Source organism: Ruegeria sp. E1, assembly GCF_056534225.1.
On record NZ_JBQFPE010000021.1, the window covers coordinates 1 to 48,897 of the forward strand.

The 48,897-nt window shown below is 55.3% G+C and carries 42 protein-coding genes and 1 pseudogene; 18 read left to right on the forward strand and 25 right to left on the reverse strand.

Annotated features, from left to right (window positions below; all coding sequences use genetic code 11):
* Positions 1-127: 127 nt before the first annotated feature.
* The 4 genes and pseudogenes from ACR0FG_RS19655 to ACR0FG_RS19670 form a co-directional block, all read right to left on the reverse strand.
* A pseudogene (locus tag ACR0FG_RS19655) lies at positions 128-761 on the reverse strand (tyrosine-type recombinase/integrase).
* A 186-nt stretch (positions 762-947) separates the two neighbouring features.
* Positions 948-2,000, reverse strand: coding sequence for a TRAP transporter substrate-binding protein (locus tag ACR0FG_RS19660; RefSeq protein ID WP_480810111.1), 1,053 nt, complete (start codon positions 1,998-2,000; stop codon positions 948-950).
* 409 nt (positions 2,001-2,409) lie between these two features.
* Positions 2,410-3,252 (reverse strand): SDR family NAD(P)-dependent oxidoreductase, encoded by an 843-nt coding sequence (locus ACR0FG_RS19665; protein WP_480894941.1) that lies wholly within the window; start codon positions 3,250-3,252, stop codon positions 2,410-2,412.
* A gap of 38 nt (positions 3,253-3,290) precedes the next feature.
* A complete protein-coding gene (locus ACR0FG_RS19670; RefSeq protein WP_480894942.1) occupies positions 3,291-4,103 on the reverse strand; it encodes an SDR family oxidoreductase in 813 nt (270 codons plus the stop codon).
* A gap of 161 nt (positions 4,104-4,264) precedes the next feature.
* Between ACR0FG_RS19670 and ACR0FG_RS19675 the strand changes: the two genes are divergently transcribed.
* Positions 4,265-5,155, forward strand: a complete 891-nt coding sequence (locus ACR0FG_RS19675; RefSeq protein ID WP_480894943.1) for an AraC family transcriptional regulator — start codon at positions 4,265-4,267, stop codon at positions 5,153-5,155.
* A gap of 55 nt (positions 5,156-5,210) precedes the next feature.
* On the opposite strand, the gene ACR0FG_RS19680 is transcribed toward ACR0FG_RS19675, so the two are convergent.
* Positions 5,211-6,125, reverse strand: coding sequence for an NAD(P)-dependent oxidoreductase (locus ACR0FG_RS19680; RefSeq protein ID WP_480894944.1), 915 nt, complete (start codon positions 6,123-6,125; stop codon positions 5,211-5,213).
* Between the two features lie 51 nt (positions 6,126-6,176).
* On the opposite strand from ACR0FG_RS19680, the gene ACR0FG_RS19685 reads away from it, so the two are divergent.
* Positions 6,177-7,094: a LysR family transcriptional regulator gene (locus tag ACR0FG_RS19685; protein ID WP_480894945.1), complete on the forward strand. Its 918-nt coding sequence runs from the start codon at positions 6,177-6,179 to the stop codon at positions 7,092-7,094.
* 181 nt (positions 7,095-7,275) lie between these two features.
* Here the strand turns inward: ACR0FG_RS19685 and ACR0FG_RS19690 are convergent, their stop codons facing one another.
* The 4 genes from ACR0FG_RS19690 to ACR0FG_RS19705 form a co-directional block, all read right to left on the reverse strand.
* Positions 7,276-8,067, reverse strand: a complete 792-nt coding sequence (locus tag ACR0FG_RS19690) for a substrate-binding periplasmic protein (protein ID WP_480894946.1) — start codon at positions 8,065-8,067, stop codon at positions 7,276-7,278.
* A gap of 70 nt (positions 8,068-8,137) precedes the next feature.
* The gene (locus ACR0FG_RS19695; protein WP_480894948.1) at positions 8,138-8,494 is read right to left on the reverse strand and encodes an STAS domain-containing protein; all 357 of its coding nucleotides are present in this window, start codon (positions 8,492-8,494) and stop codon (positions 8,138-8,140) included.
* Positions 8,491-10,338 (reverse strand): ATP-binding SpoIIE family protein phosphatase, encoded by a 1,848-nt coding sequence (locus ACR0FG_RS19700; protein ID WP_480894950.1) that lies wholly within the window; start codon positions 10,336-10,338, stop codon positions 8,491-8,493. Before ACR0FG_RS19700 ends, ACR0FG_RS19695 begins: the two co-directional genes overlap by 4 nt.
* An 87-nt stretch (positions 10,339-10,425) precedes the next feature.
* Complete coding sequence (locus ACR0FG_RS19705; RefSeq protein WP_480894951.1) at positions 10,426-12,024, reverse strand: Na/Pi cotransporter family protein; 1,599 nt, start codon at positions 12,022-12,024, stop codon at positions 10,426-10,428.
* A gap of 422 nt (positions 12,025-12,446) precedes the next feature.
* Here ACR0FG_RS19705 and ACR0FG_RS19710 point away from each other — a divergent pair, with 422 nt between their 5' ends.
* Together ACR0FG_RS19710 and ACR0FG_RS19715 are read left to right on the forward strand one after the other, a co-directional pair.
* On the forward strand, positions 12,447-13,100 hold the full coding sequence (locus ACR0FG_RS19710) for a response regulator (protein WP_480894952.1): 654 nt from the start codon (positions 12,447-12,449) through the stop codon (positions 13,098-13,100).
* Positions 13,097-14,965, forward strand: a complete 1,869-nt coding sequence (locus tag ACR0FG_RS19715; protein ID WP_480894954.1) for a sensor histidine kinase — start codon at positions 13,097-13,099, stop codon at positions 14,963-14,965. Before ACR0FG_RS19710 ends, ACR0FG_RS19715 begins: the two co-directional genes overlap by 4 nt.
* Positions 14,966-15,135: 170 nt before the next feature.
* On the opposite strand, the gene ACR0FG_RS19720 is transcribed toward ACR0FG_RS19715, so the two are convergent.
* The 6 genes from ACR0FG_RS19720 to ACR0FG_RS19745 all read right to left on the reverse strand — a co-directional run bounded on the left by ACR0FG_RS19720 (position 15,136) and on the right by ACR0FG_RS19745 (position 24,448).
* Positions 15,136-16,371 carry a metallophosphoesterase family protein gene (locus ACR0FG_RS19720; protein WP_480894956.1) on the reverse strand — a complete coding sequence of 412 codons (1,236 nt, stop codon included), beginning with the start codon at positions 16,369-16,371 and terminating at the stop codon, positions 15,136-15,138.
* 155 nt (positions 16,372-16,526) lie between these two features.
* Positions 16,527-19,163 carry an AsmA family protein gene (locus ACR0FG_RS19725; RefSeq protein ID WP_480894958.1) on the reverse strand — a complete coding sequence of 879 codons (2,637 nt, stop codon included), beginning with the start codon at positions 19,161-19,163 and terminating at the stop codon, positions 16,527-16,529.
* A gap of 656 nt (positions 19,164-19,819) precedes the next feature.
* Complete coding sequence (locus ACR0FG_RS19730) at positions 19,820-20,956, reverse strand: hypothetical protein (RefSeq protein ID WP_480894959.1); 1,137 nt, start codon at positions 20,954-20,956, stop codon at positions 19,820-19,822.
* Positions 20,956-22,935 (reverse strand): hypothetical protein, encoded by a 1,980-nt coding sequence (locus ACR0FG_RS19735; RefSeq protein WP_480894961.1) that lies wholly within the window; start codon positions 22,933-22,935, stop codon positions 20,956-20,958. Before ACR0FG_RS19735 ends, ACR0FG_RS19730 begins: the two co-directional genes overlap by 1 nt.
* Positions 22,936-23,650: 715 nt before the next feature.
* Entirely contained in the window at positions 23,651-23,953 is a 303-nt protein-coding gene (locus tag ACR0FG_RS19740) for an SH3 domain-containing protein (protein WP_480609275.1), read from the reverse strand.
* Between the two features lie 102 nt (positions 23,954-24,055).
* Positions 24,056-24,448 carry a GFA family protein gene (locus ACR0FG_RS19745; RefSeq protein WP_480894963.1) on the reverse strand — a complete coding sequence of 131 codons (393 nt, stop codon included), beginning with the start codon at positions 24,446-24,448 and terminating at the stop codon, positions 24,056-24,058.
* A gap of 269 nt (positions 24,449-24,717) precedes the next feature.
* Here ACR0FG_RS19745 and ACR0FG_RS19750 point away from each other — a divergent pair, with 269 nt between their 5' ends.
* From ACR0FG_RS19750 to ACR0FG_RS19775, 6 genes are all read left to right on the forward strand, one after another.
* The gene (locus ACR0FG_RS19750) at positions 24,718-25,005 is read left to right on the forward strand and encodes a WGR domain-containing protein (protein WP_480894965.1); all 288 of its coding nucleotides are present in this window, start codon (positions 24,718-24,720) and stop codon (positions 25,003-25,005) included.
* Between the two features lie 525 nt (positions 25,006-25,530).
* Positions 25,531-25,935 (forward strand): DUF3768 domain-containing protein, encoded by a 405-nt coding sequence (locus ACR0FG_RS19755; protein WP_480894967.1) that lies wholly within the window; start codon positions 25,531-25,533, stop codon positions 25,933-25,935.
* Between the two features lie 218 nt (positions 25,936-26,153).
* The gene (locus ACR0FG_RS19760) at positions 26,154-28,019 is read left to right on the forward strand and encodes a ParB/RepB/Spo0J family partition protein (RefSeq protein ID WP_480894969.1); all 1,866 of its coding nucleotides are present in this window, start codon (positions 26,154-26,156) and stop codon (positions 28,017-28,019) included.
* Positions 28,020-28,195: 176 nt separating this feature from the next.
* Positions 28,196-28,732 (forward strand): hypothetical protein, encoded by a 537-nt coding sequence (locus ACR0FG_RS19765; protein WP_480894971.1) that lies wholly within the window; start codon positions 28,196-28,198, stop codon positions 28,730-28,732.
* A gap of 246 nt (positions 28,733-28,978) precedes the next feature.
* Positions 28,979-29,581 (forward strand): class I SAM-dependent DNA methyltransferase, encoded by a 603-nt coding sequence (locus ACR0FG_RS19770; protein WP_480894973.1) that lies wholly within the window; start codon positions 28,979-28,981, stop codon positions 29,579-29,581.
* Positions 29,582-30,212: 631 nt separating this feature from the next.
* Complete coding sequence (locus ACR0FG_RS19775) at positions 30,213-30,413, forward strand: hypothetical protein (RefSeq protein ID WP_480894974.1); 201 nt, start codon at positions 30,213-30,215, stop codon at positions 30,411-30,413.
* A 426-nt stretch (positions 30,414-30,839) separates the two neighbouring features.
* On the opposite strand, the gene ACR0FG_RS19780 is transcribed toward ACR0FG_RS19775, so the two are convergent.
* Together ACR0FG_RS19780 and ACR0FG_RS19785 are read right to left on the reverse strand one after the other, a co-directional pair.
* On the reverse strand, positions 30,840-31,220 hold the full coding sequence (locus ACR0FG_RS19780; protein WP_480631984.1) for a hypothetical protein: 381 nt from the start codon (positions 31,218-31,220) through the stop codon (positions 30,840-30,842).
* Entirely contained in the window at positions 31,207-32,034 is an 828-nt protein-coding gene (locus tag ACR0FG_RS19785; RefSeq protein ID WP_480894976.1) for an AAA family ATPase, read from the reverse strand. The genes ACR0FG_RS19780 and ACR0FG_RS19785 overlap by 14 nt, the downstream gene beginning before the upstream one ends.
* Positions 32,035-32,531: 497 nt before the next feature.
* Here ACR0FG_RS19785 and ACR0FG_RS19790 point away from each other — a divergent pair, with 497 nt between their 5' ends.
* Genes ACR0FG_RS19790 through ACR0FG_RS19800 form a run of 3 tightly spaced genes read left to right on the forward strand, consistent with a single transcriptional unit; the run spans position 32,532 to position 36,693 of the window.
* Entirely contained in the window at positions 32,532-32,942 is a 411-nt protein-coding gene (locus ACR0FG_RS19790) for a MobC family plasmid mobilization relaxosome protein (RefSeq protein WP_480631982.1), read from the forward strand.
* Positions 32,939-35,719, forward strand: a complete 2,781-nt coding sequence (locus ACR0FG_RS19795) for a relaxase/mobilization nuclease domain-containing protein (protein ID WP_480894978.1) — start codon at positions 32,939-32,941, stop codon at positions 35,717-35,719. Before ACR0FG_RS19790 ends, ACR0FG_RS19795 begins: the two co-directional genes overlap by 4 nt.
* A complete protein-coding gene (locus ACR0FG_RS19800) occupies positions 35,716-36,693 on the forward strand; it encodes an ATPase, T2SS/T4P/T4SS family (RefSeq protein WP_480894980.1) in 978 nt (325 codons plus the stop codon). Before ACR0FG_RS19795 ends, ACR0FG_RS19800 begins: the two co-directional genes overlap by 4 nt.
* 326 nt (positions 36,694-37,019) lie before the next feature.
* Here ACR0FG_RS19800 and ureG read toward each other — a convergent pair whose 3' ends face one another.
* From ureG to ACR0FG_RS19840, 8 genes are read right to left on the reverse strand one after another with little or no spacing between them, the layout of a single operon-like run.
* The gene (gene ureG / locus ACR0FG_RS19805; RefSeq protein WP_480894981.1) at positions 37,020-37,670 is read right to left on the reverse strand and encodes an urease accessory protein UreG; all 651 of its coding nucleotides are present in this window, start codon (positions 37,668-37,670) and stop codon (positions 37,020-37,022) included.
* Entirely contained in the window at positions 37,667-38,320 is a 654-nt protein-coding gene (locus ACR0FG_RS19810) for an urease accessory protein UreF (protein ID WP_480894983.1), read from the reverse strand. Before ACR0FG_RS19810 ends, ureG begins: the two co-directional genes overlap by 4 nt.
* Entirely contained in the window at positions 38,304-38,756 is a 453-nt protein-coding gene (ureE, locus tag ACR0FG_RS19815) for an urease accessory protein UreE (protein ID WP_480894984.1), read from the reverse strand. Before ureE ends, ACR0FG_RS19810 begins: the two co-directional genes overlap by 17 nt.
* A gap of 18 nt (positions 38,757-38,774) precedes the next feature.
* Positions 38,775-40,535 (reverse strand): urease subunit alpha, encoded by a 1,761-nt coding sequence (gene ureC, locus ACR0FG_RS19820; RefSeq protein WP_480894986.1) that lies wholly within the window; start codon positions 40,533-40,535, stop codon positions 38,775-38,777.
* The gene (locus tag ACR0FG_RS19825; RefSeq protein WP_170353405.1) at positions 40,535-40,840 is read right to left on the reverse strand and encodes an urease subunit beta; all 306 of its coding nucleotides are present in this window, start codon (positions 40,838-40,840) and stop codon (positions 40,535-40,537) included. The genes ureC and ACR0FG_RS19825 overlap by 1 nt, the downstream gene beginning before the upstream one ends.
* On the reverse strand, positions 40,837-40,998 hold the full coding sequence (locus tag ACR0FG_RS19830; RefSeq protein ID WP_480797839.1) for a peptidase M23: 162 nt from the start codon (positions 40,996-40,998) through the stop codon (positions 40,837-40,839). The genes ACR0FG_RS19825 and ACR0FG_RS19830 overlap by 4 nt, the downstream gene beginning before the upstream one ends.
* Before the next feature lie 15 nt (positions 40,999-41,013).
* Complete coding sequence (locus ACR0FG_RS19835; RefSeq protein ID WP_152460019.1) at positions 41,014-41,316, reverse strand: urease subunit gamma; 303 nt, start codon at positions 41,314-41,316, stop codon at positions 41,014-41,016.
* Position 41,317: 1 nt separating this feature from the next.
* Positions 41,318-42,025 carry an urease accessory protein UreD gene (locus ACR0FG_RS19840; RefSeq protein ID WP_480894988.1) on the reverse strand — a complete coding sequence of 236 codons (708 nt, stop codon included), beginning with the start codon at positions 42,023-42,025 and terminating at the stop codon, positions 41,318-41,320.
* A gap of 514 nt (positions 42,026-42,539) precedes the next feature.
* Here ACR0FG_RS19840 and urtA point away from each other — a divergent pair.
* From urtA to urtE, 5 genes are read left to right on the forward strand one after another with little or no spacing between them, the layout of a single operon-like run.
* A complete protein-coding gene (gene urtA, locus ACR0FG_RS19845) occupies positions 42,540-43,820 on the forward strand; it encodes an urea ABC transporter substrate-binding protein (RefSeq protein WP_480894990.1) in 1,281 nt (426 codons plus the stop codon).
* Between the two features lie 60 nt (positions 43,821-43,880).
* Positions 43,881-45,833, forward strand: coding sequence for an urea ABC transporter permease subunit UrtB (urtB, locus tag ACR0FG_RS19850; protein ID WP_480894992.1), 1,953 nt, complete (start codon positions 43,881-43,883; stop codon positions 45,831-45,833).
* Positions 45,834-45,836: 3 nt separating this feature from the next.
* Positions 45,837-47,066: an urea ABC transporter permease subunit UrtC gene (urtC, locus tag ACR0FG_RS19855; protein ID WP_480894994.1), complete on the forward strand. Its 1,230-nt coding sequence runs from the start codon at positions 45,837-45,839 to the stop codon at positions 47,064-47,066.
* Entirely contained in the window at positions 47,063-47,803 is a 741-nt protein-coding gene (gene urtD, locus ACR0FG_RS19860) for an urea ABC transporter ATP-binding protein UrtD (protein WP_480894995.1), read from the forward strand. Before urtC ends, urtD begins: the two co-directional genes overlap by 4 nt.
* 3 nt (positions 47,804-47,806) lie before the next feature.
* Complete coding sequence (gene urtE / locus ACR0FG_RS19865; RefSeq protein WP_480894997.1) at positions 47,807-48,502, forward strand: urea ABC transporter ATP-binding subunit UrtE; 696 nt, start codon at positions 47,807-47,809, stop codon at positions 48,500-48,502.
* The last annotated feature ends 395 nt before the right edge of the window (positions 48,503-48,897 follow it).

The window sequence follows — 48,897 nt, forward strand, 5'->3', positions numbered from 1 at the left end:
CTGTGATTTCGGAGAATTCGAGATTTTGTATTTGCAGTGAATGGCCGGTTCAACGGGCCGCACCGCGACATCTCGACCGGGTGGTGGAGGTCGGCTTTGGGCCGCCAATGAAAGCGGCCCGTAGTATTCAGATTTCGATGGCCTCCGCTATGGCAAGTGCATCCTCAAGCTCAACACCGAGATAGCGAACGGTACTGTCCATTTTTGTATGCCCAAGTAAGAGTTGCACCGCGCGCAGATTGCCCGTCTTTTTTGTAAATCTGAGTAACCTTTGTGCGCCGCATCGAATGCGTGCCATATGCGCTCGCTTCTAGACCGATCGACGTGACCCAATCACGGACGATCCGTGCATATTGGCGTGTCGAGATATGAAGACGCTCATGGAAGCGACCCGGCCAAAGGTATTCAGACCCAACCATGAGTTCATCTTCCATCCACTTCTCGACGGAGGTCCGAGTACCTTCAGAAATTTCGAAGCGGACCGGTTTCTGAGTTTTACTTTGCAGCACCGAAGCCCGCTCCTTGATCTGACTAGAGGCCATGATGTCAACGACTTTCATCTTTACCAGGTCGCATCCTCTCAGCTTGCTGTCGATCGCCATATTGAACAGTGCGAGGTCGCGATGATTTTCTGCCAATTCAAGTCGAACACGGATTGCCCAGACATGCTTTGGCTTCAGCGGTCGTTTTTGGCCAACGATACGACCTTTGTTCCAGGCTGGACGCAGCGCGCGAATGGCCGGTAAGTTTGGTGTTTCCATGACTGATCCTCCGATCCGCCATGCCCTCACAAGCTACAACCCGACGTTGACGAGGTACCATATCATGCGATTGCCGCACCGCCTTCGAGGTCTGCGATGAGCCCTTTTTGGCCCAGCTCACATAGCGCAGAAGCTCATCTCAAACCCCCGGGCGCAGAAGCCCGGGGATCGCGTCGAGACGGCCCATCATGGACGCAGCATTGGTTTTTCGGTTAACGCATCCCAGCCGTCTTCTTGTGTTCGCGCGGCCAGTAGACTGTCCCAAACCTCTGCCACAAAGGGGTCAGCCGAAGCCATTTCGGAGACAAGCGCGTCCCAGGCTACGCGGAGGCTGTCCAGAGTCTCGGGGCTGTAGAGGCGGACCTCCACGCCCTGTTCTGCCATTTGCGCGACGGCGGCGGCTTGTGAGTATTCCATCCGCAAGACCGAACGCATCGCATTGGTTCTGGCCGCCATGTCGATAATTGTGCGCTGGCTGTCTGTCAGGCCGTCCCAAACGTCGCGGTTGATGATCAGCTCAATCATCGTCGAAGGTTGGTGCCATCCGGGGAAGTAGTAGAAAGAAGCCACGTCCGGAAAATTCAGCGCAAGATCCACCTGGGGAAAGCTGAATTCGGTCCCGTCGATGGTGCCACTTTCAAGCGATGGAAAGATCTCTCCGCCTGCTACCAGCACGGTATCCGCACCGAGGCTTGCCAGCACTTCCGAGGCCAGCCCCGTCCAACGCAACTTGAGCCCTGCAAAATCTTCGGCCCCTTCGATGGGTGTGTTGAACCAACCGCCCGATTCCATGCCGGTGAATGTTACTGGCATAGTCACGAGGTCAAAGCCTGCATCGTCATACATGCGCTGATTGAGCTCGAGCCCGCCGCCTTCGTAGAACCAAGCCATAAAATCGAGCGCCTGCGGCCCGAACGGCATCGACGTGAAAAACGACGCAACGGGCAAGGACCCATGAAGGTAGGCTGCAGCGGTATAGCCCGCTTCGATCTTGCCGTCAGAGACCGCCTGTTGAATGTCGAACGGCGAGACAATCGTGCCAGGTTCCACCAGCTCGATCTGGATCGTCCCGCCGGAGGCTGCCTCGACGTCTGCTTCGAACTGCCGGATCGTGTTGACGACCGGAAGGCTGGTCGGGAAAGCCGATTGCAGGGCGATTGTGACATCCTGCGCAAGGCTCGGGCTATTCATAGCCACAAAGGATAAGGCAGCTAGGGCCAGTTTGGTCATCATTGTCATGGTATCCTCCGGGACCGCTCAGTCAATTTCTCAAGGTGAGCGATTGTCGATGTGCCTTTGCTTTCGAGTTGTGGAGCAAGTTGCGTCCAGTATCCGTGAACTTACACGTATTCGTTCAAGACCAAACTGCAGCTTTCGTCCGCATCTCTAGAATAGCAAAGTCTAGTTTGGAAAGTCCGGTTAGGGTTGCGACCTGCCGAATACGTACGCAGCGCCCTGTTGGATCAGCAATGGCGGCTCAGGAATCCTTTCGACCATTTGTTGACGCCGCGGAGAACGGCCGCATCGAGCCCATTTCGACCAATGCTGCGCTTGGCATAAACGTCCGTTAGGAATTTAGAAGTGGTGTAAGCCTCGTTGTTTGGTCCACTGATTCAATGGCTCTATGCTTGACCGCTCTTGGGACCGGCTATTCCGAAGCCTCATGCGCCGCAAAGGCATCCACATAGTCAGGATGCCAGCGCGAAAGAGCCGGGCGATTGTTGATGATATCGCCCACGGCCCATTCAATCCGTTTGCGGTCGCGCTCTTCGGACACATCATTGTCGGGGCAAAGAATATAGAAGTCCCCGTCCGACATGCGCTTCAGCATATAGTCAATTGCTTCTTCGCTTGTCCAAGCGACAGCAGGTTTTTCCGGCATGAACTTCGCGATCATACCAGTATATGTAAATCCCGGCACAAACAGATGGGCGGTGACATCCACCTCGGCTTGCCGCAAATCGTGCGCCAACATCTCTGTCATGACCTTCACGGCGGCTTTGCTGGTATTATAAGCGGGGTTTCCCGGTGGTGTGGTGATGCCCTGTTTTGACCCGGTGTTGATCACCACAGCGGGGCGCCCCGCCTCAATCATACGCGGCAGGAAAGAATGCACGCCATTCATGACGCCAAAAAGATTGACCTCTAACAGTTTGCGCCAGTTTTTCGCGTTTTCCCAGCTGCCGGACGGCACCGCGATACCGGCATTGTTCATCAGGACAGCCACCTCGCCGAGCGCAAAGACCTGATCCGCCAAAGCATTCACAGCAGTGGCGTCGGTAACATCAGTCGGAAACGCCTGAACAGTTGCGGAGGCTCCAGCCTGATCACGCAGCTCCACCTCGGCTCTGTCCAAGGCCTCACCCGCCAGATCGACCAGCACAACCCCCAATCCGTCTTGAATGAATCGTTGGGCCGCGGCCTTGCCGACACCGCTTGCAGCCCCGGTTACAACGGCCAGGCCACCTTTATCAATTACTTTGCGGTACATGGAGCATCCCTTTTTTCTATGAATGACTCAACGGTTCTTCAGGGTGCCATCTTTTGCTTAAGGCTACCAATGAACGTCTCGTCATCCTGTTGTTTGCGCGCGTTCAGCAATTCTTCAGCATCAGGCCCTGCGTGAAAACGCAGGCGGCTTCCGGTCTCGTTGGCCGCATCCCAAATGACCTGTGCGACCGTTTCTGGTTCAGACGGGTTTGCGGCCAGCTTGCCAAACAGGCGCCCCATGGCTTCGGCCATTGGTGCGTAATCCGGCAGGCTCTCATCCATCGCAAAATCGAAAGAGCTGCCGCCGAAGTTGGTCCGTATCATACCAGGTTGGACAATTCGGACCCGAATGCCAAGAGGTTCCAATTCGTAGTGCAACGCTTCAGATAACCCCTCAACTGCGAACTTGGTGCCATGGTAGAGCGCCCCAAGTGGAAATGTAATCTGTCCTCCGATGGACGAGATATTGATGACCGTGCCTGACCGGCTCTGACGAAAATGGGGCAGAACCGCTTTGGTCACTTCCATCAACCCAAGCACGTTGGTGTCAAACTGACGTCGGATGCGATCCATCGAAAAGGCCTCTAACGCACCGTAGGCGCCATAACCTGCATTGTTCAACAAAACATCAATCTGCCCAAACCGTTCGATGCCAGCGCCCACGGCCGATGCAATTGAGCCCGTATCCGTCACATCCAGTTGAGTCAGATGCACGTTGTCCAAAGCCCCAAGATCTGTGCTGCCCGCTAGGTTGCGCATCGTGGCGACGACATTCCAACCGTTCGCCTGGAAATGTCGGGCGGTTGCCGCGCCAATACCGGATGAAGCCCCGGTGATCAGAATGGTTTTCATGTTATTACTCCGCAAGACTCTAAGCACACAATAATCATCAAATGGGGATGTATCTTTCAGGAATCTCCGTTTTTCTTGCCAAATCCTCCGGAAAACCGTGTTTTCAGCAATAACTCATTTTGCTTTTGTGCTAACGATGGGGGCAACGACAGGAGGCAGTCATGGAACCTCGCACCCTATTGGACTATGTTCTTGCGCTGCTTGACCACGCAGGCGTCGCGCAGGGTGTCGTGACGCATAAGGAAAGCGGGGCAGTTTTTCTCACCCATCCGGCGACCACCCAACATGAATCAAATGTCTACCGCCCGCTACTTTGCGCGGTGCTGCAAGGTGCCAAAGAGGTCGGGACCAGTACCAGAACGCTCACCGTGCAGGCCGGGCAGTCGCTGATCGTCAGCAACGCGCTGCCGGTTGTCTCAAGTATTACCGAGGCAACGCCCGAACTCCCCTACGTCGCGCTCGTGTTCCCCCTTGATCTGGATCTCTTGCGCGCCCTGGCCGCGTCACTGCCGCAGTCATCCACCCATCGAGCGACTGATCCATTTTCGATCTGCCTCGCGGAAACCGGAGACGAAATAAAAAGCGCCCTGTTGCGGTATCTTCAGCAATGCGAAACCGAAGAGACGCGTCACATGCTGGCGCCGATCACGGCGCGCGAAATCCATGCCCGCCTGCTAATCGGGCAGCATGGCGGCACACTTCAAAAACTGGTGTGGCACGAAAACACGGCCAGCCGGATTTTCGCGGCAACGCACGAAATTCGGTCAAATCTGGCTAATCCTCTTGTCGTCGGAGAGCTTGCCCGGCGAGTGGGTATGAGCAATTCGGCCTTTTTTGAGCAGTTCAAGGCCGTCACAGGAACCTCGCCACTGCAATACCAGAAAGATCTGCGCTTGCTTCAAGCCCGCAATGAACTGCAAACCACCGGCTCGAAGATATCAGAAATTGCCTACGGGGTCGGATATGAAAGCCCGGCCCAATTCTCAAGAGAATATGCCCGAAAATTCGGACGCTCCCCGAGACAGGATCGCGTTTCCGAAACTGTCCAATAGGGCTGCTGGGATAAAGCTTAAACACAGCAACGCTTTTGGCCGGAGCCTTTTTGCTTCAGGCATCCGTCATATGCTGGACCAGTGAGGTCAGCTGTCTGTCGCCGTAGCCATCGTCCCAAGCCGTTTTGGTGCGGTCATGCATCAACTGGATGAAATCAGCGGGCGCATTAAGTGAGAGATAGGTGTTCAACGCATCCTCTTGCGCCATCGCATAAACCTTCAGGGAGGCTTCCGCACTGTCGTAATCCTCAAACGGAACAGTTCTGGCAAAGAGATCATGGTAGTCATTGACCAGTTTGATCGTGGCAGGGAGTTGGTCGGCATAAATCTGCATCGGGATGCCTGCTTTTTGGCAGACAAGTGCACCGTAGATCATTCCGAACATGAACCCCTGCCGAACCGTGAAGAGGCTGGCAAAGAGCGCGGCAAGTGCCGTTGGTTTCTCTCCAACATGGGCGGACTTTCCACCCAATTCTCTGATGATACTGCCATAGCGGTCCCAGGTTCCGGCACTGCCCACCGTAAGGATTGTGGTTTCGTCACCGCCAATGCCGGAAGGGTAGGCATTGATCATGCCCAGCATGTAGTCAGCTCCCTGTCTCTCTAGGATGCCGACCAGTCTATCGGCATCCGAGGTATCGCCCGTGCTCATGTCACAGATGGTCTTACCCTTTAGCGAGACGCTCAGCCCGTTGACCAGTTCAACAGTTTCCTTGTGGCTCTTGATACAGATGATGACAAAATCAGACGCCGCAATAGCATCGTTCGGTGAAGAGCAGATCGTGGCTCCAGCCTCAGCAAAAACCTCTGGCTTTTCCGACGTACGGTTCCAAACGCTGACATCGTGGCCTGTCTTGAGCAAGCAATGCGCCAGCGCTGAACCCATATTGCCCAGTCCCAAAACAGCAATTTTCATGATGTTTGCCTCCTGTGGTCGCCAATGAATTACTGCACCAGCATGCGCCGGCATCGGAGGATCACATAGTTGTAAATTCTTCTATATTGTCAGATGATCTTACTTATGGATTGGCGCACGCTTCCCTCTTTGACATCTCTCAGAGCCTTCGCCGCCGCTGCCGAGTTTCGAAATCTGACCCGGGCGGCAGAGGCACTGAACGTGACCCATTCCGCAGTCAGCCAGCAAATCCGCGGGCTCGAACAACATCTCGGCACTCGGCTTGTCACCCGTACCCGGCACGGTATTTCTCTGACATCGCAAGGCGAATTCCTGTCGGCTGGCCTGCTTGAAGCCTTCGCTGAAATGGCCTCCGTGACCGAGAGCGTGTCGAGTGCAGAGGCGGTTCGACCGTTAGTGGTCAGCGCGACTCCAATGTTTTCAAGCGCGTTCCTCATGCCGCGTCTGTCGACGTTTATTGACGAATTCCCCAATATCGAATTGAGGATCGATTCAACGATCCAGGCTGTCGACCTCAAGCCGGGCGGAATTGATATGGCCATCCGATACGGAACAGGTAGCTGGCCTGGGCTTGTCTCGCAGATGCTGCTACCCGGCTGTCTGACGGTCGTCGCTTCCCGCGAACTGATTGGAAACCGGGTGCTCACAAAACCTGCGGAATTGCTTGAATTCACTCTTCTTCAGGAACAGGCATCGGTCGAGTTTGATCTTTGGATGGAAAAGGTCGGAATCCCCCCCGAAACGGACCGGAGGGTCGTCCGCGTGCCGGGCAACATGCTGCTGGATGGCATCCGCCGAGGCGACGGCATCGGGGCGACGGTACCGGCTTTTGTTTCTGACGATTTGAAGTCGGGACAACTCGTGGCGCTGTTCGACGATCCAATACCGCAGATCGGATATTACCTCGTCACTTTGCCGGGCCCGGTTCGGCAAGCTGCAAAGCTGTTCATGCAGTGGCTTTCAAAGTCCATAACTGAACATGAGAGAAGCCTTTTCCGATGGACACCCTCTCACTTGCTGTAAGCAGTAAAGAGCACCGACCACAGTCAAATTGGGTCTGACATACCGTATTCGACTGCGCGTAAAGGGCACGAATTGGCGCCGGATATGATCATGTTCCCGCAACTTGACGCTCATAATCCACACCATCATACCAACCGAGCGATTTGGTGACGTTCAGGTTGTCGTCTATCCGGCCCGTCTATCAACTGCCGGTGCCCCAGTCAGACAATCCGTATTTGCTCAAAATGGCGTCGAACCGGCCATCTTCACGCATCGCGGTTAGGCCGCGATCCAAAGCTGCAGCATATTCAGTTGAGGTTTCAAGGACCGGAGAAAACGCCAGAAATAGTTCTATTGGCTCCAGACACCCGGCGAATTTGAGTTCATCGGACAGCCCGTTCTCCTGAATCACATACGCATTGGTCGTGCTGTCATCCAGAAATGCGTCGATCCGGCCCATAGCGACTTTTTCCAGATTGCGCAGATCTGTCTTTTCACCACTCAGATACTCGACCTTGTTTGCGGGATCCGCCATGTAATCGGTCAGAGCGCCGTATCGGTAACCTGTTATTCCGCCAATAGTAATATCTTTCAATGAGTCGACCCCGTTGTAGCTCCAGTCGCTCGATTTCTGGACAACAAAGCATTGCTGGTCGATGCCTGTCGATACCGATGGCCAAACATAATCCCTGTCTGGGGTTTGCTTGATGTGAATGACGGCATCTTGCAACCCGGTGCTTACGTCTTTCAGCTGTCTTGAGAAAGGTAGTGAAATGAGATCGGTATCATATCCCTGATCCGCAAAGGCCTCACGCGCCAGTTCGATCGCAAATCCCGGCTTGTCTTCCAGCAGCACTTCATTTTCATCGGTGCAGATATGCGGGCACCAGGATGAATAGGTGATGCGAACTGGGTCCGCCTGGGCGAAATGCGCTGTCACAAAGCCACCAAGCAATACCCCCATCCAAATTTGGAGTATAGAAAAAACAGTCATGTCCTTCTCCTTGTCAGTTGTTGAGGTTCGGTTTCAATTCTGCGACCTGAGGCTTCAGGGACGGGGTTGGCTAGAGACCGGTGCGCGCATCCGCTTCGTCTTCGCGCACGTCGATGATTGAAATAAATCCTGAAACTTCGAACACTTCGCGCACCAGCCCGTTGACTCCAAAAACCCGCAGCGTGCGGTCATGTTTTGCAAGACACTTTGTGATGTTCAGCAACACCCGCAGTCCCGCGCTGGCGATGAAATTGACCTTCTCAAGGTCAATCAGAACATTGGTCGAATGGGATTTCGTAACGTCCAACAGACTGGCCTCGAAGGCTTGTGCTGTATTGGAATCGAGATTCCCTTCTGGGCGGATCAATGAAACGCTGTTGTCCGATGTCACTTCCATGTTCTGGCCTTTCAATTTCGCACTTGTCATGAAACTCTCTGCATCCGAGGGCTTTTGAGCTGTGTTTCGTGATCGCAGATCAGAATGCGGTAGACGTTCTTATTGTTTTCTCGCGCATAGCGGAATCCGGCTGTCATTCGCCTAACCAGATGCAGCCCAAGGCCCCCGATCGGGCGTTCATCCAGTCGTGCCGTGATATCGGGCCTTGGAGCTCGTTCGGGGTCAAAGGCTGGCGTGTTGTCGGACACTCTGATCAAGATCTGATTGTCGATCACGCCAAGCGATATGTTCATAAAAAAGGAAAGGTCCCTGCCAGGATTCCCATGGTTTGCGATGTTGGAACAGACCTCGTCCAGAACAAGTTGCGTCTTTGCGACGACCCCTTTTTGCTGGTCATTCAATGCATCAATAATGGCGGCGTTTAACCCGGTGAATGCGTCGGGCAGTGCGGGATACTCGCCGACCCAGCGCTCTTTTAGTTGCCCTTCAAAGAGCAAAGTAAACAAGGTAACATCGTCTGTCCGATCGCCTGCGCCCTCATGCTGTTCAACCGCGCGCAATATATCTTTGGCAAGCTGTCTTGCGTTTCGCTCAGTGACTTCATGAAACAGATGCTTCAGCTTATCTTCGCCAAAAAATGTGTCATCAGGTGCCTTCGCCTCTGTGACGCCGTCCGTATAGAGTAACAGCATATCGCCAGGAGCCAGCAGAACTGTCGATTCCGTAAAGTTCAATCGTGACTTAGCACCAACCACGGGTCCATTCCGGTCCGACAGCTTAGTGACTTGTCCACTCTGGCACCGTAGGAACGGTGGGTTATGCCCTGCATTTGTGTAACGTAGAAGGCCGCTGCGAATGTCTAGAACTGCCACAAAAAGAGTTACGAACATACCGCGATTTTTCGCCCGGCAAAGCTCCTCGTTCACATTCATAACCGTGACAGCGGGTGAAGCCTGCCCCACTGCAAAGGCACGGGTCAATGTCTTCGTGACAGCCATATAAAGGGCGGCCGGGACGCCCTTGTCGGCAACGTCACCGATACAAAAGCAAAACAGATTGTCGTCCAGAAAAAACGCATCATAAAAGTCGCCACCGACTTCGCGGGCGGGTTCAAGTTCACCCCAGATTGATATTGGATGGTCGCCAACGATATCCGAGAAATCCCTAGGAACCATGGCAAGTTGAAGATCGCGCCCGATGCCTAATTCGCTTTCCATGCGGGTGCGTTCTTCGAGTTCATTTTCGTAGATGTCTTGCTGATCCAGCATCTCGTTGAAGGATTCGATCACCTGACCCATTTCGTCCATTGCCTGAACATCCACACGCTGGCGGTGTTCACCGGCTTTCTCCGAGTTAATTGCATCAAGAAGCTGGGCAAGGGGTCGACCCACGATCTGGCGCAACGCGAAAAGAGCAGCCCCGACTTCCATCGACACAGCCAATAACGCGACGCAACCCGCTAGTATCAAGCGATTGCGGGTCTGTTGCCAAATTTCGCTGTCAGACACTTCAATTTCGAGTCTGCCGATTTTTCGCGGCGGGCTGGCGTCGCTTGTCCGGAACACGTCACGTTCCAGTACCGCACTTACTGTATCTTGTTGTGATGGGTTGCCCGCTTGGGTAATGAAATGATCTTCCTCATCATATGCCCGGGCGATGACGACTTCGCGGTTTGCCGCAATCGCTTCAAGGCGAAGCTGGATTTGTCTGGTATCAAGGTTCCAAAGGGGGTTGACCATCGACGCCGCCTCGGTCCGGATCAGTTGGTCGGTCGACACATCAAGCTGGAACACGGCATTTCGGTGGGCCAGCGTTTCGATAATGCTGAAAACTCCCATGACGCTTAGAAAAATGAGAGGAGCAGTGATCCGCAAGAACCGCTGCCGGACAGAGCTCTGACCTGAAGCTATCGACCTCATACGTTGCTCCAATCGCCACCTGTGCGACGGTATCTTTTTCTATCACAGTTTGAGATCGCCATACGCTTCGCATGCCTCCCCGGTGAACCAGATCAATCTCTCGCAGTGATTTGCTGCAGCTAGAAGGTGCACTCTGTCAGACGTGTGCAGCGCGCCTTCGTTTGTCAGATACGCAGCCCGCACTGATCTGATGCCGTTCCCTTTTTCGGAAGTCATCTGCGACAGGATTTCGACATCTTCGGGGTCACGCTCCTGCGCAACATCTGCGAGAAGGTGAAAAATGGTATCAAGACCTTCCGTCGCGGTGACGGGAAAGGAAAGGCCCCGTTCTGAGTTTCGCAACGCCTTCAGTTCTGCGATCAGTTTCTCGATTGTCTGTCGCGCGGCTTCCAGGCTGTTCTGAATGCGCATGACATTGTCCAGATGATTATAAATATCTGTGTCCAGGTCAGCCCGTTCGGTTGAATCTTCGATTGCGGCCCGAACCGTGTTGGCCAGTGTGTCGAACCCTTGCAGCGTTTCGTTCAGTTCTTTTTCAGAAGACCTTGAACGGAAATTCTCTAGTGCACCGATCAGCAGGTCGATCATCCGTTTCTGCTCAAGCGCGATCAGTCGGAATGCAATGCCAGAATCGTCTGGCAGGCGTCCTTCCAGATACGCTGGCTTCGAACCAATCTCGGCAGTTGTCTCTGGGTTCAGCAACCTGAGAATCTGTGCCGTTTTCTTCAGAAACAGAAGTAGCAGGGGAACAGGTGCCAGGTTGAAGAAAATGTAGTGCAGCGCTGCCGCTTTACTTGGATCGCTGGTGATACGGGAAACCAGATCTGCGGCGAGTGGGATGTGAAGTATCGTTTCGGCAAAAAACAAAGGCACCATTATTGCTGCGGCTACAAAGTTGTAGCCAACCTGGTACATGGCCACCTGCCGGGCGATCCCGGTTACACCTGATGACAGGAAATAAGTCAGTACAGACGCCCCGACATTTGCGCCATAGATGAACATCAACGCCTCGGATTGTCCGATAGAACTTGCACCAAAAAGCGTGGTCATCACGACAACGACCGCCATGGAAGACTGGGTGACAATTGTCAGAATCGCTCCGACGAAGAAACTCAGAACCGGTTTACCCTGCGCAAACGCGATGGTTGCGGTGAACCAGGGCTGGCCTTCGACAGCGGATGCGCCATCTCGCATGATCTCAAGACCGAGAAACAGGAAACCAACGCCGATGGCAGCGCTTGCAATTCTTTTGACGCGTGTATTCCCGTAGACATATGAAACACCGGATATGGCGATCAAAATCATCACAGCCACATGGATTTCAAGCGCCAGAAACAAGACGGTTAATCCTGCCGCCATATTGACGCCCAGCAATACCGGCTGCGCCTGTTTCAAAGAGACCATCCCCGCCCGGACCAGCCCGACCAAAAGGAAAACCGACGCCGGGCCGCTTTGCGTTATGGTGATCATGACAGCGCCAACCAATAATCCACCACCGGTGTGGTCGGTAAGCTTGGCGATACCCTGGCGCAGGCGTTGGCTTGCCAGTTGCTTCAGATTCTGGCTGAGAAACTGGAGCGCAAAGAAAAATATTCCAAGCCCACCCAGAATCTCAGCAATCGTGGAAATGGTAACTTGCATTATTCAAAGTACGACTTCGGACAGGCACAGCGCCAAGTATCTGGATTGCGTTATCCGGTGTCGTTTCACGTTAATGCGTGTTTTGGTCGAACAACTGCAATGACATGAATAGCCGTGCTTTTTTACGCCGCTAGAAAATTCTCCACTCCGCACGGCACGACCAGTTCCCAACAATTTCGCGCCCCCTAGCACTCTAATCGTATTCCCAACCGAGTCATGCACACATCGTGCAAAACAAGTGTTGTTCAGCAGGCACTAAGGCTCTCACCCACAGCAACCGCCAAAGTTGGTGTTTCGATTGTTTCTTACGTATCGTAAACTGAAGACAATGCGTTTTACTGACCATCCCATAAGTTTGGGATAGAAGGCTTTCGATCACAGAGGTACGTTGTTGATTGTATTGCTTAACGAACGGGTGAAATGTGACCGAACCAGCGGTCAGTATTATCGTTGTAGAAGATGATCCGGCAATGCTCCGGTCGCTGGTTTGCGGCCTTGAAACGCAGGCGGATTTCGAAATCACTGCGCAATGTGCGACTTTTGCAGAAGGCGCGACAGCAATTGCCTCCCTTAAGGCGACCGTGTTGATCACCGATCTGAAGCTTCCTGACGGTCATGGCTTTGATCTGATCCGACTGGCACGCAAGCAACTTCCTGATATGGAAATCATGGTTATTTCGGTGCTTGGTGATGAACAAAGCGTCGTAACGGCCATTTCTGCGGGGGCTTCAGGGTTTCTTCTGAAAGACACCCGCGCGCTAGATATCGTGAAGTCAGTGCGCGAGTTGCTGGCTGGACGATCGCCAATTTCGACCTCGGTGGCGCGGTTCATTATCCGAATTGTCCAGCAGTCCGAAACTCTCGACAAAAAAAACAACCTGCTGACCGAACGCGAAATGGATATTCTCTGGGGGATCGCAAAAGGGTTTACTTATAACGATGTTGCAGGGAAGCTTGGCATATCCAGCAACACGGTGCCGACACACATCAAGAATATATACCGCAAGCTGGAGGTGAATTCACGAGGAGAAGCTGTGTTTGAGGCGATACAACGCGGATTGATTAACATCTCTTGAGAAGTGCGAACCAAACCCAGAAGATTGTCAGTGGTCCGCTTTCGCTTGTTTTCTGGGGCGGATTGACTGCCATAGTTTCGCTGTTTCTGGCCTTTGAATTGCTGCCACTGCCGCAACAGGATCTTGCAGTCACGGACGTCAGCTTTTCACAGTTATCTTCAGATAGTCAGATAGTTTCGCTGCCTGACAACTGGCGTTCTCATCCTGACCGGCTTCTTGGCGAAGGAACGTATCGTTTTACGTTCGACCCTCCACCTAACGTGGATCAATGGGCTGTCTATATTCCAAACTATTCGGGACAAGCTAGCGTTTCACTGAATGGGCAGGAGCTTGTCCAAGGGGGGTTTATCAGTGGAGATCTGATTGCCGATCAGGGACTGCCATTTTTTGCGCCAATTCCAGCTGGTTCTGTTTCATCGGACGAGATGACACTGGAAATTACATTACGCCCGGGCGGCAAGTTGATTGGATTTCTAAGCCCGATTTATGTCGGTCCCGCCAAAGCGTTAAAGGGTAGTTATGACTGGCACTATAGCCGGGCTGTAATAGTGCCGATCCTCGTGCAGCTTTGGCAGTTTCTGCTTGCCGCGTTGCTCCTGTTGCTGTGGTATAGCCGAAAGAACGAACGCGCCGCGCTGATTTGCGGCTTGCTGCTTTTATTCAGTAGCCTACACGGTCTGCCCGTTCTCTTGCCCAGCTTCAATTTGCTGGCCGATTTGGTTGCCTTGTTTGGATATGTTACGAATTTCTGGCAATCAGTCCTTGGATTGATATTTGTCTACGAACTTTCCGAACGCAAGCTGCCAATACCGCTTAAATATCTTTTTGTTCTGCCGGGTTTTGCGACAGTTGCCTACCTTTTATTGCCGCCCAGTATTTTCCACTACATCGACGTATTTGCCGTGGTTCCGTTCAGTATCGCCATGACCCTATGGATTATCTTTGTCCTTGTGCGTTCAGCCATCATAGAAAAACGCTGGGAATCGCAAATCATTGCAATCGCCATTCTCGGCGCCTGTACTCTGATGGTGCATGATACACTTGTGATCCTGAATGTGACACCGGACAGGAATTTTCTGCATTTTCGTATCGTATTTATCCTGATCCTCCCGGCGCTGAGCGTTGTTTTCGCCCTGCGTCTGATCGAATCCGCGAACCAGATGGATACGCTTGTCGAGACGATGGAGGACCGGATACACAAAAAAGCATATCAGCTTCGCGAAGCGTTCGAACGGCAAAATCTTCGCGAAGGACAACAAGTGCTTGACGAAGAACGCCAGCGGATCATGCGCGATATGCATGACGGTCTGGGTGGTCAGCTGATGTCGATCATCGCGATGTCCAACAACCGGGACGCCTCCCCCGAGACAATCGAAAGTTTCGCACGCGCTGCCCTGGACGATCTGCGCACGATGATAAATTCGCTGGCGGTCGAGGATGATATCACTGGAATTCTCGGTGCCTTTCGCGAACGGGCCGAACAGCAACTGGCATTGCAGGGGATCGAACTGGATTGGAAAATGATCGAAATACCCCCGATCAATGGCCTCACGCCGTCCTATGCCCTGCACATTGTTCGGATCATGCAAGAGGCCGTAACCAACGCCTCGAAACATTCGGGTGCAGACAAGGTAACTATTCTCTTTGAAATTATTAATCACTCGCCAGAAATTCTTCAAATCGAGATAGCGGATAACGGTACGAGCCATGGTAAGGTCATGGGCAAAGGACAGGGCCTGAAAAACATGTTCGATAGGGCCGACAATCTCGGTGGGAAGCTTGAAGTTGATTTTTCAGACCGGGGTACAATTGTTTGCCTTTGGGTTCCGATTGACCTTCAAAATGTTAACGGGGGCTTCTCGTAGAAAAGGCGTGTAAATCTGGATTTTGCTGAAACATTTACGTTCAGATTTTGCGTGTGCAACGAATGACCGCAAAGCGGGCTGCGACTGCAGCATCAAGAACGCCTGCTGGATGTCGGCTAAGGGCCGCAAGTGACGGCAACGAAACCTTTCAAGCCACACTCAGATTTGCGTCATTCGCAAGAAAGCGTACGCTCCACAAGACGGCATCGATTCCGGGTATTTCCCTCTTCTTCTATTGCGTCCATCGACCAGCTACCATCTGTTTCCAGGGTCAACATCAAGAAACCAAAATCGCTGTTGCTGACTACGATACTTGCCAGGCTGCCAGCAACTTCAATGTTGGTAGCAGTATCGGTGGGCATAGGATCAAGTTGGGTTCCGCCATTACCGCTTATTCCCTGCACCGGCCCGTCCAGTAAATCGATCGCCTGAAAGGCGTGGATATGGCCTGACAAAACTAGGTTGACTGTTTCCGGAATGATCCCGTTGAACGCCGCCCGCTGTGTGTCGTCACCATCAATCAGCTCTCCAAATGCGTGCATGTTCACCCAAAGCGGTCGGTGCGTGAGAATCCAGGCTTCGCCGCTGGTTTTCCCAAACAAGTCTGTGGCCATTCGCCGGTAGACGTTTGACAGATCGGGGCTACTTTGCGGTGCCGGACCGGCCGAGGAATCAAACGAAATCAGATCAAGACCATCAACGGAAGCGATCCACGGCAGGGTTACTGTGGGACAACTCAATGGAACGGACCCGGTTTCGAAATACCGGAACCACCCTTTGTCGCCGCGTCCACAGTTTTCGTGATTGCCCCTCAGGAAGAGAAAGGGGACGCGCCCGAGCAGACTGTCCGCCGGATCCAGCCAGTCTGCCGACCAGGATTTGAAAGTGTCACCAAAAGGAGATCCACCGCATTTTTCTGCGTCCGGGCATTCCGATGCCCGATACACGTAGTCACCCACATGGATAACCAGATCTGGCGATCTGGATGCGATCTCCTCAAGGATGGCTTTCAACGGCCAGGTGGTTGGATCATTGCAGTTCTGTACTCTGGTGCCGCGAATTCGGCACCCTGTATCCCCGATCACGGCAATCCGTTGCATGCTTGGATTGAGCGTTTGCAGCGGATTTCCCCCAAGCAGTATCTTCTGAGCCAGTTTTGGCGCGCGGTATTCGCAAACCAGATTAGGAAACTGGTCCTCTGGCAATGCTCGCTTTTTCATTGCAACAGCCCGACCATCGATTTGCAACAAAGGGCAGTCAACTGAGGCAGAGATTGCTCTTACAATGATCTGATCATCGGGTCCGAGTTGGACCCAACTATGCAGCAAGTCAGCTTTGGAAGACAAAACCGTGAAACACAGCCAAACCCATGCCGCGAAAACGAGTGAAGCAGTTTTGGTCAACATGCCGACCCCTCTTTCGAAAAATGCTGCAAGCTTAGGTATGAGGCCCCGTAAGTCCAGTGAATCTCAAATCCTGCTGACACAAGCGGATCAAAAGGAACTCAGTTTAGAACAACCGGCCGCCCGGATCCAAGCGAAGTTGAACTGGCAGCCATAGTCTACTTTCTCAGCTGATTTATATCAGGAATGCAGGATTTTCGGTGTTCGGGTAGCTCCGTGGCTCCATCTGTGCGCCTTTGGAAAATGTTGTGATGAAGAAGTTTGATTTTTGGTTGGGTCAACGTACCTACGACTTCGAATGGCCAGGCGCTCCGCGACAAGGGCCTGCCGAGCTTTCGGGCCTCGGCCTGAATTGAAATCGTATTTTTTATCCAATCCAGATCACCGTGGGCAACAAGCTGTACCTTTTGGGTCTCTGCAACAAACGAGTTGAATGAAACGTCACCGGCATCGATTTTGATGGGCGTGGCGAGGCAGGTGATCTTACTGTACCCTTTTCTCAACTCTTCGGAAATCAACCAGGGAAAGATGCCAAGACCGGACAGTTCGAGAAGACTGGTTGATATTCCACCATTTGACATCGCGATAGAAGCGGAGCCTTTCATCGAGTTAATATAGGCCTCTGCCGAACGCCGGTTTCCGGAAAGCTCAAAACTCCCATGCAGCCGTCCAACTGCCGAGTATTTGGTATCAAACTCGCTGAACAGGGTTGCCAGATTCCAATCCTTTATTATGCCCTGAAGTGAAAGCAATTGCGGACTCTTCACCATATTCATTCTTGCATTGGCAGAGAAATGACCACCATCATAAGCGACTGCGACAGGCCCAAGCTGGGCAAGGCCGTTCTTTGCCTTCAGGTGGCTGGATAAACTGGTTATTGCCTGTTCGCCCTCGATTTTCTTGACGTCAATGGACACATCGACGTCCTGATCGAGCAGAAAATCTTCTGCCTCAATGAGGTCGGTAGGTTTCCCTTTCGACCTGTTGCCAATCGCGCCCCTGGTGCCGGGTTGGCGAAAGCTTGTTGCGATGCGTGAAACAACGGCTACAGCGTTTTTGACGTCCTGAGTTGCGATGCTCTGACTGGAAATCTTGCCTTGCGTCAGAGGACGCGCGCCAGCCGTGGATGTCTCAAGTTTGGCGCTCAGTTCAGACTTGCCGGATGTCAGAGCAATGACACTTGAGAAATCGTCTTGTTTTCCGTTCGCGGTCAGGCTGATCTTTAACGGTCCGGCGTTGACTGATTTCTGGCCGATGGCCGCCAGAAACTGGGCGATGTCTTTGACAGCCAGATTGAAATCGAAAGACAGGTTTTCAAAGTCATTTACATTGCCGAGTTTGGCCTTGGTCCTCAGTTCCCAGATATCGGTATCAACTGTCTGGGCATCGAATTCGTTGAGACTGAGGAACCCCTGTAGATCATCCACAGAAAAGCTGCCTTCGACGCTGCCTAGCGACTTTGCGCTAAGGTCCCGGAAAAACAGCGATGACGGTATCGACATCGTGCCGCTAAAGTCGATCTCTTTCAGGCGCAACAAGTCTTTGATGTTGCCTTTGGCAATGAAATAGGGTCGGTCCTGCGGTCCTGCCTGTAACGCGATATTTTCCAGCGTCAGGTTACCGTTGTCAGCACGAAACAAGCGACCAAAACGAACCGGACCGATCTGTTTTAACTCGTTGTCAAACGCATTTGTCGTGAGGGTCAGATCCTGGAATTCCAGCGCGTTTTCTGTGCCGACGACATGGGTCGAAAGGTCGGTGAGCTTTAGATCCTTTAGATCCGTGGCCGTTTCAGGCGGGTCGCCCTGCGGATAAAAGCGCCCATCAATAACAATATCGATGCCTTCGAAACCGATCAGATCATCGACGGAGCCTTTCACTGTCAGCAACTGACCGGTCGAAAGGTTCAAAGCCGTGCTGAAATTCGTGATTTTCAGCGTTGGGTTCTGGCTTTGTATGTCGGCCGCCAAATTTGCCTGACCTTCAATATCGCGGTCAAGGCGGAGAAGTTCGAGCAGATCGCCGATTTCGCCGGTATCCAGCGTCAGTTTGCCTTCGAAGCCACCACCGTTTTCCGCCGTGATCGGGTTGCCGTTGAACTCAAGTTTCATCGCTCCGAAATCTGCGGTTGTTGTGAAGGCGTGTCCTCGTGGATAGTCACCTTTGATCTGAAAGCTCTGCCCGTTCACCGTTCCCTGGCTTGTCACTGTAGCACCCGCATCATCGTCCATCTGATCCAAGCGCAGGTCTTTCAGCTCGAAATCGAACTCGAAGCCCGTTGTTTCGTTATCCACGATCAGCGCGACCGAAGAGAATGCTGCTGTTTTGTCACTCAGGAAATCCAGAATGCCCCCGTAGTCCTTCTGCGCCCCAAAAGGTGTCATACTGACCTCAGGTCGATTATTCGCGACCCAGCTTTGGTTTCCCTCTTTGTCGGTTAGCATTCGAACTTTCAGGTCATCGATAACCAGGTTGTCGATATCGATCTGACCTGAAATCAACGCCGACAGGTTCAAGTCCAGCTCCAGGACGTTTAAGGCCGCCAGATTTACATTCTCAATGGCCTCGCTTGGCACTTCCACCTTGGTTGCGCGGATGTGACTTGTCGTCCCCAGAATGATGCTGACGTCCCCCTTTATGTGCACTGTCTGACCGATTTGTTCTGAGAGCATCTTTTCCAAAATCGGGGTTCGAAAGCCGGAGAACACAGGCAAGGCTAAAGCGGACCAAAAGAACATGATAACAAGAACGACGAGCGACGCTGCACGTCCTGTTTTTCGAAATATTGCCCTCATGGTATCCCACCAGCTTAGCCGCACATCGCCAACGCGTTTGAAGAAGTCTGCATATAGAAGGTATAGAACAGTGTAGCGTGAAGGAATTAAATTGAGCTGTGTTAGAAATCGTCCCGTTTGATTGGGTAAAAGGCCAGTACAAACATCGCCAGAAAAACTGTTAAGGACATGCCTGCCCGCTCTTTGACAGATGGGCAACATTTGATTTGTATTCTATCGAAACCGACATTGATCAAATGAAATTCAAATGCAGCTTCGTCCGCAGACAGTGAGTCTGACGGTCGTTGGATTTAGCTAGCGCAGCGAATGACCGCAAAGCGGGTTGCGAATGCGGCATTCAGAGCGAGTGCTCAATGTCAGCTTTGGGCCGTCCGCGTGATCAGGCACTATCAGGCAGAGGGCATTGCTGCGACGGCACCGAAGTCGGCTTAGAGCCCGAAGAGGTCGTTGGCCACAATGGTACGGAAGGCTGCTTTCACCCTTTTGCCAAATCATGTCGCAATAAGACCGAGTTGTGATGCCAATCCCTAGATATTGTTTTGAGCTTTCGAGGGCCGCCGAAGACTATTCAGAGCAAGTTGCGAACCAAGGTGTTTGAATTCATCTTTGTGGATGCACGCAAAACACAATCCTAAGACTTCGGTTGTGTCTCAAAATCACTCATCCTCCAAATCTGCTGCAACCCCACCGCTTTCGCCTGACGGCACTTTGTTAATTAGAAACAAAGTGTTGAGATAGGTGGTTTTGCTGACGCCAGGGAAGCTAGCGGCGTGATCATCCTGCACGCTGTTGCTATGAAAAAGTGCATAAATAGCCGCCGCAAATTTGCTCGGAAAATCTGGGTGACGACGTGAGGAAACAACAAAAGCATACGGTTCGTAAGTCCTCTGCTGTTCAGAAGACTCTTCGTATTCGCATGGGGACTTCGTTTCTGACGCTTCCGATATGGTGGCGCGGATAATATCTAAATCCCCGTAGTATCGGGCAAGGTAACCGTCGCAAAACCGAGCCGCGGCTTCATCGTGTGTCTCGAAAACGAGAACGCAGATAGCGGTTCTGTCCCCAGGACTTTCCTGTTGGTCGGACAAAACCCTCTTTTCGACCGACGTTCCTCTGACATAACCCCAGACAGACACATTTGTGTCAGGAGTTTCAATCTTCTCATCAGGCCCATGATATCTAAGCTGAACATTGGCACTAAACCATTTTTTGATACGACCTTGGCTTGTACTGTCTTCTGTCGCCTGTGTTGAGTGGATTGCGTGCTCTGTTTTCTGCGGAGCCCAAACATCGGCAATTACTTCATCGCAAGATTTTGAGTTCGGAAACTTCTCTGTCTCAATCTGGAAGACTCCTTTGCCTGCGATCTTGCTCTTAGTTTTCAGTTCTACGTGGCCGCCGTTAGCAACAAAATAGATCGGGGAGAAATGAAGCGCACCCAGGTCTTCGTTACCACTTTTGGCACTATCCGCGAAGTGCATAGCCCGGCTTAGAGTCAGTGTGGTTGGATCACATAGTAGGTCATAACCACCGGCTCCAGTTTTAAGGAAATCGGCGCGCTTTTTTGAGTCAACCTTGACAATCTTGGGCATGTACCCAGTGTGCGCTACGGCTTTCAGGCACAGATTGTAAATAAAGCCATTAAATCCTTTTGTGCCTTCGTCCCACCAAACAAATGGTCTGGCATCGGCGCGGACCCCAACAACTACTTTATCAGACAAATCATTGATTTGCGCCAGTGTGGGGCAGGCGAATGTCAGAAGTGTAAGAAAGGCAACGATAGTAGTTCGCATCAAACCCCCTCACCTAGCGCCGTTTTTAGGTGTTCGTCATCATCGTCACGCCAGTCTTGCAAGGCACGAACAAAGACATAGATAACAATCAGACCTATGAGTGCTGAATAGAGTGTAGTGTAAAAAATCAATCCCCCATCTATCGCGTCGAGCCCAATCCGGCTGTTTTCACGGGCGAAAACCAACGACTTCAGATATTGGCCTGAGAAGCCCAGAGTACCCGTCGTTATGGCCGAGAAGAATAACCACGAAGCTATGCGAAAGCTCTCATTGGTTTGCTTCTCTTGTAAGTTTTGCTGTTTGTTTGACTCAGCATTTGATTGCGCTTCAACTGGTAACTGCCGATTGGTTTCTGATGCTTGATCACTACCATTTTTGGAAGTGTCTTGCACTTTGAAAGCATCAAGCAATATGATCACAAAAACCGCCAAATTGACACCGCGCAATTTCGATACTGCCTCGTACTCGAAAACATTGGGGAGATCCTCTACGGCCAGTTTCCAGCCATAGTTCGCAGCGGTAAGCCAAATAAAGATGCCCAAAACAATTAACATAGTCAGCAGCCAGGAAACGACCACAACCAAAAGGTATTGGGGCAGCAAACTGATCAAGCTAGTCGACCAAGTATCCTTCCATCGAGAACGATTATTGAGAAACCCATAGACCGTCAATGCGATACCCAGTGGCAAACATAAACTGAACAAGGCGTCTAAAAATTGATACCAAACAGGGTCTAACCAGTTTTCGACTTCTTTATTAACACTTAGCTCGTAGGAAAATTTTCCAAAAGTCAAGCTCCATGCGATAGTCGCCAAAACAGCCGATATTGAAATCCAGACAAAAACGCGAATGATTTTTTGAGTGTTTGCGCTCTGGATTTGGGAAGCGTCTATCGGGTTGGCGATGAAATCATCAAGAAGGGTTTTAGCTTTTACGTATTGCCGTTCCCAATGTGATCGCTTGGGGTTTTCATTCGTAACCAGCTCTTTGGAGTTTTGTCGAATTATTCCACGTTCAGCATACAATGCGATCAATATGCAAAACCCATTTGCCAAGTCATGTGCACTTTCGATAAGGACTTCCCATTTGTTCGATCTTTCAGCTTCGGTTTCGCCGAGCTCTCTATCAGTCCGGCCGTCCGTTTCCATTTCTGTTTTTGGATCGGCCGCAGTCTGCTCTGCCTGGCGATCAAAGCTGTTCAGTTCGTCTAACTCAGCAAAGAACTTTTTCCTTTGGTCACGTAATTTGTCTTCCAAGTGAAGAAAGCGTTGCCTGTCTGAAGCACGATGGAGTTTGAGTTTTTTGTCTAAAATCCAATTGGATGCCGAAAAAATGACCAGTAAATCTCGATAAGCACTGGGTGAATCCATTCCCAGTCTTCCCAGATTGCGATTGCAACATTCGATTCGCTGCCAGTCATTTTTATCGATGAGAAGGCCATCTACCTCAAAGTTATGCCCTTTTGGTAGCGAAACTCCCCTATGCAGAAGCGAATCCCGGATATCTAGAACGCGTGTCGGTATACCCGCCAACCTGTGAGCCCAATTACGTGCCTGTTCCTCCAAGCGCTTTAGAATTGGCACCGAAGGCGCCAAGCCCACCATAACAAGCGCCACCGCAAGCGATACTTTCGGGTTTATGCCCAGTTGTGTTTGCGTGGTCGTCCCGTCGGCATTGCTACCGACTGCGTCAGCGCCAGCCCCCACCTGTCCACCGGACAAACCACCAAAACCCAAAAGTGCAAAAACGTTGGAGAATCCGCAAACGAGGAAGTACACGCTCAACAACATGAGCGTATACCCAAGATACGCGCGCATAACGACAGCACGTGCTCGCAATTGGTCGGGCGTTACCAACAATATCAAATCGTCAAGATTGTAACGATCCTCATAATTCGCTCTGTTAAACCGCTCAAATGAGTAAAATACTACAACCAAGGCGCCGAAAAGCAGGCCTACCCAATCAGGTACTCCGGTCATTTTTCAATCTCAGCTTTTTGAAAAGCTCAAAGCAGGTTAGTCAGCGGCATTGAGAAGGTGGGCAAGCCTGTGCTTCCACGACAACTGGAGCCGCAAGTGTTAAGAAAAAACAGATCAGTAAGAGACGCATGTTATCACACCCGAAAATCGTTTAGCGAAGAATTCTCCAGTATTTCATTACAAACAAATTCCAATTATTTGGCGACAATAATAATAAGCTATTGATTGATCAGCCACATTTCTTGTGGTACGTTTTGATCTTACATCAAAACTGGTCGTCGTGTCAAACTACCTAATGACTTGCATCCCTGCAATTTCTTGGCGATGCGTACGGTAAACTTCCATTGCAACTCAAGAATACTATCCGACTTCACTTAGCCAATCGTGCAATATTCTGCTGGTTAATTAACTTTGTTTCTGCGGTGCCAAGAGCCCGTAATAAGGCTCCATTTTATCAAAGCGGACGTTGAGCAAATGGCAGCTTTGTCCCGCATTCGGTGAGTTCAAAGGTGTCCAAGTTTTGCGCCCGCAGCGAATGTCGGCAACGCGGGCTGCGAACGCAGCATCGCGTGTGGGTGGCGAATGTCTTTTATGGGCCGAACACGATCGTGGTTTCCCGCTTGATCCCATCACCGGCAACAAGAAAGCTTCACTGCGGCCTTTTCTGCCAGCATTCTATTATTACAGTAAGATGGCATCGCTGATCATCGTCGTATTAGATTTTCCGCAAGTATGCCCAAGAGACATACCCCTTTAGTCTACGAGCACGCTCCAATGAAACGCGGCACCAACGTGTGCCACCGGTCTGCTCGCAACTGTGAACTCGTAGTGCGGTTCCATTTGGAAGACCAACGATCACATTGAACCCTGTTCCAGGTCCGCTGCGCATTTTTAGCATGTCACCGTCTTCGACTCCAAAAACCTCATAAGGTCCCAGTGACGCCGCCGCAGCCGGCTCAACGCCCATGACGACCCCTAGGAACAAAGCCGCTAAGGGTGAGAAGATTGCATTGCGCATCTTGATGTCCTGCTTGTTGCCTCAACTACAATCGTAGCAATTCGGGTCACCAGAAGGAACAACTCCCAGAAAGAAATGTACGTGATACCAAAGCCTAAACCCCTACATATCTTCCAAGTGGTGGGGAACTCTGGCCCAGTTGGGGGCATCTTTCGCAAAAATCTTTTTCGATGGGCTGAAGTTGTTTGGTTCATCCAGTGTCCCAGCTGCAATGCTCGTCAATCCGAAGGCTGTCACACCCCACAAGCCTGACCCGCAGGTACCGCAGAAATGCTTGATAACAGGTCGGCCTTCCTTTGAGGTCTTCTCAAAGGTCCGTGGTTTGCCCTTCAGTAGCTGTAGATTTTCTGACTTTATCATGTACCCGGCGTAGCCATCTGTACCGGTCATCGATAGGCAATCTCTGCAAAAACACATGAGTTGCAGTACCGCTTCACCGGTGATCCGGTAGCGCACTTCACCACAGAAGCACCCACCTTCCAATGATTGTGCCATGTTCGTTCATCCCTCTATGTCCACTGGGAAGAGTAGTGAACATCGTATGCGCCCTAATCTGAGGCGGCAACATTTCCACATTGCTTCTGGCTATCTCACGCGGAATTTCATCATCTGACTAAATGCGGCAGTTTCCGGCCGTGAAAAATTCTCTTCTGCGTGAGTACGGTCATTAAAGAGAGAAAACTGTGCGGATGTCCGCTCAGTAAATGTAGGTCCGTTCCATTGAGGATCAGAATCCATTCCGACAAATGGATCTTGCAAAGCCATTGGACAGACGTTCTGAATTGACCGACAATCGGATCATGGAGCTGACGGCAACCACACCTGTCCACCTGATCCATGTGGATCCAGACGCCAACATGGCGCGGTTCTATGGGATTGAACTGCAGCCGACGCTGTTTGGCGAAGTGTCCGTCCTTCGCACCTGGGGGCGTATAGGCACAAATGGGCAAGCCATGATGGTGACTTACGAAGGCGAAGGCCAGGCCACTGATGCACTCCAAAAACTCGAAAAGCAAAAGCACCGTCGAGGGTATGTCCCGGTCGGTGAGTGATTTCGGATTGCAATCTGTTCCATAGCAAATCCCGAGCCTGTCGTCTCGTGACCGGGCTCTAGGTTACAGCCGGCATGCCGGCTTCCACCCAGAACACCCCAGCATGATCTCCCTGAGCCAATAGCCCCTGAACCGTCTCTTGCGAGCCGGGGCAGGGGCTATTGGCTCATGGTCGGCCCATGCCGTGATGATCTGCCCGTTCGGGTGACGATCCCTTTTGCGCTCCCGCAGGATCGAAGATCCTTTGGCCATTTTTGGTGGGTCAGGCGGGACTTGGACAAGCCAAACGCCGCCCGACGTCAGGGGGAAGGCGCGGCCTCCCCCCTCGGACAAGACAAATAGACAAGACCGTGTCCTCGCGCGTTGCGCTGCGGGCCGCACCACTCTTATCGATTTGTCCTGTCTCGCCCCTCTCCGCGTTCGCCACGGGGCAGGTTTTAGAGACGACGCCCTTTCAGGGCTCGGCTCAAAACCAGCACCAAAGGGGATCAGCCCCGGAGGTCGCATCACAAAGGAGAGACGGTTTTGAACAGTGAAGTAACAACAGACATCGAGACTGACACCAGCCTGCAGGCGGCAGAGATTGCGGCGCAGAATGATCTGTTTCGGAAAGCCCTGATCGATCCGAATGCGGCGATTGAGATGCACTCCAAAGGCATTCAGGGGCAGGTGTTTGTCACGCCCGGTGTGTCGGGCGAAGGGGTGGAGTTTCAGACCGCGGCTTTGGCTGCAGTGGCGTCGGATGACCAGTTCGACGAAGGCAACGATCCTTATGGTGATCACACATTCGGGACGGTGACGGTCAGCGGCCAGAATCTGTTCTGGAAAATCGATCTCTATGACTCGGACTACACGTACGGGTCCGACCGCCCGTTTGATCCTGCAGTGACGTGCCGCGTCCTGACCATCATGTGCCCCAGCGAATATTGATCCCAATCCCAAATCAGAAAGGAGGTGAACACCTTGAGCAATGAAATCTTGCAGCAGCGTATCGCGGAAGCGTGGGCGCTAATCAGGAAGGGCGATGACTTCGACATCGGACGCCGCTTCCTGATCCAAAACGCAGCCGCGTAAGCGGCCCCGCTCTACCCCGAGAGGGGTAGGGCACCCTTAACACGAAGCGAAACACTCAAACAAGGATTTGCCCAATGAGCAAAGTCGAAACATTCACCGCACCGGAAACCATCGAAACCATCTCGCTCTCCGATCTCTATCTGTCTGACCTGAACCCACGACAAGAGGTTGCTGAGGAAGGCATTGCTCTGCTGGCTGATAGTCTGGTCATGTGCGGCCTTATCCAGAACCTCAGTGGCCTACGCGATGCGGATGGTAAAGTCGCCATTGTAGCCGGTGGTCGCCGCCTGCGGGCTCTGAACATCGCCGTGACCGAGCGTGCTGATCTGGCGCAGGTCCCCGTAAAAATCACGGACAATCCGTTTGTGGCCGAGCAATGGGCCAATGCGGAAAACACCGCGCGTGAGGAACTGGACCCGGTGGACGAAGTCCGCGCCTATGACAAGATGGCGAAGAAATCCCTGTCTGTTGCCAAGATCAGCAATGCCTTTGGCGTGACCGAAGCCCATGTGCGCCGCCGCCTCGCACTGGCAGGTTTGCCCGCCGCCGTTCTGGACGCGCTCAAGGCGGGTGAGATCAGCCTGGGTCTGGCCAAAGCCATGACCGTCAGCACCGAGGATGAGAAAATTCTGGAGGTTCTGGAACAGGCCAAGGCGTGCCGGTGGTTCAGTGAGCATGATGTGAAACAGGCCCTGACATCTGAGGCTGTCTGCAGCACCAACCGCAAGGCCGTGTTTGTCGGCCAAGAGGCCTATGTTGAGGCGGGTGGCACCGTCACCGCTGATCTCTTTGCTGATGAAACCCTCTTCAATGAAGGCGCGCTACTGGATCGTCTGTTTGCCGAGAAACTGGCTACAGAAGCAGCAAAGCTGCGCGAAGCGCAAGGCTGGGACTGGGTGGACACCCACGACGAAAGCTACACTCCCTATGAGTTTTCGGGTAGTGAAGGCATGCACCGTTTGGACATGGTGAGCCGGGACTTCACCGAAGAGCAGGCCGAACGGTATGACGAACTTGCCGAACTCTATGAGGCTGAGGTTCTGGACGCGGATGGCGAAAAGGAGCTGGCCGCGCTCGAGGACTATGCCGCGCCGTTCTATTCCGACGCGCAGCGCAAGCTGTCCGGAGTGTTTATCTATGTCGGCAACAATGGCGAGATCAAATCATCCTCGGCCTATGTCGCGGCGGAACATGTGCAGGCCGCGATCGAGGCCAGTGTTCTGGCCCCTGTCAAAGAGCCAGAGATCGTCGAGACACCAAAACCGGCCTACTCACAAAAGTTCATCGACGACATGGTGGCGATCCGGCTGGCGGCGGTTCAAACGGCTTTGCTGGACAAGCCTGACTATGTGTTGAGCCTGTTTGCCTTCTCGACTACCCCGGCCTCCGGGCTGACCGGCAACCTGTTCGGGTTTGGCTATGGCGGCGCTGAGCGGAACACGCCTGAGATTGATGACCAGTTCATCCTCGACCCACGTCTTGGCGGGGAGCGGGACGAAGCGGCAGAGGCCGCCTATGACCAGTTCCAGGAGATCGCCGCGCAAGGCGGCGTGGAGGCGTTCAAAGCGTTTCGCGATCTGGGCAAGAAGACCCGCAACGGAGAGATCACAGGTTTTCTGGCCCGGCGGTTCCTGACCCAACGCCCGGAGTTCATGGCGGAGATCGAGGCTGAGATTGGTGCTGACATGCGCGCGATCTGGACCCCGTCGGCAGAGAACTGCTTCAAGCGCCTGAAAGGCTGGCAACTGGATGATCTCTACAAAGACGTGCTGGAGCTGAATGTCGACACGGACATGTTCAAAGCCTTCGCAAAATCCAAGAAAGGCGCGAAGAACGAGGCCATGCATAAGCTGTTCAATGATCTAGAACATCAGGCGGTGTTGGGTGTGACCGAGGCTCAGAAAACCCGGATCGATGCTTGGGTTCCTGAGTGCTTTTGAACCCAACGGGGCAGGGCGCATAGCGCCCTGCCCATCAATCTCTGGCAGTATCAGCCTCAATGATGAAAACTCAAAGTGGCATTGCGTGAACACCCCGTCGCGCATAGCTATCAGAGGCCGGACACCGGCTCATTTTCTAAAGCGATCACTTGATCAGAACGGATTTGGAAAGACCCATGGACACCCCTTCAAGCAAGCTCGAAAAAGCCGCCCGCCGCGTTTGGAAATCCGCGCAGATGTTTGTCGGGTTTCATACAGATCAGAAGGGCAAACCGCGCGAACAGCCAAAGCTTTGGCCACCGAAGAACGGGAGCGCGTCGATCCACAACGACCCCAGCGCACAGGAGGCGATTGTTGTGGTCAAAGCCGCTGATCCGGAAGCAACGCGGGACGTGCAGATCAAGCTGCATCCAAACCGTATCGTTGTGCGCCGCGACGCAGACATGTGGTGGCAGGGTGTGGCCGTGGATGCGCATTCCGTGACGGTCCGCATGGCCGACAACACGATCATTGAAATCCGCCATGACGGGTCGGTGAAACGTCGCTCGGCGGAAGATGAAACCCATGTTGAGGCCGATGGCAGCATCTTCAAGTTCACCGAGTTTGCCGAAGCGCATATGACGGGTGACGGGGTGGAAATGACCCGGCGCACCGAGGATCGGATTGCCACGATCACGGCCGATGGTGTTGTCGATCGCGCGCGCAAGCGTTAGCCTGCAATCAATACCTCGAGACTTTCCTTCGATTAAACTTGTGGCCCGCTTCGGTGGGCCTCTTTCTTGTGGGAAAGATCGTCGGCAGAGGCTTGCCGAGGCCGCCTCTATTCCCTCCACATGCCGTTCCAAACCCATGTTGACTGTTGTCGCCAACCTAGCCAATGTCGCGCGTTCGTATTGATGCGTCTGCCTCAGCGCAGATGTGTTGGGGCCGATGCAAATCCACAAGGAAACACAAGCAACATGACCGATGACTGGAACGACTATGCCGATGGTTGGGACGACAATGACGACGTCAGACGCTATGCGAGTCATGCTTTCACCACGCTGGACGAGCACCTGGATATTTGTGGGACGGATTGGCGATCAAAGCGCGTGCTCGACTTTGGATGTGGCACCGGATTGCTGGCGGAGAAAATTGCGCCGCATGTGGAGGAAGTTGTCGCGGTTGATACCTCGGAGAATATGATTGCCGTCCTGCAGGAAAAGCAACTGCACAATGTTAGAGCAGTTCATGGAGATATTCTGGCTGGAGATGTTCCGGAAGTAGGGAACGGGTTTCCAGGTTTCGATTTGATCTGCGCCTCTTCCGTTTGCGCTTTTCTTCCAGACTACAGTGGCGCCGTGGCAGTGCTGGCGGGTTTGCTCAACAAGAGTGGGCATTTCGTGCAGTGGGATTGGCAAGCGTCAGGCAATGACGGCTTTGGATTGACGCTTGATCAAATACAGGTCGCGCTGGAGGCGGCAAGGCTTGGTTCAATTCGGGTCGAACGGGTATTCGAGTTCAAATCTGATGAGCAGGTCATGCCTGTTCTGATTGGAGCGGGGGTTCGAAATACGGAATGATCTTGTGTTTGGGTGCGTGAACAACCATTGCGTCCAATTAGCCGACCTTTGGTATGGCTCGGGCAGCAAAGTTCAACTTAGAGATTTAGCGCCGGTTTTTTGGTCAGACTCCGCCATTCTAAATTGAGTCCGGCTGATCACCTGCTCCGCACATGCGCGGACCAGGGCCGGACCGTCCGGTCTTTGGCCTCCGCCAATTGGAACGCGCGGCTTGCAACGCCGGTGATCCTCCATTCTTTGCCGCAAGATCATACAGGCCCAGAAAGGCCACCCGCGACCGGAACTGAACACTGCGCCTGTGATGGATCGAGGCGATGTTGCTGCCACAAATTGTATCGCTTTGTTCAGATGACCCGTGCGCAACGATCCCAGAAATTCTTGCCTATTCACTTGGCCCGACAGTTTCAACCTCGTTGCCGGCGATGATCCTCGGCTGCCGTGTTTCTGGAGAGATGAACATAGTCGGGCAGTCGGGGAAGACGCGCGGTGCCCGGAACGGTCGCCGCGCTTCAACAGGGAATTTCCCCTGCGCCTGTGGCGCATTCCGCGCGGACCAAATTCCCTGCTGACGCCCCCTTTTGTGCCCGCCTTTTCCATGTTCATCGAAACACGCCATAGCGAGGATCAAACAATGGCAACTCAAACTCTGAAACTGAACGTCAAGACCGGCGAAAAAGAAGGCAAGACTTTCTGGGATCGTTGCGGGGTTCTCTTCGTCAACACCGATGAGGCCGGTAACATCACCTCGATCCAGGTCAAGCACAGCATGTTCCCCGGCGTCGAGATGGTGGCCTTCCCGAAGCGCACCGATGACGATCCTGTCACCGAATGACACAAGGGCAGGGCGGCACAAGCCGCCCTTTCTTCTGCTCCGGCCAAAACCCGGACCACAGATGCGCCACGTGTGGCGTGCGGCCTAACGGCCGGGCAGGGACAGCCAGCTCGTTAAAAAGGGGCAATTCTGGACGAATGAACCGGACAATAGCCAAAGGGTAATCCAACGCGCGCACTGTCTGGCCTTTCCTTGGCTCATTCCGTTGTTGCCACATCTATTGGCCCAAGAGTTTTGGAATGTCCTCTCCGCTGGGGGGCTGAGGGTTATCCAGTCTGAGCAATTTCAACCTTGGGCGAAATTGGCCTGACCGAAGCAGGCTGTAAGCAGAGACACCAAATATCTCAGCGCCAGTCTGTGATTAACCCTCGGCCAGCGGTGCCGTGAACACCACCGCGATGTCGGACAATCTCTTGTCCATGGGTCTTATCCCTCAACACTTTTGCGGATCATGGCAGCAATCTCCGCGTCATTTTCGATCAAGACTTGTCTGAACAAGGTGCCAATGCTGATGCCTGATCGCAGGGTTTTCGGAACTGCGGCCAGAATTTCCTCTAAGGCGCTTTCCACTTCGCCGCCTTCAGGTGCCGAAACCTGAAACCTGATCGCGGCACGACGCGGCTCATCCGGCTGTCGGGCGCTTGGCTTTCGTTCTTTCCGTTCAGGTGCCTTGCCCACTTCGACAGGATTGGGCTTTGGTTCAGCTGCAGGCGCATCCTGCTTTTGCTTTTTGAGCTCCGTCACGGTCGGCGCGATGTCTGATGTCGATCCGGCAAGCAGGCTATCGATGTCCTTAGGCCGCGACATGCTGCACCTCGCTTTCTTTCAATGCGTTCAGAACAAAATCAGCATTGCTCAGCGCCTTTTGGCACCGATCCGCCGTGCGGCGGGCGTTCGACCTGGCTGACTGCGTATCCGCGTGTCCCATGGCTTCATGCGCAAAACCCATCAACCGGCCAATCGTTGTCCCCGCCCGAAGCGCGTCGTCCATCGCGGCGGAGCCGGCAATGCCACCAATGCAGGTGAACTGCTTTTCCAAAGCCTGTTTGCCCTTCCGGATACCGGCTGACTGCGCAACGGACTGCCGGGTGAACATGATGCGGAATTTCTCTTTCGGGTCTGCGGTGCTGCCGATTTGCTGCAAGGCCGCTTCGCAGGATCGGTATGTGACCAGGATTGGCTTGTATTCCGCCGATGATCCGTCAGACGGGCACAACACCATGTCGGCCACTGCCATCGCCATTGCGGCGGTTATGCTGGGCTCACCTTTGGTGTCGATCAGCAGGTAGTCAAAGCCCCCCGCCTTTTCTGCTTCAAGAATATGGGTATAAGCCAGTTTGGCATTTTCTGCGTCTTCCTTGGCAAACTGCCCGGCCTCGATCAGAAGTTCATCGGCTGGGATCGGGTCCAACCCGTTGTTCGGATTCAACCATTCCGAGAGTGTTCCTTGGGAATCCAGATCGAGGATACGGACACGTTTACCCTGATGGTGCAAAGCGGAAGCGAAGGCAACGAGCATGGAAGATTTCCCAGCTCCGCCTTTGGAGTTTACGGCTGCATAGATTTTCAATTTGGTCCCCGGGTCTGCGCCCGAAAGCCACGCCGCGCAGCGGCGTGCCACAACCGGGCTCGCGATTGCAATTTATCGCGCGACCCGTCACCCGCGCTGAAATCAAAGCTATTGCTTTTCTAAGCAATTTGCAACGCTTGCGGCCTGTGTGCCGTCAAGAAATGGGCGTTGCGCAGGTTGCAGATTGCAGGCTCTGCGCCGCGTATGCCGGCAGGCAAGCGGTGGCCCATGGGTGGCAATCTGCAACCTGCAACATCGGGTAGCCATTGATTGCCGCATGCGGTTTGCGGCTCGGGATCAGGTGGCTGACCAACGGCATTGGTACACCACAAATGAACGTGCCTCGTGCTACAGACCGTCTACATCCTACGCTTACTTTGCGGGATAATACATATTGTGCTATCGACAATCTGTTAGACTTGCAGTCGGCTACCAATTCAACTTACACTTGAAACACAATACGCGCGGTTTGACGGGGCCACGCACGATTTCTGATCGTGGAGCAAGCCCCGATGCCACCTGGCGTACCTAAATCAGTCACGACAACCATGCGCTTTGATGAGGACGAATTGGCGTTCCTCAAGCAACGCAGCAAGGCCATGCAGCTGCGCAGCGTGACCGGACTGGTGCGTGTCTGTATCCGCATAGCCTTTGGTATTCCGACGAAAGAAGAATTCCGAACGCTGCAGTTTAGGGAGCATCTGGTGCAGCTGGTGGGCATGGCGAACAACCTCAACCAGATAACCCGCGCCGCAAATGCCGGGAAGTTCCGGCTCAACAAGCGGACGGAAGAACAGATCGAGGCCATGAAAGTTGAGGTTCGGGAGTTGCGCCGGCTGATCGAAGATTACTCCGACGCCGCCCATGAGAGGTCTTTTACCCGTGCATTAGAGATCGAGCGGCTGGCTGAGAAACAGCGTGCGTCACGTGTGTCACCCAGGGCGAAGGCTAAGGTATGACCAGCCTGGCCTCCGCATATGATCCGGCCTGGGACGCGCTGTTTGGAGAGTTTCAACTTATCCCGAACCTGAAGCCGCGCCCTGGTCAAAACCCCGCGCGATCGCGGCGTCGATCACCTCAGCGGCAGAACCCGTCAGGTGGTGCTGCCGGAATGATTGCCAATGCACTTCTGACCAATCAGGCGGTGGTCAAGGTTGTCCGAGGTGGCGGCGTCACGGCGTCCGGCCGTCTGGGCGGCCAGCTGTCCTACATCACACGCAAGGGCACCGTCGAAATGGAGCGTGGCGATACCGGTGAGCTGTCGCATGGGACGGAGGGGCTGCGGAATGTGCAAGACGACTGGGCGAAGGATTGGGCTCGGATGGACGCGCGGGTCACGAACTACAGCTATCACGTCATCCTGTCTTACCCCAAGGACACAGATCGGGAGGCCGCCAAGCAGGCCGCGCGCAGTTTCGGCGCGCGTTTGGCGAATGGCGAATATGGCGACCGCTACAAATATGTGATGGCCCATCACGACGACACCGGTCACCCCCATACGCATCTGGTGATCAGCCGGGCAGGAGCGTCTGGCAAGACCCTTCAGCTGAGCCGGTACGGGATCAAAACGCAAGATCTGCGAGAGCTGCAGGTTGAGACCGCATGGGACGTTGGCATTGTCCTGACCGCCACCAGCCGGTTCAGCCGCAACCTGCGCCCGGAGCGCGAAAGCAGCGCGCGGGTTCATGCACGGCGCGACGGCCGGACTCTGCGCGAGCGGCCAACCCCAGAGCAGCGCAGTGGTTTTCCTTTCTTTGGAATCGGTCGACAGCAAGTCGCCGCGCCGGATCAACTGCAGGTCATGAGCGATCAACGTAATGCAGACTATGCCGCCCTTGGCGAAACACTCCGGTCGCATCACGCCGGTTTTGAGCAGGGCATTTTCACAACCCAATACCCAGGACGTGCCGAGACCCTGGGGGCCATAAGCCACGCTGTACTCGGCGCAGCATCAATCCTGGTGACGGACGGGGTTCTCAGATCAGAGGAAATCGACATGAATCAACAAGTCGCCAACCAGATGGACCCGACACACGCCCCGGCCATTGATGGGGAAATGAAGGCCATTGGAACCGATGTCCGTGAGTTTATCACGGGCATGGACGCAAAGGCCGAGGCCATGGAGGACGAAGACAAGCGCAGCCAGACTGAGGCCGCGATTTCGCGTGTTCTGCGGGACTATGAGCCGCTTATGGATGAAGAGACCAGGACGTTCTTTGGCAAGCGTCTGGAGCGGGACGATGAGGTCGAAGTTGGCCGCGACGACGTGGACCCGACACGCCAGCGCCGGGCTGCAGAACAAGACGCAGCAGATCCAACGCGCACTCTGCCCATCGGACTGAAGCGGGGAGGCTCAGATGGTCGGGAGCGCGCCGATGCAAACGATCCGCGTGGCGCGGCAACCAAGGCTGTACTCAAGGATGCGGATAGGCAAGTGGCCGAGCGGTTCGAAGCGATGGGCATCAATGGCGATCTGGTCTTGTCGCGTATCCGCAATGGCGCTGACGTGGACAAGCAGACGCGCGAGAACTGGTTCGAACGCGATGTTAGAACCTTGGCCAACGCGCATTCGCTCAGCGAGAACCAGGCGCGGATCGACATGAAGACCGCGTACAAAGACGCTTCTGAGATCTACCGCGATGCCCGTGGCGAGATCCGTGACATTAACCGCGCCTTTGCAGAGGGCAGGGGTGACGAGTTCCTGTACGAGAAGATCAAGACCGGCGTTCAGGACGAAATGCAGAGGATGAAAGGGCAGGGCTTTGACCGGGCTGCCATTGGAGGCCGTCTGCTTGAAATCGAGGATCGCGTACTAGAGCTTGTGACAGGTCGAACACCGGATCGTTTTGAGGGCGACACACGCCCAGGCCCGGAACAGCAAGGGCAGGCACCAAATGCAAAAGCCGTCAGCTCAGCCCCGTATCGCCCTGATCTGGACACAGGCGTGCGCGGGCAGATCGTCGAGGTTGGATCTGCGCTCTACAAAGAAGACGAGAAAGACAGCCTGTCGCCTTATGTCGATCTGAAAGTGGACGGCCGCGACACACCTTTCCGCGTCTGGGGTGTCGATCTGCCCGACCTGATGCAGCGTGAAAACCTCAATATTGGTGACACGGCCACGCTTGCTCATGACGGTTATAAGAGGGTGACCGTAAGCAAGGTTGATCCAAAGACCGGCGAAAAGAAGACCATCGAGGCAAACCGCCGCGCCTGGAAAGCAACCGACATCGAGCGCACACCACGCGACAACGATCGGTCACGGGAACAGCCCATGTTGCCCGATGCTACGACTGCAAAGGCAGGCGAGAAGGGCCAGCAAGTTGGTGCTGTTCGGCAGGAGGTCTCCGTTGAAACCGGTGTTACTGGTGTCATCATCGATGCCAAAGAGGCTCTGCTGCGCCCCGATGATCCAAACAGCAAGTCGTTCTATGTCGATATGAAGGTCGAAGGCAAAGACGAGCCGGAACGGATCTGGGGCACCGCCCTGCAGGACCAGATGGCACGGAACAATATCTCAGTCGGTGACACGGCCACGTTTGTCAAAGCGGGCAAAGAGGAAGTCACTCGGTCACGCCGGAACCCCGAGACTGACGAGCCGGAGCGCGTCAATGTCACTCGCACAGCCTGGGATGTGAAAAACCTTGATCGGCAGATTGACCGTGACCCGGCGGTGCAAGAGCAACGGCGTCGGGAACGTGAAGAACGCACCAAGGGCGACCGGAGCATGAGCCGATGAGTCGCCATCTGCAAAGTACATTGAATCGGGTGTTCGGAGAGCAATTGCTCTCCGAACCTCTCCTGTCTGAAATCGTCCTGAATCCGGACGGCAGAATCTGGATCGAACGCAGTGGCGAACCGGCCATGCGTCTGCTGGACCAGCCGATAGGTGAGGATGATGCCGAGGCGCTTGCACATGACCTTGCTGGGGGTAATCCCATTTCAGAAAAGACACCGCTGGCCGGGTCGCAATTCGAAATCGACGGGTCATTGTGGCGGGCGCAGGTTGCAGTCAAACCCGCCGTGGAAGATGGTGTTGCCTTTGCCTTGCGTCGAGCCGTGGCAAAGCAACTCTCACTCGATGATCTGATGCAGGGCTTGCCGGACCTGGACGCCAATATGGACGATCTGAAATCCGGCGTTGATCCCGCCGATGAGGCTGTGTTCGACGCCTACGAGAACAAGGGTTTTGGCGATTTCCTGCGCGCGGCCGTCAATGCCAAGTGGAACATCCTTTTGTCCGGGGGGACATCATCCGGCAAAACGACCTGGTTGCGCGCTTGTCTTGGCGAAGTCGACCACTCAGAGCGGATCATGACCATTGAGGACGTGCTGGAGATTCGGCCCAGCCAGCCCAATGCGGTGTCTCTGGTGGTGCACAAGCATGCGACTAGCCGCGATCTTTTGAAAGCCTGTCTGCGATTCCGGCCGGAACGGATCATCATGGGGGAGCTGCGCGGTGCCGAAGCCTATGATTTTCTGTCCGCCATCAATTCGGGCCATCCAGGCGGGATTTCCACGTTGCACGCGGCCTCACCAGAAGCCGCCCTGTCGCGTCTGGCACTGATGGTCCTGCAGGCGGATACCGGGCTGACCTATTCCGAAATCCTCGAATATTGCCGCTCGATGATTGACGTGATTGTGCAGTTTCGGAAAACCGGGGATCAGAGGCGGCCGGTTGCCGTCAGAGTGCTCAGGGAGAAAGCAGTATAGGTTTGTGAATGTCCGTTGCGGAAATGGCCGAAGCAGGTTTTTCGGTCGTGCAGACCGCTGGTAAGGCTTAGCCGATGTTCAAGCAACCTGCGGAGAATGGCCACAAAGAGCCCATACCTCATGAATGCTGCATTGTGCACAAATGTCCGCTATCAGTAGGAAACCCATTGATGACGCTTGTGTTCATCTTCGGGGTGTGTCGGCACGACACCTTGCGGCGAAGCACTGTATCGGCGATCGGGCCGGTTCGCCGCGCCCAAGAACGAAATTGTGAGCGGACTACGAGCTACATTGTTCGGTCGGCATTCAATCGACAGAGGCGCGCGTCAATGGCCAAAAGTCTCTGCTACAGTTCTATCTGCAGTTTTCAGACCTCCCATCTGCGCCAACAAACTGACGATCGCATCAACGCCCGTACGGTGGCGCAGTGCAGAGAACACGAAAGGCCGGCCTTTCCGCATGCGTGTCGCGTCGCGATCCATGACGTCAAGCGATGCGCCAACATGCGGGGCAAGGTCGGTTTTGTTGATGATCAGAATATCCGACTTCGTGATCGCCGGGCCGCCCTTGCGGGGGATTTCCTCGCCCGCTGCGACATCAATCACATAAAGTGTCAGGTCCGCCAGTTCAGGGCTGAACGTCGCCGAAAGGTTATCGCCTCCGCTTTCTATCAGCACGACATCCAGATCGGGGTGGCGGGCTTGCATTTCAGCCACGGCGGCCAGGTTGATCGATGCGTCCTCGCGTATCGCAGTATGCGGGCAGCCGCCTGTTTCTACGCCGATGATCCGATCCTGCGGCAGGATTTGCATCCGCATCAAGGCTTCGGCGTCCTCTTGCGTATAGATGTCGTTGGTGATCACCCCGACCGAGACCTGGTCGCGCAGGGCCTCGGCCAGCGCGGCAGTCAGAGTGGTTTTGCCGGCGCCCACAGGGCCACCGATGCCCACACGCAGGGGGCCATTCATGCTGGTCATGTTCTGAACATCCTTGAATATTGAGTTTCGTGCTTCATCGAGGCGATGTCGGTCAGGAAAGCGGTCGATCCAAGATCATCAAGACCTGCATTGGCCGCGTGTGCCGCAACCCGCTGGCAGACAGGTGTAAGGACGCGGATCAGGCGTTGGGCGTCGGTCTGACCCAAGGGGAAAAGCCGCGTTGCGCAAGCGACCAGATTGGCCATGAACGCCTGCAAGAACATCTGCACAGTCAGCGAAAGGGGCAGGGACTGTGCCCGCGCGGCGCCCCCAACGGCCACCGGATAGGTCAGCGCCTTCAGGTCGATGTTCCAGACATCAGCCGTGACACCGCAGAACGCCTGGCCCAGCAAAGATGTTTCCATATGCCGTTCGGCCGAGGCGCTGAGGGCCCGCGCCGTTTGACCGATGTCTGACAGGGTTTCGGGTGTGTCGGCCTTGTAGGCTGCCGCCAACAGAACACAGTCATTGTAGCCCGAGCCGTGCTCAATCACGTCACGGATCCATTCTTTGGCGGTTTCAGCACATGTGACCGCACCGCTGTCGATGGCCCATTCCAAGCCGTGCGAATAGGCGAACCCGCCCACCGGATAAGCCGGTGACAACCATTGCGTCAGGGTCAGGATATCGGCGTCAGTGGGCGTGGCCATGAGTCCTGCCGTGGCCATAGGCGCCACCCTCGGGGGTAAATGGTTCGACAGTGTCACGGACGTCCGCCCCAAGTTTCACCAGCATGTCGCGAATGACATGATCATGCTGGATCAAAAGGCGGCTGGTTTCGATCTGACAGGGGGTGTGACGGTTGCCGATATGCCAGGCCAACCGCAGCAGGTTGTCGCCGCTGACCTCCAACAGCTCTTCCGGCGCGGCGATGATTTCAATTTCGCGCCCATCCTCCAATACCAGAACGCCGCCGTGATCCAGCGATTTGGTGTTTGGCAGATCGACCAGAAAGGCTTCTCCGGCATCTGTGGCCAACATCTTGCGGCGCAGGAACCGTCCATCATAGTCCAGCGAGACCTGACCATAGGTCGGCCCATGCGCATGATCGTGATAGATACGGGCGGTTTTGATCGCGGTGGTCATTTGGGCCTCCTGTTAATCTCAGAACATGAAATAACGCTGTGTCATCGGCAGAATTTCCGCCGGTTGGCAGGTCAGTAATTCTCCATCGGCGCGCACCTCATAAGTTTCGGGGTCGACCTCGACCTGTGGGGTCGCGTTGTTCAGCAGCAAATCCTGCTTGCCGATATCGCGGGTGTTGCGCACCGCGGCGGTCTGTTTCGCCAAACCCAGCGTATCACCAATCCCTGCGGCCTGCGCCGCGCCCGAAACAAAGGTGATTGCCGAGTGTTCGACTGAGCGCCCATAGGCCCCGAACATCGGCCGACTATAGACCGGCTGCGGTGTAGGGATCGAGGCATTGGGATCGCCCATCTGCGCGCAGGCTATGGTGCCGCCCAGCAGAACCATCTCGGGCTTGACCCCGAAGAACGCGGGGTTCCACAGCACCAGATCGGCTCGTTTGCCTTCTTCGATACTGCCGATCTGATGGCTCAGCCCGTGGGCGATTGCCGGGTTGATGGTGTATTTGGCGATATAGCGGCGCACGCGCATATTGTCGTTCTCGCCGGTTTCCTCGGGCAGACGGCCGCGTTGTTTCTTCATCTTGTCGGCGGTCTGCCATGTGCGGATCAGCACTTCACCCACGCGACCCATGGCCTGACTGTCGGACGCGATGATGCTGAACGCGCCCATGTCGTGCAGGATATCCTCGGCTGCGATCGTCTCGCGCCGGATACGGCTTTCGGCAAAAGCCACATCCTCGGGGATGGATTTGTCGAGGTGATGGCAGACCATCAGCATGTCCAGATGCTCTTCGACCGTGTTCACGGTGAAGGGGCGCGTCGGGTTGGTGGATGAGGGCAGAACGTGGTTCTCGCCACAAATCTTGATGATGTCCGGGGCGTGGCCGCCGCCTGCGCCCTCGGTGTGAAACGCATGAATGGTCCGGCCCTTCATGGCCCCCACGGTGTTTTCCACGAAACCAGACTCGTTTAGCGTATCGGTGTGGATCATCACTTGTACGTCCATCGCATCGGCCACAGTCAGACAGCAGTCGATGGCGGCGGGGGTGGTGCCCCAATCCTCGTGCAGTTTCAGGGCGCAGGCGCCCGCGTTGACCTGTTCCTCCAACGCGGCGGGCAGCGAGGCGTTGCCTTTGCCCGCAAAGGCCAGGTTCATTGGAAAGGCATCGGCGGCCTGCAGCATCCGCCCGATATGCCAGGGGCCGGGCGTGCAGGTGGTGGCTAGAGTGCCTTGGGCCGGGCCAGTGCCGCCGCCCAGCATGGTGGTCAGGCCGGAATGTAGCGCATCCTCGATCTGCTGCGGGCAGATAAAGTGGATATGGCTGTCGAACCCGCCTGCGGTCAGGATACGCCCTTCGCCTGCGATGGCCTCGGTTCCGGGGCTGATGATGATGTCGACGCCAGGCTGCGTGTCGGGGTTTCCGGCCTTGCCGATCTTGGCAATGCGCCCGTCTTTCAGGCCCACATCCGCCTTGTAGATGCCCGAATGGTCCACGATCAGCGCATTGGTGATGACGGTATCCACGCCCCCTTCGGCCCGCGTGGCCTGAGACTGCCCCATCCCGTCACGGATCACCTTGCCGCCGCCGAACTTGACCTCTTCACCATAGAGCAATGCGTTGTTACCGGTTCCCCCGGTCGCGGCGGCCCCAGCGCGTTCGGCGGTCAGGTCGCGTTCCACCTCGATCACCAGATCGGTGTCGGCCAACCGCAGCTTGTCACCGGTGGTGGGGCCGAACATGGCGGCATAGTCAGAGCGTTTGATTGTTGCTGGCATCAGAGCGACCCCATGACCTTTTGGTTGAACCCGTAAACTTTGCGCGCGCCGCCGATCGGGATCAGCGAAACCTCGCGCGCCTGACCAGGCTCGAACCGCACGGCGGTGCCGGGGGCGATATCCAGGCGTAGCCCGTGCGCGGCGGCGCGGTCGAAATCGAGCGCAGGGTTGGTTTCGGCGAAATGATAATGCGAGCCGACCTGAACCGGGCGGTCGCCGGTATTGGCGACCATCAGGGTGATCGCCTCGGCATTCGCGTTCAGGGTGATCTCACCCTCGGCGGGGAACAGCTCTCCGGGGATCATTTGTTCAGCTTTGTGATCAGCGCAACGGCGGCCAGTGCGACAACCGCCAAGCCAACGCCCAAGGTCGCGTAGTCAGAGCCATGCGCATGAATATGCGTGCCGTTATGGGCCGCGGCCGGGCCAGCAAGGATCAGTGCAGGGAAGAGCATACGGGTCATATCAGAGTTCCTTTGTCAGCGAATAGGATTGTGGACGGTCACCAGCTTGGTGCCGTCGGGAAAGGTGGCTTCGACCTGAACCTCGTGGATCATCTCGGGCACGCCCTCCATACATTGCGCGCGGGTGATCACCTCGGCTCCGGCCTGCATCATGTCGGCCACGGATCGGCCATCGCGCGCGCCTTCGACCACGGCGTCGGTGATCAGGGCGATTGCCTCGGGATGGTTCAGCTTGACGCCACGGGCCAGCCGCTTGCGGGCGACCTCTGCGGCCATTGCGACCAGCAATTTGTCTTTTTCTCGGGGCGTCAGGTTCATGTCAGAGCATCCAGCATCGGGGAAGAGTGTCGTTGTTCAGCCGCCGCAGGATCGGCAGCAGCGCGCGGCGCAGGGTAAAGCTGTTCTCGGCCAGCACCCGGATCACCAGCAGATCGTCTTGGATCAGCGAGGCTCCGGCGGTGTCGGGCAGCATGTCGCGGATCAGGTCCAACTGGCCCTCGGCGGTGGGTGAGACAAAGGCCAGCAGCGCCATCGCCCCCGCACCGCCTGCGATATGCGGTTTGGCCAGATGGGCGTGCAGATCACCGTTGAACTGCATCGCGTCCAGAAACAGCGGTGTGCCATCACGTAAGATTTCGATCCGGTCGCGCAGGCGGATATCGGTCAGGGTCTCGCCCATCGCCATACGGCCAAAGATCAGCGGTTCAACCATCAGCGCGGTTGCATCCGGGGCGAGGTCGATTTGTAGCCGACGCTCCAGCGCGCTGCCGTCAAACAAAATAGTCTCCTGCGGCAGCCAGTTCAGCCGCGCACCCTGAGCGACGCTCAGGTGGTTCAAAATCTGCCCGTGCGGACCGGGTTTAGCCTTATAACCCCTTTCACATGCCTGAGTGGTCAGGGTCAGGGTCGTGCCTGCGCCTGCATGTGCGTGGCAGCGAAAGCTATCCCCGCCAGTGACACCGCCCGCCGTATTCAGCAGCACGGCGTCCAGCGCCGCGCCTTCGGGACGCGGAAACAGACACTTCATTGAGCCTGATTGGCGAAACTCATTCAGTACCGACCTGTTGCCCAGCTTTTTGGTCGTTAGCTGCACCACGCCTCGCGCGCGCGGAGGTGGAGGTATCGCGATCCGGTCTGCTCGTATCGGGGCAAGATGTGTGATGGGGCACCTGCAGATCAAAAAGTTCCGCAGTTTGTTTCCCTGTTGGGTCGTCGGAACTCTATTGATCCCGGTTGAATTCGGTTTGATTTCCGACCTGTTTGGCTATTTTTCAGGCGGCAAGCCGCAAGACTGACTGAAAAATAGGCAAAACGGGTCAATTTCCAGAAATGCCGGGTCAGAAATTTGCCAAGTTTGCTGCGATGCAGAAACCGTATGGATGCCCACCACGGGGAAAACGCCCCAGGGTGTGTGACGGCTGCGCGAATTGGACCTCGGACACAACCGCCACACGGAACGCAACAACAGTTGCGGGGATCAGGTAGAAGAGAAATGCGCCTGTGCGCAAGCCCTCTGTCCCGGCCCCGCCCAGGAGGATTACATGACATCTCTCAAATCCACGCTCGCCGGATCGGTTGTCTTTGCTGCTATGGCCACTGCTGCACTGGCAGAAGAAGACACGATCAAGGTCGGCGTGCTGCATTCGCTGTCAGGCACCATGGCGATTTCGGAAACCACGCTGAAGGACACGATGCTGATGCTGATCGACCAGCAAAACGCCAAGGGCGGTCTGCTGGGCAAACAGCTTGAGGCGGTTGTGGTCGACCCCGCATCCGACTGGCCGCTGTTCGCAGAAAAAGCCCGTGAGCTGCTGACCGTGCACGAGGTGGATGTGATCTTTGGCAACTGGACCTCGGTCAGCCGCAAATCGGTTCTGCCGGTGATCGAAGAACTGAATGGCCTGCTGTTCTATCCGGTTCAGTACGAGGGCGAAGAGTCGTCGAAAAACGTCTTCTACACCGGTGCCGCGCCGAACCAGCAGGCGATCCCTGCGACTGACTATTTCCTGGACGAGTTGGGTGTCGAGAAATTTGCGCTGTTGGGCACTGACTATGTGTACCCGCGGACCACGAACAACATTCTGGAAAGTTACCTGAAGGGTAAGGGCATCGCGGATGACGATATCTTCGTCAATTACACCCCGTTTGGGCACTCTGACTGGTCCAAGATCGTGGCCGATGTGGTCGCACTGGGCGCGGATGGCAAGAAGGTCGGCGTGATCTCGACTATCAATGGTGACGCCAACATTGGTTTCTATAAGGAACTGGCCGCTGCGGGCGTCTCGGCCGATGACATCCCGGTCGTGGCCTTCTCGGTCGGCGAAGAAGAGCTGTCGGGTCTGGATACCACCAACCTCGTGGGCCATCTGGCAGCGTGGAACTACTTCCAGTCGGCGGACACTGATGCGAACGCTGAATTCGTCGAAACGTGGAAAGCCACCATGGGCGAAGACCGCGTGACCAATGACCCGATGGAGGCGCATTACATCGGCTTCAATATGTGGGTGAACGCCGCGACCGAGGCCGGTTCGACCGAAGTCGACGCCGTGCGCGCCGCGATGTACGGGCAGGAATTCCCGAACCTGACCGGCGGCACCGCGGTTATGCTGCCGAACCACCATTTGGCCAAGCCGGTTCTGATCGGTGAGATTCAAGAAGACGGCCAGTTCGATATCATCAGCGAAACCGACGTTGTGCCGGGCGATGCCTGGACCGACTTCCTGCCGGAATCAGCGGTTCTGGTATCGGATTGGAAAGAACTGGGCTGCGGTATGTACAACACCGAGACCAAGACCTGCGTTCAGACCCTGTCGAATTACTAAACGACACGCAAGGTGGGCGATCACGCCCGCCTTGCCCCAAGACATCTCGGGTTTCACCACATGTTACGACTATACCTTGCGGGCCTCGCAATCCTGTGCGCCTGCCTGACCGCCAACGCGCAAGAGGGTGGTCTGCAACCGATCCTGCAAGAGCATCAGGAGATCATCGCCAAAAGCTCGCGCAAGACGATCGGGCCTGCGATTGAAGCGATTGCCTCCAGCGGGTTGCCGCAAGCGCAGGTGATGTTAGAGACATGGGCCGCCAAGGACATGTGGATGCGCAAGTCGGATGGTCTGTTTTTTGCCGGTAAAAAGGCCGAGGGGCGGTCTTATGAGCTGACCGATTTCGACACCGGCGCGGTTATCGGCACGTTTGAGAAATCCGACCTGAAACAACTGAAACCCAACAGCGGCATCCGTGCGATGATCGGAACGGCGCTTGTGCAGTTCCAACTGACTGACCCGGACCGCGCTCGGCGATTGGCCGCTTTGAAATCTATCCAGCGCGATCCCGAGAGGGCTTTGCTGGAGCCCTTGCGTGCGTCGATAGATGATGAACCTGACGCTGATCTGAAGGCCCAGAAACAGCGGCTCGAACGGTTGCTGACGATTGGATATGACGAGGATACCGCAGCACGCGTGGCCGCGATTGAAGACATGTCCGGCGATCTGGGCGTCGATGTCCGCGCTGCACTGAACCCTCTGGTCGTGACCAAACGACAGGCCGCTGCCGAACTGCCCTCGGATGTGAATATTGCCACCCTGCTTCAGCCCGGCTCGGACGCGCTGTCGCGGGACGAGGCCTATGACCTGTTGATTGCCAGCAATCTGGCCGAACCGCGCGTGTCACCGGATGATATCCGCGCGGCACTGGCAGCCAATATCGATGGGGGCCGCGCGGGTGGCGTTCCGGTTGCGCAGTTGAACACCGATACAGCCCGCGCGCAGGCCTATGCGGCCTTGGCCGAAGCCGGGGTCGTTCCTGTCTTGGTCACGCAGGCCGACATAGACGCGGCGCTGGCTGAACATGTGTTCTTTGATACCTACACGGAACCCTCGCCGGAAGTGACTACCGCCGCCGCGCAGGCGCTGGAACAGATCGAGTTAAAGGTCGGCCTGAACCAGACGCTCGACCTGACACTGGACGCAATTTCTCTGGCGTCGATCTATTTCCTTGCCGCTATCGGTCTGGCGATCACCTTCGGCGTGATGGGCGTCATCAACATGGCCCATGGAGAGTTCATCATGATGGGCGCCTATACCGGCTACGTGGTGCAGCAGTTCATCCCCGACCACACGCTGTCGATTATCGTCGCCATCCCGATGGCCTTTGCCGTCACCTTCGCCATGGGCGTCGCGATGGAGCGGCTGGTGATCCGCTGGCTGTATTCACGCCCGTTGGAAACGCTGCTGGCGACTTTCGGCATCTCAATTGCGCTGCAACAATTGGCCAAGAACATCTTTGGCACGCAGGCCCGGCCACTGACCGCTCCGGGCTGGCTGGACGGGGCATGGGTGCTGAACGATGTGGTCTCGATCAGTTACATCCGCATCGCGATCTTCGTGCTGGCGATGATCTTTTTGGGGCTGTTTCTCTACATCATGAAGCGCACCCGGCTGGGGCTCGAGATGCGCGCGGTGACACAGAATCCGCGCATGGCGGGGTCGATGGGCATCAATCCGGGGCGGGTGAATATGCTGACCTTCGGGCTGGGCTCGGGCATCGCCGGGATTGCGGGCGTCGCGATTGGCCTGTTTGCCAAAGTGACGTCCGATCTGGGCAGCGACTATATCGTTCAAAGCTTCATGACTGTGGTTGTCGGCGGTGTCGGTAACATCTGGGGCGCGCTGGCGGGGGCTGGCATGATCGGCTTTCTGCAAAAGGGGATCGAGTGGATGAACCCGTCGAATACCCTCGCCGCGCAAACCTACATGATCATCTTCATCATTATTTTCATCCAGTTCCGGCCAAGGGGCATCATCGCCCTCAAAGGCCGCGCGGCGGGGGATTGAGCCATGGAACGCAGCTTTGTCGCCAAGAACCCCTCGGTACTGGTCTTTCTGACCATCCTGTCCCTGTTCACCTTGGGCGTCACTGTCCTGTCCGAAGGGTTCGGGATCGGCGTGATCTCGACCAGTTTCGTCAAGACGCTCGGCAAGACCCTGTGCCTGTGCCTGATCGCCGTGGCGATGGATCTGGTCTGGGGTTTCACCGGCATCCTCTCTCTGGGCCATTTCGCCTTTTTCGGGCTCGGAGGCTACATGATCGGTATGTGGCTGATGTACGAACGCACGCGCCTGATCGTGGTCGAGTCACTGTCCCAAGCCGATATCCCGCCAACGCCATCCGAGGTGGTAGACGCCATCGGCACGCAAATCTTCGGCGTCGTCGGATCGTCCGAGTTCCCGCTGATCTGGGCCTTTTCGGACAGCCTGTTCCTGCAATTGGTACTGGTCATGCTTGTGCCGGGCCTTCTGGCGCTGATCTTCGGCTGGCTCGCCTTCCGCAGCCGGGTCACGGGCGTGTACCTGTCGATCCTGACCCAAGCCATGACATTGGCACTGGCGCTGTACCTGTTCCAGAACGACAGTGGCTTGCGCGGCAACAATGGCCTGTCGGGTTTGCAGAACCTGCCGGGTGTTACCGCATCGCAGGACGTGGTCTCGATCTGGTTCCTCTGGGCCTCGGCTTTGGCCTTGGGGCTGGGATATATGCTGGCGGCTTGGGTGGTCTCGGGCAAGTTCGGTTCGGTCATCCGCGGCATCCGCGATAACGAGGCGCGGGTGCGGTTTCTTGGATACTCGGTCGAGGTCTATAAGCTGGCCGTCTTTACCCTGACTGCCTGCATCGCGGCCATCGCGGGGGCGCTCTATTTTCCACAGGCGGGCATCATCAACCCCGAGGAGATGGCCCCCATCGCCTCGATCTATCTGGCCGTCTGGGTTGCCATCGGCGGGCGTGGACGTCTGTACGGGGCGGTCATCGGCGCAGCCTTCGTCAGCTTGCTCAGCACATGGTTCACCGGCGGACAGGCTCCAGATATCCCTCTGGGCTTTTACACGATCAAGTGGGTCGACTGGTGGCAGGTGCTGCTGGGCGTGTCCTTTGTGTTGGTCACACTGTTCGCCCCGCAAGGGATCGGAGGGCTGTTCGACCTCTGGACCAACCACCGCGCGCCACAGCGCCACGGCGCGGCCCTGGGGCCTGATGAAAGCGCATTGCGTGAAAAGGAGGCCACGGAATGAGCACTCTGTTAGAGGTCAGCGGCGTTTCGGTCACCTTCGACGGCTTCCGCGCCATCAACAACCTGTCCTTCCAGATCGGCAACGCGGAACTGCGCGCCGTGATCGGGCCAAACGGGGCGGGCAAAACGACCTTTATGGATATCGTCACCGGTAAGACCCGACCTGACGAAGGCCGCGTGATCTGGGGTGAGAAATCCGTGTCTCTGCTGCGCATGAGCGAGGCCAAGATCGCGCAGGCCGGCATCGGGCGGAAGTTCCAGAAACCCACCGTCTTCGAGGATCAGACCGTGCAGGAAAACCTGCTGATGGCGCTCAAGAACAAACGCGGTTGGCTGGGGGTACTGTTCTATCGCCCCTCCGAAGGCGATCTGAAGGAGGTCGAGGAGCTGGCCGCCGAAATAGGGTTGAAGGGCGAATTGACCCGCAAGTCCGGCGAACTCAGCCACGGACAGAAGCAATGGCTCGAGATCGGGATGTTGCTGGCGCAGGAACCGCGCTTGTTGCTGGTCGATGAGCCCGCCGCCGGGATGACGCCGCAGGAACGGGAACATACGACTGACTTGCTGGTGCAGGCGGCCAAGACCCGCGCCGTGGTGGTTGTGGAACACGATATGGAGTTCGTCCGCCGCCTGAACTGCAAGGTCACAGTGCTGCACGAGGGCTCGGTTCTGGCCGAGGGGTCTTTGGACCATGTGACATCAAATCAGGACGTCATCGACGTTTATCTGGGACGCTAGGCGATGCTGAAACTGACCGATCTGACCCTGCATTATGGGCATTCGCAAATCCTCAACGGTATCTCGCTGGAGGCCGCGCGAGGAGAGGTGACCTGCGTGATGGGCACCAATGGCGTGGGGAAAACAAGCCTGATCAAGGCGATCTCGGGCACGCATCCGCGTTCGGGCGGTGATCTGATACTGAATGGTGAGGCCGTGCCACCTCTGCCAGCCCATCGCATGGCGTGGAAAGGCGTGGTCTACGTGCCGCAGGGGCGTGAGATTTTCCCGCTGCTGACCGTGCGGGAAAATCTGGAAACAGGCTTTGCCTGCCTGCCAGCGAATGAACACTTCGTTCCCGATGAGATCTTCGATCTGTTCCCGGTACTGAAGAAAATGCAGAACCGGCGCGGGGGCGACCTATCGGGCGGTCAGCAACAGCAACTCGCCATCGCCCGGGCGCTTATCACCAAGCCTGAGCTTTTGCTATTGGACGAACCGACGGAAGGCATCCAGCCCAACATCATCCAGCAGATCGGCGAGGTAATTCGCCACCTCCGAACTAAAGGAGAGATGGCGATCATTCTGGTCGAGCAGTATTTCGATTTCGCCTATGATCTTGCCGACAAGTTCATCGTCCTGCGGCGCGGCGCCGTCCTGATGCAAGGCACGCGGGATGAATTGTCGCGCAAGCAGGTTATGCAGGGGGTAACAGTTTGAAATTCCAAGAGAACCAGATCGCTGAGCGGTAATATTGGGGGTGAGGCCTACTGGGCGCAATCTAGCATTCCCGCTATCCGGTGAGCGTGATCGCGCATTGCAGACGCAGCAGGTTCCCCAAAGGTCAAATCTCCATGCGGTTCCATTCGTGTGATTTTATGATCTCTCGGTTGCTGCAGCGTGCGCGCAGTAAGCGAACTGATCTACGCTCCAGATGGCCTGGAATCCAGATGCGGACAAATAGCCGAATTTGTTTGAACCCCAATCCAAACTCAAAAATCAGACACCGCCACTTGTGTCTTTTCCGCCTTATTCCAGTTCGATCAACAGGTCCTTGGCGTCAATCTGTCCGCTGGGCTGAACATGGACGGCCTTGACCACCGCGTCGCGTTCGG

Coding starts and splice junctions, on each gene's coding strand:
- ACR0FG_RS19765 (WP_480894971.1), top strand. CDS start 28,196: ATGGACACCCCTTCAAGCAAGCTCGAAAAAGCCGCCCGCCGCGTTTGG.
- ACR0FG_RS19775 (WP_480894974.1), top strand. CDS start 30,213: ATGGCAACTCAAACTCTGAAACTGAACGTCAAGACCGGCGAAAAAGAA.
- ACR0FG_RS19840 (WP_480894988.1), bottom strand. CDS start 42,025: ATGAAGTGTCTGTTTCCGCGTCCCGAAGGCGCGGCGCTGGACGCCGTG.
- ACR0FG_RS19670 (WP_480894942.1), bottom strand. CDS start 4,103: ATGAAAACCATTCTGATCACCGGGGCTTCATCCGGTATTGGCGCGGCA.
- ACR0FG_RS19795 (WP_480894978.1), top strand. CDS start 32,939: ATGACCAGCCTGGCCTCCGCATATGATCCGGCCTGGGACGCGCTGTTT.
- ACR0FG_RS19780 (WP_480631984.1), bottom strand. CDS start 31,220: ATGTCGCGGCCTAAGGACATCGATAGCCTGCTTGCCGGATCGACATCA.
- ACR0FG_RS19790 (WP_480631982.1), top strand. CDS start 32,532: ATGCGCTTTGATGAGGACGAATTGGCGTTCCTCAAGCAACGCAGCAAG.
- urtB (WP_480894992.1), top strand. CDS start 43,881: ATGTTACGACTATACCTTGCGGGCCTCGCAATCCTGTGCGCCTGCCTG.
- ACR0FG_RS19675 (WP_480894943.1), top strand. CDS start 4,265: ATGGAACCTCGCACCCTATTGGACTATGTTCTTGCGCTGCTTGACCAC.
- ACR0FG_RS19800 (WP_480894980.1), top strand. CDS start 35,716: ATGAGTCGCCATCTGCAAAGTACATTGAATCGGGTGTTCGGAGAGCAA.
- ureE (WP_480894984.1), bottom strand. CDS start 38,756: ATGACCACCGCGATCAAAACCGCCCGTATCTATCACGATCATGCGCAT.
- ACR0FG_RS19660 (WP_480810111.1), bottom strand. CDS start 2,000: ATGACAATGATGACCAAACTGGCCCTAGCTGCCTTATCCTTTGTGGCT.
- ACR0FG_RS19740 (WP_480609275.1), bottom strand. CDS start 23,953: ATGCGCAATGCAATCTTCTCACCCTTAGCGGCTTTGTTCCTAGGGGTC.
- ACR0FG_RS19735 (WP_480894961.1), bottom strand. CDS start 22,935: ATGACCGGAGTACCTGATTGGGTAGGCCTGCTTTTCGGCGCCTTGGTT.
- ACR0FG_RS19835 (WP_152460019.1), bottom strand. CDS start 41,316: ATGAACCTGACGCCCCGAGAAAAAGACAAATTGCTGGTCGCAATGGCC.
- ACR0FG_RS19685 (WP_480894945.1), top strand. CDS start 6,177: ATGGATTGGCGCACGCTTCCCTCTTTGACATCTCTCAGAGCCTTCGCC.
- ureG (WP_480894981.1), bottom strand. CDS start 37,670: ATGACCAGCATGAATGGCCCCCTGCGTGTGGGCATCGGTGGCCCTGTG.
- urtA (WP_480894990.1), top strand. CDS start 42,540: ATGACATCTCTCAAATCCACGCTCGCCGGATCGGTTGTCTTTGCTGCT.
- ACR0FG_RS19720 (WP_480894956.1), bottom strand. CDS start 16,371: ATGTTGACCAAAACTGCTTCACTCGTTTTCGCGGCATGGGTTTGGCTG.
- ACR0FG_RS19770 (WP_480894973.1), top strand. CDS start 28,979: ATGACCGATGACTGGAACGACTATGCCGATGGTTGGGACGACAATGAC.
- ACR0FG_RS19760 (WP_480894969.1), top strand. CDS start 26,154: ATGAGCAAAGTCGAAACATTCACCGCACCGGAAACCATCGAAACCATC.
- ACR0FG_RS19705 (WP_480894951.1), bottom strand. CDS start 12,024: ATGCAAGTTACCATTTCCACGATTGCTGAGATTCTGGGTGGGCTTGGA.
- ACR0FG_RS19810 (WP_480894983.1), bottom strand. CDS start 38,320: ATGGCCACGCCCACTGACGCCGATATCCTGACCCTGACGCAATGGTTG.
- urtD (WP_480894995.1), top strand. CDS start 47,063: ATGAGCACTCTGTTAGAGGTCAGCGGCGTTTCGGTCACCTTCGACGGC.
- ACR0FG_RS19730 (WP_480894959.1), bottom strand. CDS start 20,956: ATGCGAACTACTATCGTTGCCTTTCTTACACTTCTGACATTCGCCTGC.
- ACR0FG_RS19680 (WP_480894944.1), bottom strand. CDS start 6,125: ATGCCGGCGCATGCTGGTGCAGTAATTCATTGGCGACCACAGGAGGCA.
- ACR0FG_RS19825 (WP_170353405.1), bottom strand. CDS start 40,840: ATGATCCCCGGAGAGCTGTTCCCCGCCGAGGGTGAGATCACCCTGAAC.
- ACR0FG_RS19690 (WP_480894946.1), bottom strand. CDS start 8,067: ATGACTGTTTTTTCTATACTCCAAATTTGGATGGGGGTATTGCTTGGT.
- ACR0FG_RS19665 (WP_480894941.1), bottom strand. CDS start 3,252: ATGTACCGCAAAGTAATTGATAAAGGTGGCCTGGCCGTTGTAACCGGG.
- urtC (WP_480894994.1), top strand. CDS start 45,837: ATGGAACGCAGCTTTGTCGCCAAGAACCCCTCGGTACTGGTCTTTCTG.
- ACR0FG_RS19830 (WP_480797839.1), bottom strand. CDS start 40,998: ATGACCCGTATGCTCTTCCCTGCACTGATCCTTGCTGGCCCGGCCGCG.
- ACR0FG_RS19725 (WP_480894958.1), bottom strand. CDS start 19,163: ATGAGGGCAATATTTCGAAAAACAGGACGTGCAGCGTCGCTCGTCGTT.
- ACR0FG_RS19745 (WP_480894963.1), bottom strand. CDS start 24,448: ATGGCACAATCATTGGAAGGTGGGTGCTTCTGTGGTGAAGTGCGCTAC.
- ureC (WP_480894986.1), bottom strand. CDS start 40,535: ATGCCAGCAACAATCAAACGCTCTGACTATGCCGCCATGTTCGGCCCC.
- ACR0FG_RS19695 (WP_480894948.1), bottom strand. CDS start 8,494: ATGACAAGTGCGAAATTGAAAGGCCAGAACATGGAAGTGACATCGGAC.
- urtE (WP_480894997.1), top strand. CDS start 47,807: ATGCTGAAACTGACCGATCTGACCCTGCATTATGGGCATTCGCAAATC.